Origin of the sequence: Lipingzhangella rawalii, from assembly GCF_031628175.1 — a bacterium.
Classification (GTDB): domain Bacteria; phylum Actinomycetota; class Actinomycetes; order Streptosporangiales; family Streptosporangiaceae; genus Lipingzhangella_A; species Lipingzhangella_A rawalii.
The window spans coordinates 95,223-152,738 of record NZ_JAVLVT010000005.1; the positions used below are offsets into that span (position 1 = coordinate 95,223).

At 69.2% G+C, this 57,516-nt stretch carries 52 protein-coding genes and 1 tRNA gene (1 of these 53 cut by a window edge); 14 read left to right on the forward strand and 39 right to left on the reverse strand.

The genetic code is table 11. The features are described 5' to 3' along the window. Positions 1–631: 631 nt before the first annotated feature. From RIF23_RS11470 to RIF23_RS11490, 5 genes are all read right to left on the reverse strand, one after another. Positions 632–1,015 (reverse strand): ferredoxin family protein, encoded by a 384-nt coding sequence (locus RIF23_RS11470; protein WP_310912477.1) that lies wholly within the window; start codon positions 1,013–1,015, stop codon positions 632–634. 26 nt (positions 1,016–1,041) lie between these two features. Next, positions 1,042–2,346: an FAD-dependent oxidoreductase gene (locus RIF23_RS11475; protein WP_310912478.1), complete on the reverse strand. Its 1,305-nt coding sequence runs from the start codon at positions 2,344–2,346 to the stop codon at positions 1,042–1,044. A 175-nt stretch (positions 2,347–2,521) separates the two neighbouring features. After that, positions 2,522–3,523, reverse strand: coding sequence for a mycofactocin-associated electron transfer flavoprotein alpha subunit (locus tag RIF23_RS11480; protein ID WP_310912480.1), 1,002 nt, complete (start codon positions 3,521–3,523; stop codon positions 2,522–2,524). Beyond that, positions 3,520–5,697 (reverse strand): mycofactocin system FadH/OYE family oxidoreductase 2, encoded by a 2,178-nt coding sequence (locus RIF23_RS11485; RefSeq protein ID WP_310912481.1) that lies wholly within the window; start codon positions 5,695–5,697, stop codon positions 3,520–3,522. Before RIF23_RS11485 ends, RIF23_RS11480 begins: the two co-directional genes overlap by 4 nt. 64 nt (positions 5,698–5,761) lie before the next feature. Continuing rightward, positions 5,762–7,930, reverse strand: coding sequence for an oxidoreductase (locus RIF23_RS11490; protein ID WP_310912482.1), 2,169 nt, complete (start codon positions 7,928–7,930; stop codon positions 5,762–5,764). 200 nt (positions 7,931–8,130) lie between these two features. Here RIF23_RS11490 and RIF23_RS11495 point away from each other — a divergent pair, with 200 nt between their 5' ends. The 3 genes from RIF23_RS11495 to RIF23_RS11505 all read left to right on the forward strand — a co-directional run bounded on the left by RIF23_RS11495 (position 8,131) and on the right by RIF23_RS11505 (position 11,169). Continuing rightward, a complete protein-coding gene (locus RIF23_RS11495; RefSeq protein WP_310912483.1) occupies positions 8,131–8,922 on the forward strand; it encodes a hypothetical protein in 792 nt (263 codons plus the stop codon). A 142-nt stretch (positions 8,923–9,064) separates the two neighbouring features. Next, positions 9,065–10,324, forward strand: a complete 1,260-nt coding sequence (locus RIF23_RS11500) for a Tm-1-like ATP-binding domain-containing protein (RefSeq protein WP_310912484.1) — start codon at positions 9,065–9,067, stop codon at positions 10,322–10,324. Beyond that, positions 10,321–11,169 (forward strand): phosphoenolpyruvate hydrolase family protein, encoded by an 849-nt coding sequence (locus tag RIF23_RS11505; protein WP_310912485.1) that lies wholly within the window; start codon positions 10,321–10,323, stop codon positions 11,167–11,169. The genes RIF23_RS11500 and RIF23_RS11505 overlap by 4 nt, the downstream gene beginning before the upstream one ends. 199 nt (positions 11,170–11,368) lie before the next feature. Here the strand turns inward: RIF23_RS11505 and RIF23_RS11510 are convergent, their stop codons facing one another. From RIF23_RS11510 to RIF23_RS11590, 17 genes are all read right to left on the reverse strand, one after another. Continuing rightward, on the reverse strand, positions 11,369–11,902 hold the full coding sequence (locus RIF23_RS11510; RefSeq protein WP_310912486.1) for a hypothetical protein: 534 nt from the start codon (positions 11,900–11,902) through the stop codon (positions 11,369–11,371). 199 nt (positions 11,903–12,101) lie between these two features. Then, the gene (locus RIF23_RS11515; RefSeq protein WP_310912487.1) at positions 12,102–12,512 is read right to left on the reverse strand and encodes a hypothetical protein; all 411 of its coding nucleotides are present in this window, start codon (positions 12,510–12,512) and stop codon (positions 12,102–12,104) included. A 238-nt stretch (positions 12,513–12,750) separates the two neighbouring features. Then, positions 12,751–14,391 (reverse strand): serine/threonine protein kinase, encoded by a 1,641-nt coding sequence (locus RIF23_RS11520; protein ID WP_310912488.1) that lies wholly within the window; start codon positions 14,389–14,391, stop codon positions 12,751–12,753. Then, the gene (locus RIF23_RS11525; protein ID WP_310912489.1) at positions 14,388–16,133 is read right to left on the reverse strand and encodes a serine/threonine-protein kinase; all 1,746 of its coding nucleotides are present in this window, start codon (positions 16,131–16,133) and stop codon (positions 14,388–14,390) included. Before RIF23_RS11525 ends, RIF23_RS11520 begins: the two co-directional genes overlap by 4 nt. 485 nt (positions 16,134–16,618) lie before the next feature. After that, positions 16,619–17,089, reverse strand: coding sequence for a hypothetical protein (locus RIF23_RS11530; protein WP_310912490.1), 471 nt, complete (start codon positions 17,087–17,089; stop codon positions 16,619–16,621). Positions 17,090–17,224: 135 nt separating this feature from the next. Further along, positions 17,225–17,830 carry a hypothetical protein gene (locus RIF23_RS11535; protein WP_310912491.1) on the reverse strand — a complete coding sequence of 202 codons (606 nt, stop codon included), beginning with the start codon at positions 17,828–17,830 and terminating at the stop codon, positions 17,225–17,227. 72 nt (positions 17,831–17,902) lie between these two features. Then, positions 17,903–18,355, reverse strand: a complete 453-nt coding sequence (locus tag RIF23_RS11540; protein ID WP_310912492.1) for a hypothetical protein — start codon at positions 18,353–18,355, stop codon at positions 17,903–17,905. Further along, positions 18,352–18,963, reverse strand: a complete 612-nt coding sequence (locus tag RIF23_RS11545) for a hypothetical protein (protein WP_310912493.1) — start codon at positions 18,961–18,963, stop codon at positions 18,352–18,354. The genes RIF23_RS11540 and RIF23_RS11545 overlap by 4 nt, the downstream gene beginning before the upstream one ends. Before the next feature lie 38 nt (positions 18,964–19,001). Further along, on the reverse strand, positions 19,002–20,570 hold the full coding sequence (locus RIF23_RS11550) for a hypothetical protein (RefSeq protein WP_310912494.1): 1,569 nt from the start codon (positions 20,568–20,570) through the stop codon (positions 19,002–19,004). Between the two features lie 190 nt (positions 20,571–20,760). Then, positions 20,761–21,450 (reverse strand): hypothetical protein, encoded by a 690-nt coding sequence (locus RIF23_RS11555; RefSeq protein WP_310912495.1) that lies wholly within the window; start codon positions 21,448–21,450, stop codon positions 20,761–20,763. A gap of 31 nt (positions 21,451–21,481) precedes the next feature. Beyond that, positions 21,482–22,012 (reverse strand): hypothetical protein, encoded by a 531-nt coding sequence (locus RIF23_RS11560; RefSeq protein WP_310912496.1) that lies wholly within the window; start codon positions 22,010–22,012, stop codon positions 21,482–21,484. Between the two features lie 14 nt (positions 22,013–22,026). Beyond that, on the reverse strand, positions 22,027–23,031 hold the full coding sequence (locus RIF23_RS11565) for an OmpA family protein (protein WP_310912497.1): 1,005 nt from the start codon (positions 23,029–23,031) through the stop codon (positions 22,027–22,029). A gap of 168 nt (positions 23,032–23,199) precedes the next feature. Beyond that, a complete protein-coding gene (locus tag RIF23_RS11570; RefSeq protein WP_310912498.1) occupies positions 23,200–23,853 on the reverse strand; it encodes a pilus assembly protein TadG-related protein in 654 nt (217 codons plus the stop codon). 29 nt (positions 23,854–23,882) lie between these two features. Next, entirely contained in the window at positions 23,883–24,140 is a 258-nt protein-coding gene (locus RIF23_RS11575; RefSeq protein ID WP_310912499.1) for a hypothetical protein, read from the reverse strand. Positions 24,141–24,405: 265 nt separating this feature from the next. Next, positions 24,406–24,657: a hypothetical protein gene (locus RIF23_RS11580; protein WP_310912500.1), complete on the reverse strand. Its 252-nt coding sequence runs from the start codon at positions 24,655–24,657 to the stop codon at positions 24,406–24,408. Further along, positions 24,647–24,922: a hypothetical protein gene (locus tag RIF23_RS11585; RefSeq protein ID WP_310912501.1), complete on the reverse strand. Its 276-nt coding sequence runs from the start codon at positions 24,920–24,922 to the stop codon at positions 24,647–24,649. Before RIF23_RS11585 ends, RIF23_RS11580 begins: the two co-directional genes overlap by 11 nt. Continuing rightward, positions 24,922–25,050: a hypothetical protein gene (locus RIF23_RS11590; protein WP_310912502.1), complete on the reverse strand. Its 129-nt coding sequence runs from the start codon at positions 25,048–25,050 to the stop codon at positions 24,922–24,924. The genes RIF23_RS11585 and RIF23_RS11590 overlap by 1 nt, the downstream gene beginning before the upstream one ends. A gap of 148 nt (positions 25,051–25,198) precedes the next feature. Here RIF23_RS11590 and RIF23_RS11595 point away from each other — a divergent pair, with 148 nt between their 5' ends. The 3 genes from RIF23_RS11595 (at position 25,199) to RIF23_RS11605 (ending at position 26,062) form a co-directional block, all read left to right on the forward strand. Further along, positions 25,199–25,474, forward strand: a complete 276-nt coding sequence (locus RIF23_RS11595) for a GntR family transcriptional regulator (protein WP_310912503.1) — start codon at positions 25,199–25,201, stop codon at positions 25,472–25,474. Between the two features lie 99 nt (positions 25,475–25,573). Then, positions 25,574–25,825, forward strand: coding sequence for a GntR family transcriptional regulator (locus tag RIF23_RS11600; protein WP_310912504.1), 252 nt, complete (start codon positions 25,574–25,576; stop codon positions 25,823–25,825). Positions 25,826–25,891: 66 nt separating this feature from the next. Next, on the forward strand, positions 25,892–26,062 hold the full coding sequence (locus RIF23_RS11605) for a GntR family transcriptional regulator (protein ID WP_310912927.1): 171 nt from the start codon (positions 25,892–25,894) through the stop codon (positions 26,060–26,062). A gap of 57 nt (positions 26,063–26,119) precedes the next feature. On the opposite strand, the gene RIF23_RS11610 is transcribed toward RIF23_RS11605, so the two are convergent. The 15 genes from RIF23_RS11610 to RIF23_RS11680 form a co-directional block, all read right to left on the reverse strand. Next, positions 26,120–26,839 carry a response regulator transcription factor gene (locus RIF23_RS11610; RefSeq protein WP_310912505.1) on the reverse strand — a complete coding sequence of 240 codons (720 nt, stop codon included), beginning with the start codon at positions 26,837–26,839 and terminating at the stop codon, positions 26,120–26,122. Then, positions 26,772–28,163 carry a sensor histidine kinase gene (locus RIF23_RS11615; RefSeq protein ID WP_310912506.1) on the reverse strand — a complete coding sequence of 464 codons (1,392 nt, stop codon included), beginning with the start codon at positions 28,161–28,163 and terminating at the stop codon, positions 26,772–26,774. The genes RIF23_RS11610 and RIF23_RS11615 overlap by 68 nt, the downstream gene beginning before the upstream one ends. A 7-nt stretch (positions 28,164–28,170) precedes the next feature. Then, on the reverse strand, positions 28,171–29,076 hold the full coding sequence (locus tag RIF23_RS11620; RefSeq protein WP_310912507.1) for a type II secretion system F family protein: 906 nt from the start codon (positions 29,074–29,076) through the stop codon (positions 28,171–28,173). A 12-nt stretch (positions 29,077–29,088) separates the two neighbouring features. Next, entirely contained in the window at positions 29,089–30,018 is a 930-nt protein-coding gene (locus tag RIF23_RS11625) for a type II secretion system F family protein (RefSeq protein ID WP_310912928.1), read from the reverse strand. Positions 30,019–30,023: 5 nt separating this feature from the next. Beyond that, a complete protein-coding gene (locus tag RIF23_RS11630) occupies positions 30,024–31,364 on the reverse strand; it encodes a CpaF family protein (protein WP_310912508.1) in 1,341 nt (446 codons plus the stop codon). A 52-nt stretch (positions 31,365–31,416) separates the two neighbouring features. Continuing rightward, on the reverse strand, positions 31,417–31,818 hold the full coding sequence (locus RIF23_RS11635) for a TadE/TadG family type IV pilus assembly protein (RefSeq protein WP_310912509.1): 402 nt from the start codon (positions 31,816–31,818) through the stop codon (positions 31,417–31,419). Between the two features lie 15 nt (positions 31,819–31,833). Further along, positions 31,834–33,444: an AAA family ATPase gene (locus RIF23_RS11640; protein ID WP_310912510.1), complete on the reverse strand. Its 1,611-nt coding sequence runs from the start codon at positions 33,442–33,444 to the stop codon at positions 31,834–31,836. Next, on the reverse strand, positions 33,441–34,283 hold the full coding sequence (gene cpaB / locus RIF23_RS11645) for a Flp pilus assembly protein CpaB (protein WP_310912511.1): 843 nt from the start codon (positions 34,281–34,283) through the stop codon (positions 33,441–33,443). The genes RIF23_RS11640 and cpaB overlap by 4 nt, the downstream gene beginning before the upstream one ends. After that, positions 34,280–35,398 carry a zinc ribbon domain-containing protein gene (locus RIF23_RS11650; RefSeq protein ID WP_310912512.1) on the reverse strand — a complete coding sequence of 373 codons (1,119 nt, stop codon included), beginning with the start codon at positions 35,396–35,398 and terminating at the stop codon, positions 34,280–34,282. Before RIF23_RS11650 ends, cpaB begins: the two co-directional genes overlap by 4 nt. 658 nt (positions 35,399–36,056) lie before the next feature. Continuing rightward, a tRNA-His gene (locus RIF23_RS11655) sits at positions 36,057–36,132 on the reverse strand. A 64-nt stretch (positions 36,133–36,196) separates the two neighbouring features. After that, positions 36,197–36,916: an oligoribonuclease gene (gene orn / locus RIF23_RS11660; protein ID WP_310912513.1), complete on the reverse strand. Its 720-nt coding sequence runs from the start codon at positions 36,914–36,916 to the stop codon at positions 36,197–36,199. 1,854 nt (positions 36,917–38,770) lie between these two features. Then, on the reverse strand, positions 38,771–40,792 hold the full coding sequence (locus RIF23_RS11665; protein ID WP_310912514.1) for a hypothetical protein: 2,022 nt from the start codon (positions 40,790–40,792) through the stop codon (positions 38,771–38,773). A 108-nt stretch (positions 40,793–40,900) separates the two neighbouring features. Further along, positions 40,901–41,629, reverse strand: coding sequence for a hypothetical protein (locus tag RIF23_RS11670; RefSeq protein ID WP_310912515.1), 729 nt, complete (start codon positions 41,627–41,629; stop codon positions 40,901–40,903). A gap of 219 nt (positions 41,630–41,848) precedes the next feature. Further along, positions 41,849–43,729 carry a substrate-binding domain-containing protein gene (locus RIF23_RS11675; protein WP_310912516.1) on the reverse strand — a complete coding sequence of 627 codons (1,881 nt, stop codon included), beginning with the start codon at positions 43,727–43,729 and terminating at the stop codon, positions 41,849–41,851. Between the two features lie 166 nt (positions 43,730–43,895). Further along, positions 43,896–45,614 carry a substrate-binding and VWA domain-containing protein gene (locus RIF23_RS11680; RefSeq protein ID WP_310912517.1) on the reverse strand — a complete coding sequence of 573 codons (1,719 nt, stop codon included), beginning with the start codon at positions 45,612–45,614 and terminating at the stop codon, positions 43,896–43,898. A 253-nt stretch (positions 45,615–45,867) separates the two neighbouring features. Here RIF23_RS11680 and RIF23_RS11685 point away from each other — a divergent pair, with 253 nt between their 5' ends. The 3 genes from RIF23_RS11685 to RIF23_RS11695 all read left to right on the forward strand — a co-directional run bounded on the left by RIF23_RS11685 (position 45,868) and on the right by RIF23_RS11695 (position 48,897). After that, complete coding sequence (locus RIF23_RS11685) at positions 45,868–46,608, forward strand: hypothetical protein (RefSeq protein ID WP_310912518.1); 741 nt, start codon at positions 45,868–45,870, stop codon at positions 46,606–46,608. A 32-nt stretch (positions 46,609–46,640) separates the two neighbouring features. Continuing rightward, complete coding sequence (locus RIF23_RS11690) at positions 46,641–47,561, forward strand: 2-hydroxyacid dehydrogenase (RefSeq protein ID WP_310912519.1); 921 nt, start codon at positions 46,641–46,643, stop codon at positions 47,559–47,561. A gap of 136 nt (positions 47,562–47,697) precedes the next feature. Continuing rightward, entirely contained in the window at positions 47,698–48,897 is a 1,200-nt protein-coding gene (locus tag RIF23_RS11695; protein ID WP_310912520.1) for a C40 family peptidase, read from the forward strand. A 363-nt stretch (positions 48,898–49,260) separates the two neighbouring features. On the opposite strand, the gene RIF23_RS11700 is transcribed toward RIF23_RS11695, so the two are convergent. Both RIF23_RS11700 and RIF23_RS11705 read right to left on the reverse strand, forming a co-directional pair. Next, positions 49,261–49,977 (reverse strand): IclR family transcriptional regulator, encoded by a 717-nt coding sequence (locus RIF23_RS11700; RefSeq protein ID WP_310912521.1) that lies wholly within the window; start codon positions 49,975–49,977, stop codon positions 49,261–49,263. 354 nt (positions 49,978–50,331) lie between these two features. After that, positions 50,332–52,143: a gamma-glutamyltransferase family protein gene (locus RIF23_RS11705; RefSeq protein ID WP_310912522.1), complete on the reverse strand. Its 1,812-nt coding sequence runs from the start codon at positions 52,141–52,143 to the stop codon at positions 50,332–50,334. Between the two features lie 173 nt (positions 52,144–52,316). Here RIF23_RS11705 and RIF23_RS11710 point away from each other — a divergent pair, with 173 nt between their 5' ends. From RIF23_RS11710 to fahA, 5 genes are all read left to right on the forward strand, one after another. Continuing rightward, positions 52,317–53,276: an MBL fold metallo-hydrolase gene (locus RIF23_RS11710; RefSeq protein ID WP_310912523.1), complete on the forward strand. Its 960-nt coding sequence runs from the start codon at positions 52,317–52,319 to the stop codon at positions 53,274–53,276. 44 nt (positions 53,277–53,320) lie between these two features. Beyond that, on the forward strand, positions 53,321–55,039 hold the full coding sequence (locus RIF23_RS11715; RefSeq protein ID WP_310912524.1) for an FAD-dependent monooxygenase: 1,719 nt from the start codon (positions 53,321–53,323) through the stop codon (positions 55,037–55,039). 79 nt (positions 55,040–55,118) lie between these two features. Then, on the forward strand, positions 55,119–56,288 hold the full coding sequence (locus tag RIF23_RS11720) for a homogentisate 1,2-dioxygenase (protein WP_310912525.1): 1,170 nt from the start codon (positions 55,119–55,121) through the stop codon (positions 56,286–56,288). Further along, positions 56,285–57,142: a hypothetical protein gene (locus tag RIF23_RS11725; protein ID WP_310912526.1), complete on the forward strand. Its 858-nt coding sequence runs from the start codon at positions 56,285–56,287 to the stop codon at positions 57,140–57,142. Before RIF23_RS11720 ends, RIF23_RS11725 begins: the two co-directional genes overlap by 4 nt. Before the next feature lie 170 nt (positions 57,143–57,312). After that, positions 57,313–57,516, forward strand: partial view of a fumarylacetoacetase gene (gene fahA, locus RIF23_RS11730; RefSeq protein WP_310912527.1) — the 5' portion only. Its footprint extends 990 nt past the window's final position; only the first 204 of its 1,194 coding nucleotides appear in the window; it begins with the start codon at positions 57,313–57,315; its stop codon lies off the right edge, out of view.

Below are 57,516 nucleotides of genomic sequence, written 5' to 3' on the forward strand. Positions count from 1 at the left end.
CCGCCGGCCGTCGTGCGGGGGAGCGCCCCCAGGGCGCGACGCCGCCGGCGGCCGAGACGGTGCGCGCGGATGGACGATGACCGCGACCACATTCCCCACCATTCCCCGCGAGCGGTGGGACCGGGATGGTCCGCATGCCGCCGACAGCATGTCCCCGCCGGAGGCGCCGTGGGCTTCCCCACGCCATGGGCCACACCGGGCACCGGGGTGTAGAGGTGGTTCACTCGCAGGCATCGTGGTGGCCGTGGTGGCGGTGGTTGGTTGATTCTGCGCGTCGTGTTGGCCGCCGGCGGCGTCGCGCCGTGGTGGTTCCTGGTGGTGTGCTGTTTCCGGGGGCGCTCCCCCGCACGACGGCCAGCGGGGCGCGGTGGCCGTGGAATGCATCCCGCTGCCCGGGGGAGCGCGCTTCCCGGGAGGGCGGCCAGCGGGGATGTGGGGGGGGCCGGGTGTGCTGGGGTGTTCTGTTGGCCGTATGGCTGGTGGGGGTGTTGGGGTGGGGGTGGTTGGTTGCCCGCGCGCGCCGTGTTGGCCGCCGGCGGCGTCGCGCCCTGGGGGCGCTCCCCCGCACGACGGCCAGCGAGGGTATGGGGGCGGTGGTCGTAGGGCGCATCCGCCGGCCGGTTCGCTGCTCCTATCCCCAGCGCAGCACCACCCCGTATCCACCCTGCGGGTAGGACCAGCTGATCGCTCCCGGGCACGGACACACCACGGCACACACGCCGCATTCGAAACACTGGTCGTGGTAGAAGGCCACCCCGCCATCGGCCGTGGGCACGAACAGGTCGGCTGGGCAGGCCCGCATGCACTCCCTGGTCACACAGTTGCGGCACACGTCGGTGTCCACCACGATGTGTGGTTCGTCGTCCACCCGGAACTCCACACTGGCCATACGTTCGGTGTGGGAGACGTCCGGCCATTCGGGCAGTGGGGGACCGGTGCGGGGCGGCGGAACGGTGGGGCGGGTTGACTGGTCCTGCGGCTCGGGGTGGCCGCGCCGGCCCAGGCGTCGCAGCATCGAGGGGTTTCCCTTCGCGTCGGGGGTTATGTCGCTCGCAGCAGCGCCCACACGTCGCGGGCCAGATCGCGCAGCCGCGTTCCGTGCGCCGCTGCGGTCTCCCGAAGCACGGTGGACAGGCCTCGCTTGGGAGCGGGGTTGGTGTTGGTGAGGAGACGTTCGGCGACCTCACACAGCAGTGCGGGGTAGGTGTGCTGGGCCCGCTCGGAGGATAGGGCCTGCGCCGTACTGGCCAGCCGGCGCCGGTCGGCCTGCACGAAGGACTGGTTGAGTCGCCGTGGGTAGGCGTCCAGTTCCCGTCGGGAGGTGGGGCCCGGGCCGGTGGCCTGGGCGGCCACGCTCCCGGCGAGGCTGCCGGAGCCGATGGCCAGGTTCACCCCCTCCTGCCAGGGCCCGGCGGCGAGATTGAGCCCCGCCGCGTCCCCGCACACCAGGATGCCCGGCCCAGCCAGCCGCGGGGCGGTCGCCGCGCCGCCACGGTCCGCCGGAACCATGTGGGCCGAGTACTCCTTGAGTTCCGCGTCGCGGAGGTACGGGGTCAGGGCCGGGTGCGCTTTCACCCGGCCGATCAGCTCCTCCGGGCGCAGCCCGGCCGCGGTGAGGGTGGTGACCGGAACCACGACTCCCACGGCGACCGTCTCCAGGTGTGTGTGCAGGAAAGCGCGCCCCGACACGTCGCCCAGGCCCCCGATGATCTCGATGTCGGTGCCCTCCCGCCCGGTGAGTGCGAACCTGCGTTCGATCTCGTCGCGGGGCAGCGCCAGGACCTCCTTGGCGCCCAGGGCGAGATTGGCGGCGTCGAAGTGCGGGTAGAGACCCGCCTCCCGCGCCAGCAGCGAGTTCACCCCGTCCGCGGCGATCACGGTTGAGCAGGCGATCTCCCCGTCCTCGCGGTCGGTGGTGACGCCGTAGGTGTGCCCGTTGCGGTCTCGGAGCAGGCCGGTCACTGTTGTGGAGCATACGAGCCGCGCCCCGGCCCGCTCGGCCTCGGCGGCCAGCCACGGGTCGAACTCCGAGCGGTACACGGTGACCCCGTTGTAGGGGGGTTCGGCCCAGGCGTCGGTGCGGTAGTCCACGGTCAGACTCTGGGATCCACTCAGTACCATCGCCGAGCGGCGGGTCACCCACCGTTGGAGGGGAGCCTGCTCCCACCACCGGGGCACCAGGTCGTTCAGGACCCGTCCGTAGAGCACCCCACCGTGCACATTCTTCGCGCCGGGGTAGGGGCCGCGTTCCACCAGCAGCACCGAGGCGCCGGCACGGGCCGCGGTCAGGGCCGCGGCGGCGCCCGCCGGTCCCGCCCCGACCACGACCACGTCGAAGCGGGTCACCAGAAACCACCCCGCCACGGGCCGGGACGTCGCTGCTCCCCGCGGTCCGTGCGGTGGCCGGGGCACGATCCGGATGCGGCGGGGTGGCCGGCCCGGCAGGCACGGCGCCGCTGGTGGCGCCGGCTCCGAGGACACGCACCCCTGGGGTGGGGCTGGTCGTGTCCGGTCGTGCTCGTCACGGCTGGTCTCCTCTCGGGGACACGTCGGGTTCCGGATCAGCCACGCCCAAGTGGCGGGCGAGCGCCGCGAGCACTGCGGGAGCGTCCGCGACCAGCGCCAGGTCGGCGGCGGCCATCATGGGGCAGCTCGGGTCCGTGTTCACCGCCACCAGGTGCCGCGGGTCGCCCGTTCCGGCCAGATGGTGCGTGGCGCCGGAGACACCCAGGGCAACATAGAGGTCCGGCGCCACCATAACGCCGGCGCTGCCGATCTGCCGGCTTTCCGGAAGATACTCAGCGTCGGTCACGACCCGGGTGCCGCCCACGGCGGCGTGCAGCGCAGCGGCGACCCGCGTCATGGTGGCGACGAGTTCCGCAGCGTCGTCGCGGGCTTGCTGGGTGGGCTGGAGCAGTCCCGCTCCAGCAGTGACGACCCGCCGCGCTTCGGCCAGGTCGATGGACTGCGGGGCGGGATAGGTGACTTCGAGGGTCTGGGCGTCGTGCCCGTGCGGCGTGCGCGTGCCGAGCTCCAGCTCGGTGATGCTGCGCGGGGGCAGCCGGGAGATCGCTCGTCCACCCGTGCCCGGTCGGATGGTCAGGACCGCGGGGCCGGTGAGTTGCACCCGCTCGGTGCGTCGATCCCCGTCGCGGGGCAACACCACGAAGTCCCCGCCCAGTTCGATTGCCTCCGCGAGCAAGGGACGGCCCATCCGTGCGGCGATCCGGGGCGCGAGGTCCCGCCCGTCCGCGCTGGCCGGAAGCAGCACCTGCCCGAACCGGGCGCAGGCCCCGGCCAGGACCCCCGCCCAGGTGCCCGGGCGAAACCCGGGGGTGTCCCACCAGGAGATCGTCACCGCCCCGTGGAGAGCGTGCGCGGCCTCCTCCGCGCCGCCCCCAACCACGCAGGCGTAGCCACCGGCCTCGGCAACGACCTCCTCGGCGCCGGAGGGCAGCACGCCGGCCCGTACGGGCACGACGGCGACGGCCCCGTGGAGCGCACTGGGATCAGATGTGGTCACCGGCCGTTCCCTCCCCTCGTCGACGTGGCCCTGGGCAGCCCCAGGGCGGCACCCACCCGGTCGCCCTCCAGCACCGCGGCGTGGGCGAGCCGCGGTGCGACGCAGTCCCCAACGCGGAACAGCTGGGTGGCGGCGGTGCCGTTGTCGATGCGCAGCTGCCAGTACAGCTCGTCCTGCGGCCCGGCCGGGTAGGCGCACACGATCCAGTCCACGGTGCGTTCCTCCCGCTGGGGGCCGGCCGGATGCGCGATGGTCACCCGCAGCGCACCCGCGGCGTCCTGGGCGTCCGCGGGGGCGCCGGTGCCGACCGCGCGGTCCTCGTGCCAGCTGGGATCGTCGTGGTGCCGCCCGCCAGTGGGGGAGTCGACACCGGCCGGTTTGAGTTCGACCACCCGTCGTTCACAGGTCTCGGTGATTCCCTTGGCCGCGGCACGCACACACCAGGTCTCCAGGTCCAGGGTCGCCGACAGGTCCCGTCCCACCATCGTTGCCGAGGTCAGGATCTCCACTGCGCAGCCGCGGTCCGCGAGTAGCTCGGCGACACTCGGACCGTGGTGAAAGCCCAGTTCGTCAACCACCAGAACCGATCCGGTGGGAAACACGGCACCGCGAAGTACCGCACGACTGTCCACCACGCGAGGATGCCTCCCGGCCCAGTCCGGAAGCACCGGGCGGGCCCCCGTGGCCACCACCACGGCCGAGGGGGCGGTGCGCCGCACCAGGTCCACATCAGCCACCGTGTCGTAGACGATCGGCACCTGAAGCCGCCGGCATTCCGCGATCTGATTGCGCACGAGGTCGCCCAGCTCCACCCGGCCGGGCGCGGCAGCCGCGATCCGCACCTGTCCACCAGCATGCGGCTCCCGCTCGACGACCCGAACACTGTGACCGGCCCGAGCGGCGGTCAACGCCGTCTGGAGCCCGGCCGGACCAGCCCCCACCACCAACACCTCGGGCCGCGTGGCGGCACCCGCCGCGTCCCCGAGCTCCCCGGCCGGCCCGCCGGTGGGGCGGGCACGTTTCGGTAGCACCGGCACCAGGGGCGGCTCGCTCTCCCGCCCGGCCCGCGGGTTCGCCACACAGCCCAGCCACCGCCCGTCACCCACGCGGGCGGTGCATTCCTGGTTGCAGGACAGGCACGACCGGATCGCCTCGGCGGCTCCCACCCGTGCCTTGGCCGCGAAGTCGGGGTCGGCGATCTGACCCCGCACCAGTGCCACCAGGTCACAGTGCCCGTCGGCCAGGGCACGCTCGGCTTGCAGCGGACTGTTGAACCGTCCCATCCCGATCACGGGAAGATCCACGGACCGGCGGATCGCGTTCGCCACGAACAGCGCATACCCGGGCGGGACGTGCATCGTTGCCTCGGTGAGATACAGGCTGACGCCCGCCACCCCCATCGAGGTACTGATGTAGTCGACCTTGCCCGTATGCTCCACGAGCCGCGCGAGCGCCACCGCCTCCTCCAGGGTGGTGCCGCCGTGCATCAGCTCGTCGCCACACAGCCGCACCCCCAGCACCCGCTGCGGACCGATCGCGCGCCGCACCTCACTGATCAGCTCCAGCAGCAGCCGCGCCCGGTTCACCAGGGGGCCGCCGTACCGATCGGTGCGCAGATTCGTCGCCGGCGACAGGAACGCCCGCACGATCGAGGACTGGGCACAGCTCAGCTCGATACCGTCGAACCCCCCGGCGACACTGTGATCGGCCACCACTCCGAAGCCGTCGATCAGCGCCGAGATGTCCGGCCCATCCATGGCCTTGGGTACTTCCCGGTAGGCCGGGTTGGCCACGGCCGACGGTGCCCACAGCGGCTGGCGCGTGTGCACCGAGGTGCCGTGCGCCCCATTGTGGTTGAGCTGCGCCAGGATCGGCACCCGGTGCGCGTGCACGGCGTCGGTGATGCGCCGGTATCCGGGAACCACCGCGGGATCGTAGCCGCGGATCAGATCCGGCTGGACCCGGTCGCTGGGGTGGGTGGTGTGCTCCTCGGTGACGATCAGGCCCGCGCCGCCCGCCGCGCGGGCCGCATAGTAGGCCGCGTGCTGCTCCGTCGGCAGCCCCTGCCGGGCGTAGTTGGTGAGACGCGCGGTGAACACGACCCGATTGTCGATCGTCGTCGGGCCCAGCCGCAGCGGTGTGAACAGGTGCGGGTAGCGGGATCCGGGCCTCATCCGTGCCCTCCTGGGATCGTTGCCGGCACGGGGGCCGAGCGGTGACGCGGCCCCAGCCGCATACTCACCACAGTCGTACCTCCTGCAAGCGTTTGGCCGCGCGGCGCCCGTCCAGGATGGCCTCCTGGACCCCACGCGGTGCGATCACGTCTCCCGCCCGGTCCATGCCGAGACGGGTCCCGTGCCACAGCTGGTCCGCGGGAAGCCGGAAACCACAGTCCACCAGCACCGCCGCGTCCACCTCACAGACCTCCCCCGTGTGCACCCCCTCCAACTGGATCCGGCCGTTACCTGCCCCCAGGACCCGCTGCCGGCGCTGGACCGGCACCCCGAGCCGGGCCAGCCGCAGCGCCGCCGGCGACAGCGCCCCGACCGGCGCCAGCTGCATTGCCGGAGCATGGTCCGGGGTGACGAGGGTGACCGCGACTTCGCGGGCGGCGAGTTCCTCGACAATGCTCAACGCCACCGGCCCACCCACCCGGTCATAGACCGCCACCGGCCCGTGCGGAGGTTCGGCGCCGGAAGCCAGCAGCCCCAGCAGCGCGGCGTCGTCCATCCGACGCACCCCCGCCCCGACCCGGTACCCGATCCGGCCGGGTCGCCCACCGCTGCACAGCACCACCGCCCCTCCGGTGGCCAGCTGGGCGTCGATGTCTCGGTCGGCTGCGGTATAGCCCGTCGTGATGGTGACACCGAGTTGTTCGCACTCCGTGTGCAGCCAGTCCGCGAGCCGCGCCAGCCGGTGGCGTCCGTGTCCAGCGGCGGCGACGCGCAACATTCCGCCGGTCCGGTCCGCGCGTTCCACCACCCGAACGGCGTGTCCGGCCGTTGCCGCCACCCGAGCGGTTTCCAGCCCCGCCGGCCCGGCCCCGATCACCAGGACCTCCACAGGCTGGGCCGGCGGTGCGGGGGACGCGGTGTCCTCGTCCGGTGTGCCGTTGCCGTCCGGCTGGCACGTTCCGGTGGCTTCCTCGGTCAGCGGGGTGGGCTGCCGCGGCCCGGATACCGTCCCCGGCGCGGAGCGGTCGGCGCCGGCCGGGGGTGCCGGCAGTGCCAGGGACACCACCCCCTCCTCCGGGTCGGTCTCGTGACCACTGCTGGGGTCACCCATGCAGCTCACGGCGGGGGCGCGAGGATAGTCCACCCGGCAGTGCTGGTTGCACAACACACACGGCCGCGGCCGAGGGCCGGGACTGTCGGCCTCGGCATCCGGGGCGAACCCGTGCAGGCGCGTGCCCAGTTCGGCATCGGCGATCTGCGCGCGGGTCATCTCCACCACCTCGGCGCTGCCCTCGACGAGGAGCCCTTCGGCCTGTTCCGGGTCCACAATCCCGCCCTGCGCGCACACCGCCACCTCCGGCTGTATCGCCGCGCGGATACGTGGAGCCAGGGGCGTCGCCGACTCGGTGGGCCCGTGCCCATCCGGGCGACTGCCCTGAGCCGCCGCCAGGGAGTCTCCCGAGCCCCGGGTGGCCACCAGGTAGTCCAGACCGCCCGCGGCGGTGAGATCCGCGTGCACATCTCGGGCCAGCTCGCTGGCCGCATCCACGGTGATGCCGCGCGTGTCGGCCAGTTCGTCACAGGACAGGCGCAAGCCCAGCACCCGGCCTGGCCCCAGCGCCGTGCGCACCGCCCGCAGGATCTCCCGCACGAACCGGCAGCGGTCCGGGCTTCCGTAGTCGTCGGTGCGCTGATTCGTCAGGGGCGACAGGAACTGCCGCAGCAGGCTCTGCTGCCCCGCATCAACCTCCACCCCGGACATACCCGCGCGTGCGGCCCGCCGCGCCGCGTCCGCGAAGCCCGTCACCACGGCGGCGATCTCCTCGACCGACATGGCTTTGGGCACTTCGCGGGTCACCGCGTCGGGAACCGGGGAGGGGGCCCACAGGGCCGCTTGGCTGTGCGCACTGGACCCCTGCGCCCCGGCGTGGCCGAGCGCGGCCACGGCCAGCGCCCCCTCGGCATGGCAGGCCTCAGCGATCGCACTCCAACCCTGGGGACATGCGCTGGCCAGCGGCGCCTGGGCATAGGGCCAGTCCTCAGGGTGCACCGAGGCCGTCTCCGTAACCACGACACCGGCGCCGCCCGCGGCCCGGCGATGGTAGTAGGCTACGTGCTCGGCCGACAGCCCACGGCCCTCCGCCGAGCCCAGGTTGGTGCGGTGGGGCCCGAACAGTAGGCGGTTGGGCGCAGTGATCCCACAGGCAAGCCGGAGCTGGGAACGCAACAGCATCGGGGGGAGGCTTTCCGTTCGCGGGGGGTGACGACACGGCAGGACCGCGCCTCGTAGTGGCACAGCCGACGGGCCACGTGGCCCTCCGTGCAGGATGGCACATCTCTATCTATACAGGACCGGGCCGCGTGTGCGCCGCCATGGGCCGTCCACTAAGGTTCCTTTTTGACTTTCGTCCCGGTATCTCAGAGAGGTGAGCGATGACGTGGTGTCCGGGTGTGCGGGGGTGCGCTGCGGCGGCCGGACTCCTGGCGATCGCCGCCTGCGGAACCTCGCCCTCGGACGCCGAGGCCACTGACGAGTCCAGTCCCACCCCGGCCACCCAGTCCCCACCCGCGACGGCCACACCCGAGCTTCCTGAGGACGCCCCCGAATGGCGTAGCGGCGCCCACGAGACCAGCCTCGCCAGCGGCATCCGGTTCGCCGTGCCCTCGGAGTGGACCGACGCCCTCCCCGCCGAGGAGGACAGCAGCGACGACGCTGACCCGGGGGAGGACCTCCAGAACGACCCCACCACCGAGACCGCCAACGACGATTTCGAGGCCCGCTATGTTCTTGAGGAGGACAGCTACCGCCTCGGCGAGGTTGGCGTGGTCAACCTCGGTGACGGCCCGGCCGACCCCGAATCGGCCCTCGGGGACTATCTCGGTTACCTGAACAACACCGCTCCTGTCGACATCGAGGTGGAGGGGGACCCCGTCGAGGTCGACATCCCGGGCAGCGACGACGCGGTCCGGGTCGACTACACCTACCCGCTGGATGTGCCCGGCGGGGAAACCGGCTCCGCCCACGGACTCCTGGCCAGCTTTACCTCGGGGGAGGGCGACACTCTCCTGTTCGCGGTCTCCGGAGCCGAGGAGAGTATTCCCGCGGAACTCCGCGAGGAGATCCTGGAGACCGTGGAACTGGCCGATTCCGCCGACAGTTCCGACGGCGACGGGGACGGCGACACCGACCCCTCCAGCCCTGGGGACGCCCAGCCCACCGACTGAGGATTCCCGCCGCACCCACCCAGCCCCGGCCGGGAGCTCTTCACAGCCCGGGGTTGCGCGACCTAACCTCACCCCATGACACCACGCCATCCCGCCGCGCCGTCGGCACCACTCTCCCCTCCCTCCTCGGCGAGGTGAACCCATGCCCACGGTCGTTCTCCTCGGAACCCTGGACACCAAAAGCGCCGAGTACGCCTTCCTCCGCGCCCGGCTGGCGCACGCCGGGGTGGACACACTCCTCATCGACTGCGGTGTCTTCGAAACCGACACAGCCGACACCGCCGACGCCACCGACGCCGGGGAGGCCATCGCCGACATCTCCGCCGTGGAGCTCGCCCAACTCGCCGGAACCAGCCTGGACACCCTGCGGAGCAACGCCGACCGCGGGGCCGCGATCGCCGCCATGTCCACCGGAGCCGCCGCCACACTGAACCGCCTCGCCGAACTCGACCAGCTGGACGGGGTGCTGGCTCTGGGCGGCTCCGGCGGCACTTCCATCGCCGCCCACGCCATGCGTGAACTGCCCGTGGGCCTACCGAAACTGATCGTGTCCACGGTGGCCTCGGGCGACACTCGCCCCTACGTGGGTGCTCGGGACGTCACCATGATGTACTCCGTCGTCGACATCGCTGGAATCAACCGGGTGTCCTCGCGTGTGTTGGCGAACGCGGCCCACGCCATGGCCGGCATGGTTCGCGCCGCCGCTCCCGAGGTGTCCGAGCAGCCGCTGGTGGCCGCCTCCATGTTCGGGGTCACCACCACCGGGGTGACCGAAGCTCGCCGCCTGCTGGAGGCCGCGGGCCGGGAGGTGCTGGTGTTCCACGCCACGGGAACCGGCGGACAGTCCATGGAGGCGCTGATCAACGACGGCTACATCAGTGGTGTCCTCGACCTCACCACCACGGAGCTCGCGGACGAACTCGTCGGTGGCGTGATGAGCGCCGGCGCGAACCGGGCCACCGTCGCCGCCCGCACCGGACTGGCCCAGGTGGTGTCTGTCGGCGCGCTGGACATGGTGAACTTCGCCGCCCCCGACACCGTCCCCCACCGCTTCGCCGACCGCCGCCTCTACCACCACAACCCACAGGTCACCCTGATGCGCACCACCCCGGAGGAGTGCGCCGAACTCGGACGCCGCCTGGCGCGGCGCCTCAACACCAGCACCGGACCGTGCGTGGTGTTCCTGCCGCTGCGGGGGGTGTCCGCATTGTCCGTGGAGGGGCAGCCGTTCCACGACCCCGAGGCTGACGCCGCCCTGTTCGGCCAGATCCGCCAGACCCTGGACCGGGACCGAGTGGAGCTGGTCGAACTGGACACCGACATCAACGACGCCGCGTTCGCCGCGGCCATGGCCAAACGGCTCATCAGCATGACCACGCGACCAGGGGAGGGCGCCGGGTGAACCGCACGGACGCACTGGCACGACTCCGGGAACGCGCCCTGGAAGGCGCGGCCATCATCGGGGCGGGGGCCGGCACCGGCCTGTCGGCGAAATGCGCCGAGGCCGGCGGCGCCAACCTCATCATCATCTACAACTCCGGCCGCTACCGCATGGCCGGGCGTGGATCCCTGGCCGGGCTGCTGCCCTACGGCGACGCCAACGCCATCGTGGTGGACATGGCCCGCGAGGTGCTCCCCATCGTGCGGGACACCCCCGTTCTGGCTGGGGTGTGCGGCACCGACCCGTTCCGGCGCATGGACGTGTTCCTCGGGGAGCTGCGCGCGATGGGGTTCACCGGCGTGCAGAACTTTCCCACCGTCGGCCTGTTCGACGGCACCTTCCGCGCGAACCTCGAAGAAACCGGCATGGGGTTCGACCTGGAGGTGCAGATGATCCGGCAGGCCAATCACCAGGACCTGCTCACCGCGCCCTACGTGTTCACCCCACACCAGGCCGAACAGATGGCCGGCGCCGGCGCCGACGTGCTCGTCCCCCACATGGGGTTGACTACCGCCGGGAGTGTGGGTGCTCAGACCGCGCTGAGTTTGGAGGAGTCGGTGCGCCGCGTGCAGGCGATGCGGGACGCCGCGGTCGCGGTGAATCCGGAGGTGCTGGTGCTGTGCCACGGCGGGCCGATCGCCGAACCGGACGACGCCGCCTACGTGTTGGAGCACACCACCGGGGTGGCCGGCTTCTTCGGGGCCTCCAGCATGGAACGGCTGCCCACCGAAACCGCGATGACCGAGAACATGCGGCGGTTCGCCGCGCTGCGTCCCGAAGGAGCCGGGAGGACACGCACCCCGTGAGACTCACGCGGGTGGACCCGCACGCTTCCGTGGAGCTTGCCCGTTGGCCGTGGTGCGGGGGAGCGCCCCCCAGGGTGCCACGCCGCCCGCGGCGTCGGGCGCTGGGCGCCCTCCGCCGCCACGGCGGCCATCGGGATCGGGGCGGGGTGGATGTCGTCCGTCCAGGCCCAATCTCGCTCCCAGCTCCACAAGGCAGGCCCTAGTAGCGGAGTTTCTCCTCGATCTCGGGGGCCGCGTCGGCGAGCGTGGTGCAGGCGTTGTCGTCTACCCCGAACATTCCCAGCCGGACCACGATGCTGCCCTCCTCTCGGTCGGCGATCAGACGACATTCGGCGACGTTGTCCCCGTCGTTGTCTTCCGGTGGGGCGTATCCGAAGCGGTAGGTGAGCCGGGTGTCCTCGTCGTCGACCTCCTCAACCACGAGACCGGAGTCGTCCCACTCCTCCTGCCACTGCTGTTCGATATCGGAGACGTCCCACGGTAGGTAGGCCACGTTGGCGCGCTCCACCTCACTCTCGCGGTCCTCGGGTCCTGGATCCTCGGTCGGCCCGAACCGGCAGGAGGCCTCCTCCGTGTCGGTGGCGACCGGGGTGCCCGCGGACAGCTCGTAGCGCTCCAGCTCCTCCTCGGTGAAGAACTCGCAGGGGTCGTCGCCGTCCGGATCGAAACCGGACGCGCAGCCGGCGACCAGGACCAGCGCGACACCCGCGAGACTGACCACAGCACGGCGCATGGGGGGACTCTCCAACCAAGATCGTTCGCAACCGCCCCAATCCTAGAACCTGTGCCCTGTGGGCGATCCGGCCGCCAGGGGGAGTCCCGGGCGGGGGCGTGCCCCGGCCGGCGTGGTGCGGTTATGTCGTCTCTGGTTCGTCCCGGTGCGGCCGGTGCCCGGTAGCGGGCAGGTCAACGTGCCACGCGTGCGTACCGGTTCAGGCGTCCTCGCGGTGGGTCACCGCACCCAGGATCCCGCCGATCGCCGCCCCCACGGCCGCGGCCCCCAGAATGGTTCCGGACGCGAGGTGGTCCCCGAGGTTCGCCTGAATATAGGGAAAGTTCAGCCCCAGCACCACGATAAAGGACACCACCGCCGCGACAGTTCCGCTCAGGGTCGCTCCCAGGAAGGAACGGGGAGTGAGGCGGGCGTGTACCAGCGCACCCACGACAGCGAAAACCGCCGTGGTGGGCGCCCACATCACCCGAAGCCAGAAGTCCAGATCCGATTCACTGACGAGCTCGGGATCCAGAATGTCACTGGAACCCACCGCCACCAGTGCGAGCAGAAAAAACCCGACGAAAATGATCGCGATGTTGCACACCAGGCCAACCGCGAAGCGTTGCATGTGAGGAGGTCCTCTCCACGACCAGCCCGTGCGTTGGGGGCGCACCGTGGCGTGGGCTGTCGAGACGTCGGGGGCAACAGCGTTGGGGTTACCGTATCCGTCAACGCGGCGCGCGTCTCGGTGTGCGTCGACTAGTTTTGGGATTGAGGTCAACCGAAATCAGGGATCGGCCCCGGGGTTACGTGCGTTTTCGCAGCTGATGCAGCTTCTACGGTACGCGGATCCCGGAGCGGACCCGTCAGACGCAGGCCTCGTAGTCGGTGTGGAAACCCGCGGCGACGTCGTAGCAGACACCCACGGAGGGGATCGGGCCGTCCTCGTATCCTTCGTCCACGTCCCGGTACACGAGGAGACCTGTGTCTGGAGCACCCGGGTAGGTCAGTGTGACGGGAACGGTTTCCTCCGGACCAGGAAGTTCCGCATAGGATTCATGTGATTGAGATAGTTCGAACGCCTCGGTGGAGAGGATCTCTCCTTCGCTTGTCAGGAGGGGGAAGTTCTCCTCATGGAGATGGATCTCGGGGATACCCTGCGTGAAGGCTTCACCGGAAAAGGCGACGCCACCCTCTGTCTGCTGGATCTCCTGGATCCGCAGGTGAGCACCGGGCCGTACCGCCACGGTATCGGCCCCGTAGTTGAACTCGAGAATGAACTCCGCAGGCCCGTCTTCGTCGACCTCGACGCGCCCTCCATAGTCACTTGTGGGGTCCACGGCCTCCTGAACCGCCTCGGGAGGAAGCTGCGGCTGTTCTTCTTCGTTCACCGCAGTGGTGGCATCATCCCCGGAACGGTCAACTCCAGAGCTTGTACTGGGATTCACTCCGGGGCCATAGCCGAGCAGGTAGGCCCCGGTCGCCCCGAGACCGGCGAGGAGGAGCACGGCGACACCTGCCGCGGCGATGCGCAGCGGCCAGCGGCGCCGGCGGGAACGCGGGGGCGGCGTGGGGGTGCGTTTGGCGATTCCCTGCCACTGGTGGTGCAGGATCCGGCCGACCGTGGCGGCCTCCTGCTCCGGTGGCGCGGGTTGCCCGGCCAGGTGGGCACTGAGGGCGTGCACCAGCTGCGGGGCCGTGGGCCGCTGAGTGGGATCCTTGGCCAGCGCATCGGCCACCAATCGGCGCAGGTGTTCCGGAAGGCCGGTCAGGTCCGGCTCCTCGCGCAGCACTCGGTAGGTCAGGGTGTTTCCCGTGCCCGGTCCGAAGGCGTGTTCGTTGCGGGCGGCCTGGGCCACGAGGCAGCCCCAGGCGAAGACGTCCGCCGCCGGACCTGGTTCCCCCGCCTGGATCTGCTCCGGGGCGATCCATCCCGGTGTTCCCACCACGCCACCGGTGCGGGTCAGCGCGGTCTCGCCGACCGCGCGGGCGATGCCGAAGTCCAGGACTTTGGGGCCGTCCGGGGCGAGGATGACGTTGCCGGGCTTCAGGTCCCGGTGCACGATCCCGGCCGCGTGGATTCCGCGCAGCGCCTCGGCGATCCCCAGGGCGAAGCTGGTGAGCAGTGGCTCGGCGAGGACACCGTTGTGTTTCAGGTGGGCGCCCAGGGTGTCCCCGGCAACGAACTCGGTGGCCAGCCACGGAGTTTCGGCTTCGGGGTCCGCACCGAGAAAACGCGGCACACACGGGCCCACCACCCGACGCACCAACTCCACCTCCCGGGCGAAGCGAGCACGAAAGTCCGGGTCAACGGCGTAGGCCGCATGTACCAACTTCACTGCCACATAGCCCTCCGCGGCCGGATCCTGCGGGGGCCGGGCCGCGAACACCGAGCCCATGCCCCCGGAACCCACCCGGCCCACCAGGTGGAACGGACCCACCTGCCGGGGGTCACCGTCCAGGAGGGGATCCAGATGCAGGGCCTGCCTCGCTGTGGAAGAGGTCAATCGCAGGGCATCCCTTCCAAATGCACGTTGGTTTCGTTCTCGAACCAGGTATCCCCTTCCTGGTAACACCAACGGTTCTCACCGTAGAGGGAATCCGAGTCCGGTTCATGCCCCCACATCATCTCGGGGAACTGGTATTCGAGATAGTTGTACTCCCCATTCGGTGCATCAGGAATGAAAAAACTGAAATCATCAGTCGTGTTATCTTCGTTTAGGATCGCGAGGACCGTGTCATCCGAAGAATGCCACTCTTCCCGATCGTCAGGAGCGGCGTGCCGGAAATTATAAGCGAAAAAATCGTTGCTGTGCAGAACGTAACTACCGACCGGAGTCAGATACTCGGCCTCACCGGTAAACCGGATTCCGTCATCCTCCGCCTGCGCAGAGTGAAAGGTGATACTGAGGCGGGGTTCAACGTCTCCAACGGCCAGATCTCCGGCCTCTCCTCCGGCCGCCAAGGTCCCGATATGAAGTGTGTCATCCGTAACGAGCTCACCGTTGATCGTCGATATGTCGAGGGTGGATTCCTCCCCATCACCAAGCAGCCCTGTTCCACCATGCTCGAGAGCATCGAGATCTACGTTGCCGTCGACTCCGGTTCCACGGTCCGCAGTGGTGGAGTCAGCAGATCCACCGTTGCCCTCCATTGGGTTGTCCTGGTGGGCCGCACTGTCGCCGGCGGGGGCCAGTTCCTGCCAGGCCAGGACACCGCCGGTGCCCACCACGGCCACGGCCAGGACCGCGGCGCCGGCGGTCAGGACCCGCCGGGGCCACCGGCGCCGCTTCGGCGGGGCGAGCTCGGCCCAGTTGCTGGTGTCCGGACTCTCCGGAGCGGCACCGGACCAGCGCTGGTCCAACAGGCCCGGCACCACCTCGGTGGCCTCTTCGGTGCTGGCGGGAGTGTGCCCGCTGAGCAGGCGCGTGGATTCGGTCAACGCCTGGGCTGTCGTCGGGCGGGCGCTGGGGTCCTTGGCCAGGGCCGCGGAGACCAGGGGATACAGCTCCGAGGGAAGACCGGACAGATCCGGCTCCTCCTCCACGGTGCGCAGGGTCAACACGTCCGGAGGGCCGGTGCCGAACGGCTCGTTCCCCGTAGCTGCGTAGGCGAGTAGCCCACCCCAGGCGAAGATGTCGGCGGCCGGGCCGGGTTCGGCGCCGTTGAACAGCTCCGGGGCGATCCAGCCGGGAGTCCCCAGCAGCCCGGTCCGGGTGATCGCGGACTCCTCGACCGCGCGGGCGATGCCGAAGTCCAGGACTTTGGGGCCGTCCGGGGCGAGGATGACGTTGCCGGGCTTCAGGTCCCGGTGCACGATCCCGGCCGCGTGGATAGCCTGGAGTGCTTCCGCCGCCCCCATGGCCAGCCCGTACAGCATCGCCCCCTCCAGAGGGCCGTGCCGGGCGATGTGCTGGCGCAGGGTCAGCCCCCGCACGTACTCGGTGGCCAGCCAGGGACGCTGTCCCTCGGTGTCCGCCCCGAGGAAGCGGGGGACACAGCGGCCGGTGACCCGGCCCAGCAGGTTCACTTCGCGGCCGAACCGGGAGCGGAACTCCGGATCGACGGCGTACTCCTGGTGCACCACCTTGAGCGCGAGCGGATTGTTGGCCGCGTCTACCGCCGCGTAGACGGTGCCCATGCCTCCGGCGCCGATCCGGCCCACCACACGGTAGGTGCCCACGTGGCTCGGGTCGGTGCTGGCGGGTGGGGTGAGGCCAGTGGGTGGATCCGGGGCTGGGGATGACACCTGAACATCCTCGATGTTGGGGGCACGCGTCAGTCCCGGATTCTAGCCAGCCGGTACCGCCAGGACTGGGTGGAGGACCGTCCGGACCGGGGCCACATCCGGCCAAGGGGGCACTGTCCCGTACGGTATTTCCACCTCAGGCTGGCCGTGGTGCGGGGGAGTGCCGTCACGGGTGCGACGCTGCCTGGGGTGATATCTGCCGGGAGGCACGGCGGTCACCGGCGGCACTATTCCCTGCTGGCCGTCGTGCGGGGGAGCGCCCCCAGGGCGCGACGCCGCCGGCGGCCGAAACGGCGCGTGCGGGTGGCCGAGTACCGTCACCACGATTCCCGGGGTCTCGATCCTGGTGGTTTTCCCTGTTCCGCGTCGGTGTTGTGGCCGCGGGCGGCGTCGCTCATAGAGCCCACGTCCCCGCAGCCGCGGCGTACAGCAGCAGGTAGGCCAGGAAGGCGAGAACCGCCCCCACGGGGGAACAGCGACGAACCTCACCGGTTCACCTCAAGCGAGTCCAGCAGCGCGTCCGCGTAGTCTTCATTGAACTCGTCCTCGGGGGCGAAGTAGCGCACCTGGTACATGGGGTACTCGTCCATTTCGATGACGATGTCCCACTGTTCGGCCCGGTAGTCGTGGGGCGGCGGGTTGGTGTAGGCGCTGTACATGGCCGCGGCTCCGGGGCTGCCCGGGACATCGACCTCTGCGTCGTCCTGCTCGTAGCCGTCGGGGTCGGTGGCCATCAGCACCCCCTCGATACCGGCGAGACTGCTGAGGGCTGGTTCCGGTTCCTTGAGAACGATACGCAGCTGCTCGGGATTGGGGTCGTCGTCGGTGAGTTCGCCGGCGTCGTAGAGTTCGGCCCAGTCCGGATCCGTGTAACCGAAGTCCGCATCTTCGGGTGGAAAATCGAACTCCTCCAGCCCCGGTGGGATTGGAAACTCGAGGCCTTCGAATTCCCCCATTTTCAACTCCGAGGACGAATCACCGTCCTGGCCGTCATCCTCGGTGGAGTCCGTTGATTCAGCGGATCCGCATCCGGTTGCAGCCAGGAAAAGCGCTGTGATGACTGTTGTGTGTACGATGAGGGTTCGCATGGGTCACCGATTTACCTCAAGGGAGTCTAGTAGCTCGTTGGCGTAGTCCTCGTTGAACTCGTCTTCGGCGCCGCCATATCGGATGTGATACATGGGGGATTCCTCGGTTTGGAGGATGATGTCCCACTGGCGGGTCACGTTCTCTTGGGGGTGGTTGGTGTAGTTGCTGCGCATCACCGCTCCACCGACGGCCCCGGGGAACTCCAGCTGATCTTCGATGTCGTGTTCGAAGCCGTCCGGGTCGGCCATCTCCAGCCCCATTTGTAGGCCGAGGAAGCTGTTGAGTGGCGGCTCGGTGTCCTTCAGGATGACTCGAACCTGTTCCGGGGTTGGGTCCTCTGCTCGAAGCTCCTGGGCTTCGTACTTCTCAGCCCATTCGGGTGTGACAAGCCCGTAGTCGACGTCTTCTTCGTCTGTGAAGTTGAATTCTTGCAGGTCCGGGTGATCCGCGAATCTGAGATCGTCGAACTCCACTGTGGTGGAGTCGTCGTGGTTATCCTCTTCGTGTTCTGCGGAGGTGTTTTCTTGCTCTGGACCGGGGGCGGCGTCGGAGGTGCAGCTGGTGGCCAGCGGTAGTGCTGCCATGGCCACGACAGCGAGGGGCTCCACGCATCAGGTCTCGTCTCGTTGACTTGTCCGTTCAGCGTTCGCCGCGATGTCGCACGGCACGACTCCGGCGGCTCACTCGATGCCGTAGTCGTAGGCGGGTCGTTGGGCTCGGCGGCGTCGGCGTCGAATGAGCTGGTAGGCGAGCACGCCACCTATGGTGCCCAGCGCGGTCCACAGGGCGGTGTCTACCAGGTCCCGAACACTGAGGATGCCCGCCCCTTGGGCGGAGACGCCGAGAAGCTGGGTGAGCAGAACGCCGGCGAGTCCGGCTGCGCCGGCCGCGGCGATGATCCAGCGGGGATCCTCCCATTTCGCGGCCATGAGGGCGGCCATGAATCCTCCGAACAGTGGCCCCAGCGCGGTGACGACGGCGACGGTGAGCGTGGTGGTGGTGTCCGGGCCGGGCTGGAGAAGCTGCTCCTCCGGGCTCATCGTGGCGGCGATGATTCCCGCAGCCGCGGCGTACAGCAGCAGGTAGGACAGGAAGGCGAGGACCGCCCCCACGGGAACAGCGACGAACCTCACCGGTTCACCTCAAGCGAGTCCAGCAGCGCGTCCGCGTAGTCCTCGTTGAACTCCTCCTCGGGAGCAACGTAGCGAACGTGGTACATCGGCTCTTCCGTGGTTTGGACGATGATGTCCCACTGGCGGGTCAGATTCTCTTGGGGGTGGTCGGTGTAGTTGCTGCGCATCACCGCTCCTCCCACGGCCCCGGGGAACTCCAGCTCGTCCTCGATGTCGTGTTCGAAGCCGTCCGGGTCGGCCATCTGGAGCCCCATTTCCATACCGAGGAGTGTTCCCATCGCATCTTCGGGGTCCCGCAGCATGATCCTGACCTGTTCGGGATGTGGGTCCTCGGGGGCAAGCTCCTCCGCTTCCCAGCGCTCCACCCACTCCGGGTCCACGAGGCCGAAGTCGACCTTGTCTTCTTCGGGAAACTCGAACTCTGCCAATCCGGGAGGATCCGCGAAGGTGAGCCCGTCGAACTCCAGAGTGCCCGCGGACGTGTCCGCGGCCTCCGTGTCCTCGGTGTCCGACTCCGGCGTGCCCTCGTCAGCTGCCCCTTCCGAGCCGCAGGCCCCCAGCAGCAGGACCGCACCTGCCGCTGCCAGAATCCGGATCGGGTACCCCACTGTCTTCCGTCCTCTCATGGGTTGTCGGTGCGCCCGGCTCAGCATTGGAGCTGCTGCCACTCGGGCTGCTGGTGGCTATGATCCATGACCTGGCCACTTATCAGCTCCCAAGTTTCCTCTCGTGAGTGCCATCCCACACCTAGCTGGGCCTTGCGCGAGCCGAGAAACTGGTCCTGGATCTCTTCCTTCTCAGCCTCGTACAACCACCGGGTCTCGTAGCCGGATTCAGCGAACCGTTCCGCGTACCCCTCGATCCGACTGCTATCGACAAGGGCCGTGGGGTTGGGGATGGCCATGACCCCGCCGTTGAGGATAAAGAGCTCCTCAATGGCCTCGCGGTTCGCGTCGTTGGTCAGGTCCAGGCTCTTGGTCTCCTCCACCCGCACCCAGGTGCCGTCGTCCACATCGCCATGGAGTGGGGCGGACCAGTCAACGATCTCTTCCTCACCGATCTCGATGTCAATTCCGGCACTGGCTTCATATTCGTACATCAGATCCAACTCGAACAGGGTGGGGTTACCGTCATCGTCGAATTGCATCCGCTGACCCAGCATCGCGCCACCGGCGGCGGCGATCTCGGCCTGCATCCCCGCGGGGATAAATCCGGAGTAATCCATCCCGGCTTCGGTGCGGACGTTACCATCCACTTCGAACATCATTTCGTGGGTCCGGTTCCAGTCACCGTCCACAGTGACCGCGTTCTTGAGGGCTAGCTCGAGTTGCGCTTCGGCTCCCGCGGTCCCCTCCAGCTCCTCGTACTCGTCCTCGTCACTGACCGAAGCCCCACCTCCGATTTCACCGCCGAGGTCACCTTCCACGACGATGTCGACGGTTGCCGAGGAGGGGGTGCGTCCGTCCCACTTTTCCGCGACTTCGTCCGGATTGCCCTCGACCCCGGGGGTCTTGTCCTTGATCCACTCCCAGAGTTCATCGCCATAGCGCAGCGCGGTCAGGACCCCCGCCTCCACGGCCTCACCGGCCATACCGGATCCCACCGCGGCGGCGCGCTGGACCCAGCCGTCCCGGCGCAATGAACGCTCCTGCTGAGCACGCTCGTGGGCATTGTCGCCCGTGAACTCATAGTTGAACTGGAGCCCCGCACCAGCATTAAGGAACGCCTCGAAGCTCATGCTGCCATCAACCATGCCCTGGAGCGCGGTGGCGCTCGTCTGATGTTGGGCACCAGCCCCCAGACCGTGGCCCCCGCGTGTGCTGTACATCGCGGTTTCCTCACCTGTGTACGGATTCTCATACAGATCCAGCACATCTCCGGCGGTGTTCTCTCCCCGCACCGGAAACTTCTTGATCGGGACATGAACTCCGAATGCGCCATCCCAGCTGATCCCCGAGACCGGACACAGCAGGTCCAGCTGCCGTTCCGGGTTCTCGGTGAACTCCGGATAGTCCGGATAGTCGTGCGTGCCGGCGGCCTGGCCTTCGCAGCCTTCGGAGCGCAGGGCGTGACACAGGTGGTCCTCAACGTCCTCGTTCGCCCCGCTGTAGAGGGCGCTGAAGGAGATCGCGGCCAGGATGCCCGCGACGAGCACCAGGCCGGCAACGTACTCGACCAGGACGCCGCCACGGTCGGATCGGATGCTCGGGAGCATACGGTGCAGCCTTCGCTGGGGGACACACGAGCGGGTCAATTGTTCCGGATTTGCCGCACTCACGCCAGGGACCATGATCCCGACCTGTCTGGGACCTGTCTGGGACCCGCGATTCTTGCTGGTACGGCGGCCGCACAGCGTGCCCCCAGCGCCGCCCGGAGGCCTGTGCCACCTGTGGACAGCATCGGCATCACGGCTGGACCGAGATGTGCGGGTGGTCGAAATGGTTCTTGGTGGGGTCGCCGCGGTCACTCATAGGGTCCCAATATGGTGCGTTTACGTGCCAGATGCGCTGTTCCCAGATCACGTAACGCACTCCCAGCTCTTGGTGGTTCGCGATCGCGAATTCCGAGATCGCATGGCCAAGAGCCCGGTTCTCCGGCGTAGGCATCTGGCCAACTGGGGCCATCATGAAGTCACAGGCTCGTCCCACATGATGATCGCTGCCGGGGTCGTCGCGCAGGCATCCCACGTCGTAGGGCATGGGAAAGGTGGAAAGGATCGCTTCCAAGGTGCGAAGCATGTTCGGGTGCAATCCCTGAGCGTAGAAGCGTGCCATGTTGACGTTGCCCGCTCCTGCCGCCGCCAGAGGATAGTTGCCGAAGTCGACGTCGGTGAAGTCGTAGTTCGCGTAGTCGATGTTGCCGAATTCGAGCGAGCCAGCCTCCTGCGGCATGTCCGGGCGGTCGTGTTCCATCCAGGACTCGTCGCAGTCCGGGCCGTAGATCCCGCACACCGCGCTGCGGAAGCCGTCGGCGACCTGGTTGGACACCCCGGTCTGGATGAACAGCACCACGATCATCAGTGCGACGACCAGGGTGGCCGCGATCTCGGTGAACGCTGCTCCACGGTCGTCGAACCTGCGGGAGCGGGGACGCACGGGGGGACACTCCTTCGTTACGGGGGACCTGCTACTCGATCGGAACATCCTCGATCGGCTCATATCCGGGAACCTGTACCGTCACGGCGTCCACGTCACCGGGAATGGAGTACAGATTCCAGTAAGAGACGGTTTCGTTAGAACCCACGGGGGAGCGAAACTCTGATGGGCGCTGATCGCCAGAGCAAATACAGCTTCCTTCAGAGTCCATAATAGGATGATAGTCGGTTTCGGTTGATTCATCGACTAGAATTATTCCTCCGAAACCTCGGTCTGAATAGGAGAAAGCGTCTCCCATGAAATCCGCGGTATCAAGCGATCCAGTGGTATTATTTATAACGCTCCATGTTAGGCTGGTAAACCCATTGGATGCAGATCGCTCAAGGGATTTTACTTCCACAAGAGTTCCGTCTGACTGATTCTGATTTCCTTCTCCGGTTTCGAGGCTTTCAGTGCTTCCGTTGTCCGGATCGTCAGCCATCGGGAGAGTGGCGCCTGCGGGGGCGGCTGCCAGGGCGAGAGCCAGGGTGGAGGTTCCGGCCAGGAGGAGTAGTCGGGGCATGGCGGGGGCCTCCTCTAGTGCTCGAAACGGACGGTTACGCGGCGGTTCAGTTCCCGGCCCTCTTCGGTGTCGTTGTCGGCCACCGGGTCGCTGGAGCCGTGGCCCTCGGTGGTGAAGTCGACCTCGCGGTCAACCAGTTCGGCCAGGGCCTGGTGCACCGACTCCGCGCGGTCTTCGGAGAGGGGGTCGTTGATCGCGTCGGTTCCGGTGTTGTCGGTGTGCCCGTCGATCTGAACCTCCTCGCCGGACGCCTCGTCGATCTCGGCCGCCACGCCTTCCAATACGTCCGCGGCCTCCTCGGTGAGTTCGGACTCGTCCACCTCGAAGAGCACATCGGCGGAGAGCATGATGGCCAACTCGTCCCCGCTCTCCTCGCGTGCGCCCTCCGGATCCGCGCTGAAGGCGTGTAGATCCAGGATGCGGGGTTCGCCCAGCTCGCCGTCCGGGGGCTCGGCGCCGCTGTCCTCGGTGAGGGGGATGTCCAGGAACGGTGGGGTGATCGGGGTGGTCACCGTCATCTCGGTGACGTCCTCGGGCGGGGCAGGGTATTGGACCCAGCCTTCGATCCGATCGCCCGGGTCCATGCTCTGTTCGCCGTCCCAGCTGCTGCACACGCAGCTACCGTCCGCGGCCTCGGTCCAGGGCAGGTGCTTCTTCCCGTTATCCCCATCCAGGAGCGTCACCTGGCTCGCGGTGGTCGGTTCTTGCTGCGACAGTCCCTGAAAGAAACGAGCTACGCTTTCGCCGTCGTTGGTTACCGCGAACTCCAACCGGACCGTGTCCGCGTCCACCCGCTCCAGCGCGTGGATCTCCAGGCGCAGGTCGGCCCCGTGTTCGGTGGAGGTGGTGCTGGAGACGGCCAGGGCTTCGCCGGGCGGGTCTCCGTCGCCGTTGGCACTGTCCGGGCTCTCCTCGGGCGGCACCGCCGCCTCGCCGGAATCCTGGCCCTGGCGCTCCGCGGAATTGTCGGTGACGCAGCCGGCGAGCAGCAGAACGACCCCGGCGAGCGAAATGATCATTGCGCCGGGGCTCCGGGTGTGCTGGTCAGTTCGGATAGGCACCGATCCGTATCCCGGGGTCATATCGGCAATGGGGGCAGGACAATCCCGGACAGAATAGCCGAACCCAATTCTCGGGAACAGGGGAGGGGCGGACGACGGGGATCAAACCGGGGCCGACTCGGGAGCCTACAGCTCGTCCGGGTCCAGCTCGTGGTACAGGTAGTCGCCCTCCTCGTCCACCAGGTGGATCTCGATCAGCTCCTGCGCGGTGGCGTAGTCCGTGACCGGAGTGCCGTCACAGACCATGGGCTGGTTCGGATCCAGGTTGAGTTCGCAGTCCGGCATCTCCACCGTGGCGATCGCGGCGGCCTCGCTGGCGACGTTGCCTTCCGCGGTGCCCTCCTCGTCCTCACACAGCCAGTCGGACCATTCCTCCCAGGAGCCGTCCTCGTCCAGCTCGCGTTGGCACTGTGCGCTGCGCACCTCCACCCGCACCGTGTCTCCGGTGAAGCCGTTGTCGTCGTCGCTGGCCCGGAACTGGAGCAGTTCGGCATCGTTGAGCGCGGCATAGGTCCTGGCGCGGTTCCGGGCGGGCTCCAGCTGGAAGGAGTCCCCGGGCGGGAATCCGCCGGCGATCGAACGGGCAGCGCGGTCCCGGTAGTCGGCCGCCCCGGCCAGCGCCGCGGCGTCAGCGGCCCGCTGCGCCTGGGTTTGACTCTCCTGCGCATCCCCGAGCCGGATCAACAGCACCGTCACCGCGAGCAGGGACAAGGCCATGAGTGCGAGGAGGAGCAGGCTGGCCTGCCCCTCCTCCGCACCTCTCCGGAGTGCTCGACGCATTCTCCAGAGAGCACCCAGACGACGAAAGATCACGGACCCGGCTCCGCGCCGCCATCTCCGCTGAGAATCGCGTCGATCATATTGCTGACTGCCGCCTGAATATCGTTGTGCAGGTTCAGCCCGAAGATCGCTACCGCGATCAGGAACACGAACACCACGACGGCGACGTATTCGATCATGCTGGCGCCCTGGTCGCTGTTCCGGCGCCGCGCCCGTTCCGCGAACGCCGACCGGGCGCGGTGTCCCATCTCTTGGCACCAGACTGCGGTGTGCTGGGGGAATCGCATGTGTGCTCCATATGTCGCGGCTGTGCCCTGACCAGTATCTACCGTAGAAATCCCCCACGATCCCGGAAAGAGTCCCGAGGCCCATATTTCTCCGGGACCGAATGGGACCTCGGCTGGGTCCGCAGGGGCTGGGCACCACGGGACAGGGTAGCGAGCTCCAGGGTCGGTGGGCCTCTGCGGGTCCCGGGCAGGAGTGGGGGCGGCATGTGGCCGGAATGGCCGGGCCGGCTCGGATCCGGAGCCGGCCCGGGTGTGGATTGTCGATTCAGTGTGAGTCTCGGGGACGCGGCGCGGTGATCTCGGTGTGCGGCCGGGAGGCGGCGGTGCGTGCCTCCGGTTCCCGGAGTAGGCGGATGGTGCGTTCGGCCGCGGCCATGATCCGGCGCAGCACGTCCACATGGTCCGGTACCTCGGTGGGGGTGGCGGTGAACCGCAGCTCGTAGCCGTCCACCCACAGCGATACGGTGCGGCCGTCCGCGTCCACCTCTACGTGGGTGTCCAGGGGGTCACGTGTCATGGGTGGGGCCTCCCTCCGGGTGTGCCAGCCACAGGGAGCCGTTCTCGGCCAGGTCCCGGGCCAGTGCCCGCCGCACGTCGCCCGGGGTCATCCGCCCCAGGATCCGGGAGAGCGTGACGAGGTGTGGGGCGCGGGCAATCACCGGCTCGTGTCCGATGGTCAGGCGGGCGTTCCACAGGGGGCCGTCGCGGCGCACGGTGACCACACGTCCGTGCACGCGGGCACGGTAACCGTCTGGAGCGGGGGTCAGTGGGGTCCGGGTCATCACGCCACCTCCGCGCGCAGTGCGGCCAGGGCTTCCTCGTGCGCGGTATTGGCCCGCTCGCGGTGGTACTCCCACACCCGCAGGTAGGGCCGAACCCGGGCACTCCGGGATCTGGATACGGTTGGCATGTCATCAGCTCCAATCCAGCTGGTGGCCATGTCCCGGGGCTGTGGTCACAGCCGCCGGGACTCTTATACAGAAATACTACTAGCTCTTTTGTCCTATGCATAGCTTTACATTCGTAAGTTATGGTTGCCGTGGCTCTACGTTGGTGACGTGAGCAATGAAGACAAGGTTCCGGAGTTCGATCCCAAGGGGCCAGAGCTGCTCTATGCGGCCCTCGCCGATCACATCGCGGCACGTATCGCCGTTGGGGAGCTCCAGCCGAACATGCGGCTGGCACCGGAGCGCGAACTGGCTGAGGAATACGGGGTCGCGTACCTGACCGTGCGTCGGGCGATGAAGGAACTGCGGGAACGCGGGCTGATTGTCACTGTTCATGGCAAAGGGACATTCATCGCCGAGCAGCCACCGGGAGACGGCGGCCCGTAGCCGGTACCGGTTGGTGGATCCCGCAATCCGGCTCTGCGTCCCGGTTCCAGGCTGGAGATATCTTGGTGCGCCTCGTTGGTGCGCCAGGAGGGGCAGGTTATGGCCATTGACATCGATGGCCCCGAGCCGCTGTACGAACAGATCGCCGGGGTGATCGCAGCGCGGATCGATGACGGCAGCTATCAGCCGCGCCGGCGGATTCCCGCGGAGGCCGCGCTCTGCGAGGAGTTCGAGGTTTCCCGTCCGACGGTTCGTTCAGCGATCCAGCTGCTGAACCAACGTGGGCTCACCCGCACGGTCCACGGCAAGGGCACCTACGTGGCCGGAGACGTGAACGGGTTGCGGGCGTGACGGTTCGTCTGGGCTTCCTACCTTCAGCTGGCAGAGATCCCTCGTGCGGGTACTGAGTCCGGAGAGATCCCGGCTGGACGTCGGGTTCCGTCGCAGAGTGAGTTGGAGCAAGAGTTCGACCTTGGACGGAACACGACCAAGAAGGCGTTGGATGTCCTGAAGAAGGAAGGTCTCCTGGTGACGGCCCCTGGTCGTGGCTTGTTCGTTTCCGATTCGAGGGACTGCCCCACGCAATAGGGCCAGCCTCTGCGAGCCCCCTCCCAGCCGGGATTGGTTCACCGGGGCCGTGTGTGTCTACGGGTGGAGATTCGGAGAGCTGGGCTCGGAGCCGTCGTCCAACGCCCGCTGCCAGGCCGCGATCGCGGCGGAGCGGCGGCGCACACCGAGCTTGCTGTAGATGCGGGTGGTGTGGTTCTTCACGGTCTTCTCCGCGACCACCAACACCTGGGCGATTTCGGCGTTGCTCAACCCCTGGACCAGGTAACCCAACACTTCCACCTCCCGTTCGGTGAGCTGGAACCGTTCCGCCGCATCGGCACGCCCGACCCGGGGCGCGGACCGCACCTGGTCCATGAGCGCACGCACCGCCGCGGGCGACATCGGGCTCTCCGCGCCGGAGGCGGTCTTGCGTACCGCGTCGATCAGCTCCGCCACGCTGAACGCGCCGTGCACCAGGTAGCCGTAGGCGCCGCCGCGTACCGCCGACTGCACCACCTCCGGGTCCTCGGTCTGGGTCAGCATGACCACCCGGGTGAGTTCGCTCAGCCGCTGGAGCGCCCGCACCCCGTCCATTCGCGGCATCCGCACATCCACGAGCGCCACGTCCGGGACGGTGTGCTCGGCCAGGGTGATCGCCTCCTGGCCGTCGCCGGCCTGGGCCACGACCCGGATCGGGCCGTTTCCTTCCAGGAGGGAAACCAGACCCGCGCGGACCACAGGGTTGTCGTCAGCGATCAGCAGCCGGATGGGGTCCGGGGTCGGCTGGCTCGCCGGGTGGGGAGTCGGGGTCGACATGCTCTGGCTCCAGTCTCGGGGGAGTCCGGTCGGGCAGGACCAGGGAGAGGGTACTGCCCGCACCCGGTGCGGAACGGATCCGCAGTCGCCCGCCCGCCGCAGCGGCGCGTTCCCGCATTCCGCGCAGGCCATAGTGTCCCGGAGGGACGTCCTGCGGGTCGAAGCCGTGGCCGTCATCGGCCACGGTCAGTACCACGCCTGCGGCCGGGACATTCGAGGCGTCCCCGTCCGCGGCTTGCGGAGCCGGCGCCGGCACTGCCAACGCCACAGTGACGGTGTGTGCCTGCGCGTGCCGCTCCACATTACTCAGGGCTTCATCGAGGATCGCCAGGACCTCGTCCTGGACCCCAGGGGGGAACGGAACCGGGGACTCGGGCATCCGAAGGCGAACGGGCAGGCCGGCGCCCTCCGCCCAGGCGGTGACATGTTCGGACACGGCGGCCGCCAGGTCACCGGCTGCGGCGGCGCGCGCGTCCGCCGCAGCCATGCCCAACTCGTCCCCCGGAGCGTCCTGCGGCCTGGTGTGCTCCGCGCCGACGGGGGCCGTCGTGCCGCGGCGCAGGGTCGCGATGAGGTCGCGGGCCTGCGCCGCCGCGGTGTCCGCCGCTTCGGCGAGTTGGTGGGCGATCTCGGTGGCCCGCGCCGGGTCCCGCTCGGTCCAGGCCGGCAGTGCACGGGCCGACATCGCGATTCCACGCAGGGTCTTGCTTACCGAGTCGTGCAGGTCCCGCGCCAGCCGGGCTCGCTCCTCGGCCGAGGCCGCCGCCCGCTCCGCCGCGTGGCGCGCCTCCTGCTCCGCAGCCAGCTGGGTGACCACGGTACGTGCCTGCCCCGCAATATAGCCCGCCACGGGATACAGCAGTGGGTGGATCAGCAGCATCTGGACGTCAAGCCGCCCGGTGGCCGCCGGATCGACCAGCGCCCCGAGGTAGGCCAGTATTTGCAGCCCTGCCACCAGAAACGTTCCCACAGTGCCGAACAGCAGCCCAGCGACCGCCGTGGTCAGGACCGTCGCCACGAAGAACGCCCCGCTGGGGCCGGCGATCACCAACACGCTCGTGGCGCAGAATACGTCCGCGGTGATCAGCACGGGATGTTTGCGCAGCCGCGGTACGAACCGCTCCCAGCGCCAGGCCACCAGTGCCGTGAGCGCCGCGTAGCCGAGGATCGCAACGACCAGCCACGTGTCCACCGCAGCCGCGGGCAGCAGCGGCAGCGTGAGTAGAACCAGCACCACCCGTAGCTGAAGCAGCAGCCGGGCGAGGGTGGCCAGACGCGCGTACTCGGGCCGGGCTGGGCCGGCGTGTCCCCCCGTGCGCGGCATGGTGGTGTCAGCCTCCGGCGATGATGCCGAAATCGATCTCGGATCCAATGAGCAGTGCACCGCCCAGCAGCAGGAACAGGGCCGGCAGCATCGTGGCGGCCGTGACCGCGGTGACCCGCGGGTTCACGCGCTGGGCCTTGCGCCGTACGTACTGGTAGTCCTGCCGGCGGATGTCGGTGCTGATCTCCATCAGGGAGGTGCTCAGGGGCGCCCCCAGCTCTTCGGACTGCTGGATCGCCGTGACGAACTTACTCAGGGCCTCGTTGTTGTTGCGGTGTCGCAGCGCGTCGAAGGCCTCCCGGCGGCCCGTGCCCAGCTCCATCTGCCGCAGCGCGATCTGGAACTCATCGGACAATACCCCGGGCATCGACTCGGTGGTGCGCTCCAGCGCGGCCCGAAACGACAGCCCCGCGCTCACCGTCACAGCGAGGACATCCAGAAAATCCGGCAGCTGCGACTGGATCTTGTCCTGACGTTCGCGGATACGCAACTGGATATTGGCGTCGGTCAGCCCCGCGAACAGCAGCGCCAGCAGCGCCAGCATCCCCTGGTCGTTCAGCAGGAGCACCAGCGCCAGCGTGCCCCAGACGAGCACCTCACCGACTTTACGGCGGATGTACTGTTCGGCGTTGAGCCCATCCGGGCGGCCCGCGGCCGCCAGCCGGTTGTCGATACCCTGGCGCTGCCGCTCGTTGACGCGACGCAGCACCGGACCGCCGAGCACAGTCCCGATGGCCTCGGTGATGCGGTGTAGCACAAAGACGTGCTCGTCCTTACCGACCGGGCTGCGGCGCCGCGGCAGCAGCCGTAGCTGTAGGTCGCTGGATTCGGTAACCAGGTAGAGCCCGCGCGCCGCCAGCAGCACCACCAACGCGCCGCACACCGCCAGCAGGGGGAGGGCGACCTCCGGCATGTGGCTTCCTCCCTAGAAGTCGAATTTGGTGATCCGCCGGATCACCAGCAGACCCACGACGTACAGCGAGATCACGAGGCCGAGCACAACCTGGCCCGCCAGGGTGGTACTCATGTTCTCCAGTGCTTGGGGCTGCATCCAATTGATCAGGAACAGCACCCCCACCCCGGTCGCCACCAAGAACCAGGAGGTGGCCGTGCTCTCGGTGAGGATGGTCTGCACCTCGCGGCGCGTCTCGTTGCGTTCCTCCAACGTCCCGGACAGGCCCCGCAGTGCCGTCACCAGGGAGCCTCCGGAACGGGAGGCCACCAGCAGGGTCCCGGTCAGCACCCCCAACTCCCGAGAGGGCATGCGATTGCGCAGCTCGGCCAGAGCCTCGTCCAGGGGCTGGCCCAGCTTCATCGACTGGGCCATGCGCTGGAGCTCCTCACTGGCCGGGGCGGCCATCTCCTCCGCAGCCATGTCGATGGCCGTGGGCAGAGCCAGCCCGGCCGAGGTGGCGTTACTCAGAACCCGGGTGAGTTCGGGCAGCTGGCGAGTGAACTCCTCCCGACGGCGCCGTTCCCGATGCTGGAGGTAGACGAAGAACAGCATCCCGACCCCCACCGCGGCCACGGTGCCGAACAAGGGGGCCAGCACAAACCACAACAGCACCACCGCGGAAATCGCGCTGGCCACCAGGCTCACGACGAAGGTGGAGACCCGCACCGAGACGCCCGAGCGGGCCAGCCGCCGGCCCAGGCTTCGGCCCAGCTCCGTGCGCCGCAGCACGGTGTCCAGCCGCGCCATGGGGGAATTCGCGCGAACCTCGGCCTGGGACAGAGCACTGCGTGCCGCCAGCATGCGGCGCTGCTGCCGCACCGCCAGCAGGTCCCACAGGGCCCAGACCAGCAACCCCAGCACCGCCAGGGAGCCGACCAGCGCCAGAACTTGCAGTAGCACCGGGTTCACGGCAGCGCCACCTCCCGGATCTGGGCGAGACCTTCCTCGGCGCCGCCGCTGAAGGCCTGCGGAATCGTCTCGCCGCGTTGCTTGAGCCGCAGCGCCACCGGCTCCGGAAGGGGGTAGTGCGCGAACTCGCCGGTGGACTCCCCGGCGTGCTGCACCGCATCCTGCACGAACTCCATGATGCGTTGCAGTTTGAACGCCTCGTCCCGGCGGGACGCCACCACCGAGATCTCGCTGATGCGGCGCTGCCCGTCCGGCCAGCGCGCGATGTGCGCGATCACGTCCACCGCGTTGTTGATCTGGTCGCGGATCGCCTCGAACGGCATCCGCGCCTCGGTGATCGAGGCCAGGGTCTGAAGCCGGTAGATCGCGTCGTCGGCGGAGTTGGCGTGCACGGTCACCAGGGACCCGTCGTGCCCCGTGTTCATGGCCTGCAACATGTCCAGGGTCTCCTCGCCCCGGACCTCCCCGACGATGATCCGGTCCGGGCGCATCCGCAGCGCGTTGCGTACCAGGTCCCGGATCGTGATCGTTCCCTTGCCCTCGAAGTTCGGTGGCCGCGACTCCAATCTGATCACGTGTGACTGTTGCAGCTGGAGCTCTGCGGAGTCCTCGATGGTGACGATCCGGTCGCTGGGCGGCAGGAACCCGGACAGGGCGTTGAGGAACGTGGTCTTCCCGGTGCCCGTGCCCCCGGAGATCACCACGTTGAGGCGGGAGCGCACCATCGAGGCCAGCAGCACCCCAGTGGAGGTATCCAGGGTGGACATCTCCACCAGCTCCTCCATGCGGTACGGCTGCGGGAACCGCCGGATCGTCAGCACGGGGCCGTCCAAGGCCAACGGCGGAATGATCACGTTGACCCGTTCCCCGCTCGGCAGGCGTGCATCCACCATCGGGCTGGACTCGTCCACCCGCCGGTTTACCTGGGACACAATCCGGTCGATCGTCTGGTACAGCTGGTCCTCACTGGCGAACCGCGCATCGATACGGGAGACCTTGCCGCCCCGTTCGATGTAGATGTCGTTGGGGCCGTTGACCATCACCTCGGTGATGCTCTCGTCGGCCAGCAGCGGCTCCAGAACACCCAGCCCGAGGGCCTCGTCCACCACCTGGCGCACCAGGTTGCCGCGTTCCCGGTCCGACAGGATCGGACCCTCGCGGCTGAGAATGTGCCCGAGCACCTTCTCCATGCGGATGCGACGCTGGTCCAGGCTCAACGCCGCCAGATCGTCCAGGTTCATCTCGTCGAGCAGTCGGCGCCGCCAGTGCCCGACACTGCCCCGGTCGGCATGCCGATCGAGGCTCTGGTCCTCGTGGAGGCGGTCCTTCAGTCCCATGGGGTTGCGTCCAGTTCTCGTCCGGTGCCGGGGGCAGGTGCGCGGGCCGGGGTCACGGCCCCGGCATGTCCACCGTCCGCTGGAGGGTGATCCCCAGCTCGGTTACCGAAAAGGTGAAGGGCATCTGGGTGGTGATCTGTGCGGTGTGCCCGTCGTAGTCGTTTTCCACCACCGAGAACGAGTCCACGTCGATCCAGCCCGGCAGCGTCTCGCGTGCTGTGGACTCCGCCGTGGTCGGGTCGGAACTCGCGGCCAGGCGTGCGGCGGACCGGGCCGCGTTGTCCATGCGCTGGATCGCGATGAAGGCCAGGAACACCTCGATCGCCAACACTACGCACAGCATCACGAAGGGAAAAAACACGGCGAACTCCAGCAGCGGGCCGCCGCGGTCGCGGCGCGACCGGGAACGGCGTCGTTCCCGCCGGTGTTGCCGGTAGGCCTCCCGCCACGCCATCGCGCTGTCCACCTCTCACTCGGGTGCTCCACTCGGGGCGATGTATCCCTCGTTGCCCACGGTCCAGGTGTCGTCCACTCCGGGGATGAGTACCGGCACGTCGACCGTGACGCGCACACCCGCCGCCTCGCCGCTGTCGAGGACGGTCACCTCGACGTCTTCCCCGAACGAACCGTGGATCCGTTTACCGACCTCTTCTTCGATCCGTTCCGTATTGCCCGGGGTGACGGCGGCCTGACGGGCACCCTCCGAGGCGCCATGGCTCGTGTAGAGCCACGCCAGCCCCAGGATCATGACCTGGAGCACGACCACCAGCGCCAGCAGCAGCATCGGCACCGCCGCGGTGAATTCCACCAACACCCCGCCCCGGTCCCGCCGGCCGCGGGCCCCACCGAACAGCCCGGTCAAGCCCCCGGAACGGCGCTGGTCACCGTTCGGGGCCGCTGCCGGCTGGGGTGCGGCGGCCGTAGTCCGCACCAGCCCCAGTTCGCTGGCGACCTGTCCGTAGGCACGACGGAGCTGATCGTCACTCACCCGGGACGGGTCACCGGTGTTGGTGGCTTCCTCCAGCGCCCAGTAGCGGGCCGGGATCGCCGTCTCCAACACCTGACAGTTCAACAGCTTGCGGGTGAAGTCCGGTTGAATCTCGCTCCTGCGGTTGTGCCGCACCAACACGGCGTGACAGTCGCGCTTCTGCCGGATCTGGAGGCGCTCCCACATCGACAGCAGCCGCTGGGCCCCACGCAACGCCGCCAAGTCCGGGGTGAGGGCAACCACGGTGGAGTCCGCCAACTCCACCGCGATCGCAGTGGCCTCGGTCATCGTGGCGCTACAGTCCACGATCACCAGCTCGTAGCGTGAACGCAGCGCCCCCAGGATCTGACGCGTGGACCGGGCCGTGACGTCCTCGCTGCGTTCCCCGTGTGCCGGGGCCAGCAACACATGCAGCCCGGTGGGATGCACGTACAACGTGTCCGCGAGCATCGCCGCACTGATGTCGTCGCCGGCTTCGGCAAGATCGATGATGCCGCGCCGATGCGACTGGTCCAGATAGCTCGGCAGGTCCCCGCTGGGCAGGTCGAGGTCGACCAGGCACACGGTGCGGCCGGACTGGGCGGCAGCCAGTGCGGTGTGCAGGGCCACCGTGGTCGTACCCACCCCACCTTTGGCGCCGCTGACAGTGACGATGGACCCCCGAGGTCCGCTGGCCGGCGTGTCCCGCGAAGCCGCCTCCAAGTGCCGACGCAGAGTCCGGGACCACTCCGCGGCGGCGCTGAGCCGGGTATTCAGCTCGTCGAGTGGCGCGTCCGAGGCGAGCACCCCGCGCACCCCCGCCTCCATGGCGTTACTGAACAGCTCCGGGGTGGTCTCGTCCACCAGCAGGATGATCGCCAGCTGGGGCTGGTTGCGGGACAGGTCCCGAATCAGGTCGAGTACCGGCAACGGTCCCAGCTCGTGGTGGATCACCACCACGTCGGCGTCGGCGAGCTCGATCACCATGTCCGTCAGCTCTCGGGAGGAGCGCTGCACGCTGACCACGTCCCAGTCGGACAGCTCCTGGAACCGCGCCACCAGCGAGTTCTCGATCTCGTCGGAGGGGACCGCGAGCAGGACCCGGTAGTTCACTCGTTGTCTCCGTTCTCCTCGGCATCCCCGTCCGCGTCGCCCTCGGCGCCCGCGTCGTCCTCCTCGGCGAGGTCCGGCCCGTCCTCGCCGTAGGGGTCGTGAATCGGGTTGTCGGCGTCCTCGAAGAACTCCTCGATGTCGGTGTCCGAGCAGAACTCCATCTCGGCAGGCTCCGAACCGCCACCCTCCGGACTGATCAGGCCGAGCCGCAGCTTGGTGGAGAACGCCTCGGCATGGGTCAGATGCAGGGTCTGTTCCGGGCTGAGGCGGAAGGTCACCGGAACCACGCCGCTCTGCGCGCCCGTGGTCTCGTCGGTCTCAGTGGTGATCTCGCCGATGTCCAATACCTGGACCTGGGTCAGCACCCGCATCGCACAGGCGGGGCTGTCCGGGCTGGCCGCATAGGTGGCGTAGACGTCCACGAGGGAGCCGCGATTGATTTTTCCGGCCACGCCCGTCTCCGCGTCAACCATGATCGCGATTTCCCGCTCCCCCTCACTCAGCGCGGGAGCGCCCTGGAGCATGTTCTCCTGGAGCATCGTCCCGGCCTCGATGTCGACGGCGGCGACGAGCTGTTCGCCAGCCCCCACCTCAACATCCGTGGGGTCCCGGAGGAAACTGTCCTCGAAGAAGTCAGCGGGAACCTCGGTGGTCTCCAGCAGGTCCGGGGTGACGGGCTGGTGGGCGGGGATGTCCTCGGCCACCAGCACCGCGGTCTGGTACTCGCCCAGCCGCTGGTGCAGGGAGTTGGTGTAGCCCCACACGGCCACGAACACCGCGATGGCGCCGATCCCGGCGGTGATCAGCAGCAGGATGCCGCGTCGCTGTCGGGGGTTCATGCGTCTCCGTTTCTCGGCAGGGAGGGATCAGGAGCACCGGTGGAGGGATCCAGAGGTTGAGAGCGGATCCGGCCACCAGGCGCGATGCTGGGTTCCGGCGGGGTCTGTGCCGGAGGTGGCGACGCCGGTGGCGCCGCGTGCGACTCCGGGGGCGGGGTGGCGGGTGGCTGTGCGCCCGATTCCGCCGCGGTGGGGGGCTCCGGCAGTGGAACCCGGCGCGTACTGGGGTCGGCGGGAGGACGGATCGGCGTCGCAGAGAGCCGGTTCACGGCACCACAGAACGGGCAGGACTGCGCCGCCACCGGTTCATGGCACCAGGCGCAGGCCACGGCCCGGATGTTGTTGATCGCCCCAGTCAGCGCCTGCGGGTGGGCACTGATCGCCACGAACTCCACGTACTGCGCGGCTCCCCAGTACTCCTGGGCCAGAGGCTGCGGGCCCAGCGGGCGGGATCCGACCTGCCCCAGAGTGGGCTGGATCCGCGCCTGGAAGGTGGCGATGTCGCCACTGTTGGGGGCCGCCACCAAGAGCTGGACCGGGTCCACGGGACGGGCCGGGATCGGGATCGCCGTGCTGTCCCGGCGTACCTCGGACAGTTCCTGGCCGGGAGCGCACACCGCCAGGAACTGGGAGCGGGGCGAGTAGGACCGCATGTGTTGACGCAGCGACACCGGGAAGTCGGACAGGTTGCTGACCTTGCGCAGCCACGCCCCGGTGAGCATGTGGCCGGGAAGTTCATGGGGGAGGGCGGCCACGATCCCGGGCGGCAGGTAGGGCGCCAGGTAGGTCAACTGGTCCGCGATCAGGGACAGCGCCAAGGGCGGCTGGTCGAGGCTGACCCCGGCGACGACGTCGCTCGGGCTGTCCAGTGCGCCCCGGACGAACCGGAGCGCACTGCGGGCGGTCTCCGCCCGCCACGCCGGATAGAGCGCCACAACCTTACGCCCGGCCCCGACCTCCTCACGAACCAGTTCCAGAAGTGGGCCGTACCGGTGGAGCGGACTGTCGCCAGTCAGGGGGAACCGCAGTGCCTTGGCCGAACCGACATGGTCGGTGCTGGGTATGTTCGCGAGAAGTACGACCGTACTTTCGAAACCGGGGTTTGTCTGGGCCACGTTGCGATCTCCCTTGGCTCTGGGCGGGGAAAGTCCGAGGCGCCGGGGAGCGGGGGACGGGGTTTAGGCGAGTCTGAGCCCAATGTAGGGGTTCAGCGCAGTATCGTAGCTAACACGGTCTGTGGGCTCTAGCCCCGGGGCACCGCTGGTGGCGGTGATCGGAATGTCGTGCTGCGTGGAGTTGGTGCGGTGCGTGGGCCTGCCACGGTGCAGAGGACGGGTGCGGTGGGCTACTGCGGCGCGTGGGCCTGCCGCGGCGCGGTGGGCGCCGCAGGCTGGGCGCAACAGACGGGGGGTGTCCATTAGGGCAACCATACCCGGGTCTGTCGTCGTCCACGCCGTATCGCACGCATCCACACAATTGCCCCTCCTTTCACCCCCATCGGCCTTTCCTTCCCCCCATCGACATCACCTGGCCTCCATCAGCTGGGGGTCCACCCCGAGACGCCAGAGCCGCCGCAACTCGCCCCGAGGCGATGCCCCGGCACAGTCGCCATCCGGACACAGTCACCAGCACTGCTCCAGCCTGGACCGCCCGGTCTCATTCGTCAGTGCGTACGGGCCAACGGGAGCCGTCGTGGATATGCGTGGCCGGCTCCGAAAACGCGAATGGGCCTGGTCATCGAGGTGATGACCAGGCCCATTCGTACCTATCAACTGGGGTGAGCGAGGGGACTTGAACCCCCGACTCCCAGGACCACAACCTGGTGCTCTGCCGACTGAGCTACGCCCACCATGACAGCCTCGCCGCTGCCCCGGAGTCCGGGTCAGCGCGCTGCCTGTTCAAGTGTAGCGCGTTCAGGAAGTGCTCGAGTCCACGGTGGACCCCTGGTGCCCGGTGGCCCCGCTGGTGTCGGTCGGTCCCGACTCCGCTGTGTGCGACGCGGAGTCACCCGCGGAGTCACCCGTAGTCTGCTCGGAGGCCGCGCCGACGATGTCCGCGGCGACGGCGCGAGCCGTGGCCGAATCCGGCCCCGGCTGCGGAACGAATGCCGTCGCGCGGTAGTACCGCAGTTCCTGCACGCTCTCGGTCACGTCCGCCAGGGCGCGGTGTCCGCCCTGCTTGGCCGGGCTGGCGTAGTAGATTCGCGGGTACCAGCGCCGCAGCAGCTCCTTGACACTCGACACGTCCACCATGCGGTAGTGCAGGTGTTCGTTGAGCAGCGGCATGTCCCGGGCCAGGAAGGCGCGGTCCGTGGCGATGGAGTTGCCGCACAGTGGAGCCTTCTTGGACTCGGGAATGTAGCGGCGGATGTGGGCCAGCACCTGCTCCTCGGCCTCGGCGAGGGTGGAGCCGCCGTCCAGGGCATCCAACAGTCCCGAGGTGGTGTGCATCTCCCGGACGAAGTCACCCATCTGGTCGAGTGCGGCCTGCGGCGGCTTGATGACGATGTCTATGCCCTCGTCCAGTTGGTTCAGCTCGCCGTCCGTGATCAGGCAGGCAACCTCGATCAGCGCGTCGGCCTCCAGATCGAGGCCCGTCATCTCGCAGTCGATCCACACCAGGCTGTCAGTCATAAGGGCCAGCTTAGGGCGTGTGCGCAACCCGGTCGCCAGGCAGGAACGCGGAGGGGGTGCAGGTCCGCCGAGGTCGCGCCACGGTCGGTACCGTATCAACCGGCGCCCCGCAGGGCTGGAGTTGAGGCGGTTCTGGCGACTGGGACCTGTTCCTTGGACCTAGGAGCGAGGTTGGGCCTGGCGACGTCTACCCCGCCCCCGCCCCCCGAGCTCGCCCCCGCGCTCGCTGGCCGTCGTGCGGGGGAGCGCCCCCCGAGCAGCGGGATGCGTTCCTCGGCCACCGCAACCCCCACCGCTGGCCGTCGTGCCAGGAAACGCGCCCCGGGTAGCGGGATGTGTTCCTCGGTCACCGCAACCCCCACCGCTGGCCGTCGTGCGGGGGAGCGCCCCCAGGGCGCGACGCCGCCGGCGGCCGACACGGCGCGTGCGGGCAACCAACCACCGTCACCCCAACACCCGGACCGGGGTTTCCGACACGGATCTCTGGCCTGGCCCGCCGATGGCAGGCGTCCGGCATCGGGGCTGCCACGGTGCCTGTGGGTGAATCATCGCCGCACCCCGGTGAACGGTGTGGCCTGTGGGGTGGGGGAGGGCACGGCGTCCCCGGTGTGGATATGCCCCGGGCGGCACGAGGAAGCCTCAGGCCACACGCTCCCCAGGGAGAGATTGTGGTCGCGGTTATCGTCGATCCGCGCGCGCCGTGTTGGCCGCCGGCGGCGTCGCGCCCTGGGGGCGCTCCCCCGCACGACGGCCAACGGGATCGGGGCGCGGTGGCCGTGGGGGTGCCCCCCGTGGCGGGGCGGCGTCGTCCCCCGCACGACGGCCAGCGGGGTGTGGGGTGCGGTGGCCACGGAGGTGTCCCCGTGATGGGGCGGCGTGGTCCTCCGCACGATGGCCAGCGGGGTGTGGGGTGCGGTGGCCACGGAGGTGTCCCCGTGATGGGGCGGCGTGGTCCTCCGCACGACGGCCAACGGGATCGGGGCGCGGTGGCCGCGGAGGTGTCCCCGTGGCGGGGCGGCGTGGTCCTCCGCACAATGGCCAGCGGGGTGTGGGGTGCGGTGGCCGTGGGGGTGCCCCCCGTGGCGGGGCGGCGTGGTCCTCCGCACGACGGCCAACGGGGTGTGGGGTGCGGTGGCCGTGGGGGTGCCCCCCGTGGCGGGGCGGCGTGGTCCTCCGCACGACGGCCAACGGGATCGGGGCGCGGTGGCCGCGGGGGTGCCCCCCGTGGCGGGGCGGCGTGGTCCTCCGCACGACGGCCAACGGGGTGTGGGGTGCGGTGGCCGTGGGGGTGCCCCCCGTGGCGGGGCGGCGTGGTCCTCCGCACGACGGCCAACGGGGTGTGGGGTGCGGTGGCCGCGGAGGTGTCCCCGTGGCGGGGCGGCGTGGTCCTCCGCACGACGGCCAACGGGATCGGGGCGCGGTGGCCGCGGAGGTGTCCCCGTGATGGGGCGGCGTGGTCCTCCGCACGACGGCCAACGGGGTGGGTGGGGCGTGGTGGCCCGTGGTGTGGGGGAGGGCGCGGCGTCCCTGCCGTGGGGATGCACCCGGGCGGTACGAGGAAGCCGCAGGCCACCCCGTGCCTGAGGGGATTGTGGTGGCGGTGGTTGGTTGACCGTGCGCGTCGTGGTGGCCGCCGGCGGCGTCGCGCCCTGGGGGCGCTCCCCCGCACGACGGCCAACGGGGGTGGGGGCGCGGTGGCCGTGGAGGTGCCCCCGTGATGGGGGAAGCCCCACCTACGCGGGGTACCCCATGCACAGGCCGCAACCCATCACGGGGCGCGGCCCGTGGAGGGCCGCGCCCCGACGCGAACCACAGGGGCCGCATCGGGCCGCGGCTTCCACTCCCGATCCTGCGCTAGCAGTTCACGGCGAAGACGAAACACATCGCGTCCGCCGTGCCACTGATCTCCAGGTAGGCGAAGACCCCGACCACGATCAGGGTGAGGACCAGCAGGATCAGGCAGCCCCACAGGCCACAGCCGCTCTTCTTCTTCGGTTCCTCCGGGTAGGGCATTCCTCCTGGCGGTGGGCCACCCATCGCTCCCGGGGGCGGCTGCACACCCGGAGGGTAGTGTCCCGGCTGGTGCGGCGGCTGCCCCTGCGGGAAGTTCGGGTCGTGCGGGGCGCCGTGACCGGGCGGGTAGCCCTCCGGTCCTGGCGGGCCGGCCATCCCCGGATGGCCAGGCTGGCCTTCCAGACCACCGGGGGGTCCATAGCCGGGCGGGGGACCGCCCGGCGGAGCGTACCCCGGGGGCGGGCCTCCCTCCGCGGCCTGCGGTCCGTAGCCCGGGGGCGGTCCGTGCGGTGGGCCTGGAGGAGGCCCGCCGGGAGGCCCGTAGCCGGGTGGTGGTCCGTGAGGTGGTCCGTAGCCAGGCTGCTGCGGGCCAGACTGCTGGGGGCCGGGCTGTTGGGGGCCGGAGGGCTGGTGTCCGGGGTGGTAGGGGTAGCCGGGAGGGGCCTGTCCGGGTTGCGGACCCGATGGCGGCACACCCCCCTGCTGCGGGTTATTCGGGGGCCCGTAGCCCGGCGCGGGACCTCTATACGGGGCCTCCGGCCCGCTGGGGGGTCCGTAGCCGGGGGGTGGCCCCTGGGGTGGTCCGTAGCCAGGCTGCTGCGGGCCAGACTGCTGGGGGCCGGGCTGTTGGGGGCCGGAGGGCTGGTGTCCGGGGTGGTAGGGGTAGCCGGGAGGGGCCTGTCCGGGTTGCGGACCCGATGGCGGCACACCCCCCTGCTGCGGGTCACCTGGTCCGGGATTCTGGGCCGCGGCAGCCGACGACCGCTGGTGGTCCTCCCCGCCCGTCTGGGGCCAGCCACCGCTGGGCAGGACGCCGTCGTCCGCGGAGGAGCGGCCCTGCTCCGCGCCGCTGTCCGACTGCTGCCAGGCGGCGGCCTCCTGGCGCCGTTCCTCCTCCTGGCGCCGCTCTTCGGCCTCGCGTTGGCGCTGCTCCTCCTCGCGGCGCTTGCGTTCTTCCTCCTCCTGGCGGGCCTGCCGTTCCTCGGCGCGTTCTTCCCGGTACTCCTGGACCGCGCCCTGGAAGCTCTGGAACAGTCCCTTGAGGTTGAATCCCCCCTGGTCTTCCTGCTGCTCCTGCCCCGAGGAGCGATGCCCCGCGACCATGGGATCGTTCGGATCGAGGATGGCCGTACCCGGGTCGTCGTCGGTGCCCCCGGCGGGGGCGTCTACGCCCGGAGGCCCTCCGGGTGGGAATACCGCGGTGCGCGGGGGGTCGTCCTGGCCGCCCGATGGTTCCCCCGTGGGGTCCCCGCCCGGTCCACCGGTCCCGCCACCGCCGGGATCGAACACGGCCGTCTCGGGCGTGTCGCTGCCCGCGCCGGGGCCTCCGGGAGGAAACACCGCGGTCGCTGGAGCCTCGTCGTCCGGGGGCGAGTTGGGTGGCTCGGGGGCTCCGGAGTGGGAGCTGTCTCCCGTCTCCCGCGGTCCGGGTGGGTTGACGATGGTGGTGGCCGGCTCGTCGTTGCTGGGCGGATTCACGATCGTGGTGGCGGGTTCGTCCGTGCCCGCCGGTGGGTCCACGATGGAGGTCGCGGGTTCGTCCGTGCCCGCCGGTGGGTCCACGATGGTGGTGGCCGGCTCGTCGTTGCTGGGCGGATTCACGATCGTGGTGGCGGGTTCGTCCGTGCCCGCCGGTGGGTCCACGATGGAGGTCGCCGGCTCGTCGTTGCCCGCAGGTGGATCCACACGGGAGGTTTGCTGCCCGGCAGGATCGTGTTCCCCTGCGGCCGACTCGCCAGTGCCCGTGCCGGCCCCCCTGGGGAGCGGCCGTACGTGATGGCTCCACTCGTCGCCGGTCCACCAACGCAGTTGCTGCGGCTGGTCGGGATCCACGTACCAGCCTGGCTTGATCGATCCACCCATGGGCGCCACACTAAACCGTCTTTCGTCGTTCGATAACCATCGGGGGCGTCTGCGCCGCAGTTGGCACGATCGGGCCATGTTCCGTGGTGGAGCGTGGAGCCGCGGGAGTCACACGGCGGCTGGTTCCGCCACGATGCTGTGCCCCGGTGTGCCGCATTCCGGGGGGCGCTCGAGAACCCGGCTGGGGTCCGGTGGGTGTTCCAGCATCGGGTCGGGGATCGCCCCTGGCGGGCGTGCGATCCCCGACCCCCGCGCTCGGTAGGGGCGGGTGGAGGCGTCGACCTGTCCGAGGAGCACTTCCGGGGCGATGGCTCCCGGGCTGGCCGCGGTCGATCCCGGAAACTGGGACCGGCCGAAGTGTCCTCCCTGGGCCCAGGTGAACTCCGTGGTCTGGCCCCGGGCCAGCTTCGCCGGAGTGCGCACCGGTGTGCCCGCCGGCCAGCTCCGGGGCACCCGCCAGGTGTCGAGCCAGGTGAGGAGCGCGGCCCGCCCGAGCAGCGGCCCTTGGGTGAAGGGGAGGGAGGAGAAGCCCACAACGTCGATCAGGAGGCACAGCCGGCCGTCCCGCCCGCGGTCAACCTGGTTGGGCGACACCAGCTGCTCGGTCACGGCCGTGGTCGCGGGCAGCAGTTGGGCGATGTCACCGGTGTGGGGATTCCATACCAGGTGGGCGTGGTGGGTTTGCCCGACGAGGCGTTCGGCGGCCTGGACGGCGGTCACGGTCAGCGGATCGGATTCGGTCGTGCCCCAGACCACCCGTGGGGCGCCTCCGCGGGGAACCGTCCCTTCGTGCTGGATCGGGACTCGGTGTGCGCCGGGCATCCATGCATGCACCACCCGTTGGCTCCCTCCCATGGTCGTCCATCCGAACAGTGCCTGAGTAGTTCCTGAGTACGCCATGTACCCGATTTCGTCCAGGGGTGTCCGGTTTCGGGTTTCGGGTGGGGGTGGGTGACCGGGGCACACCTCTGGTACGGACGGGGGTACCCACAGCCGCCCGCACCAGCGGAGTTGCCGAGGTCGGTGCCGGACGTTTCCGGCACCGACCGTCAATGGCTAGTGCTCTTCGGCTGCCGCCTCGGCCGTGCGCAGGGTGAAGGCCTCCAGGAAGATGTCGCCGATCTCGGTGGGGTCGTTGGTGGCATAGGCCCGCCCGTCCAGAGTGTCGGCGATTTCCTCCATGGGTTCCTGGTCCACGTCCGGGCCGAAGGAGACGATGATGATGCTGATCGGGCGTTCCTCGTCGCCGGACTCCTCCTCCAGGGCCGTGGTGAGTTCGTCGAGGCTCAGCCCGTCGTCCTTGGTGTCGTCGCCATCCGTCAGCAACAGGATCGTGGAGATGTGGTTCGGCGAGTAGTCCCGCTGGAGCTCCTGGTAGGCGGCGAAGACCGTGTCGTACAACGCGGTCCCCCCGTCGGGGATCGGCTCCAACTCGGTCAGGTGTCGCGCCAGCTCCTCCCGGTGTGTGTGGCCGTTGACCTCGGTTCCCAGCGGCCGGATGGGTACGGCCTCCCGGTAGTCGAGGCCGTCATTGATGTCCAGGGAGAACTCCCAGGTGCCGAGCTCGGCGTTGTCCGGGAACATCTGGAGCCCGTCGTTCGCGGATGCGGTGGCCGCCTGCATCCGGGTGAGGTCGGTTCCGGGAACCTCCGACAGCATCGATCCGGAGACGTCCATGAGCGTCAACACGCGGGAGGGGAGCTGAAGCTGGTTCCAGGTCGAAGTCAGTGTTGCCACGGTCGAGCCGCCGGGTTTGGGCAGCGATTCGGGCATCTCCTCGGCGAAGCCCGCTTCGTCGTCGAGGACCGTGGTGTCCACCGTGCCGTCCGGGCTACGGAAACCGCGCGCGCGAATCCGCTCCTCGGCGTCCGAGGTGGTGATGTAGTCCAGGAACGTCTCGGCGGCGTCGGTTACCTCTGGGTCGGTAGTGCGCAGCAGGTAGGGGTAGTCCAGGGTGAAGGTCCCCTCTTCGGGATAGTTCACCTGGGCCGCGTGGTCCGGATACTCGGTGTTGTACCGGTGGACCGCCTGTTCCGACAGCGCGATGACGGCACCGTCGGTGTTGGCGTGTTCCTCGTCCGCCGCAGCCTCGTCCGTCTCGTTCGCCTCGTCAGCCTCGTCAGCCTCCTCCGGGGGGAGCCCAGCGAGCTGGGCGAACGCGCCCTCTTCGTCGTGCGCCGTCGAGGCCTGCATGCTCTGGAGGGCGGCCACCAGCTCCGGGCTGGCAACGGGCTGTTCGTCCTCGTTCTCGGTGGGGTCCGAGCCGTGCTCGGCCTCGAGTGCGTTGTTCACCAGGGCCAGGGTTGCCAGGCCCTGGGAGCTGCGGACGGGGTCCACAACCTGGACCGGGGGTGATTCCGGCTCTGATCCGTCGGGTGGTGCGGTGGGGGTGACCCCGGACCAGGAGGTTGCATCGATGGCTTCGGCCGCCGACCCGGTGGAGGCGAGAACCAGCGGTGAGGTGGCCACCGAGACATCGGTGTTGTCGATCTGGTCGAGCCCCGCCCCGTAGATCACCAGTTCCGCCCACAGGGAGGAGTCCGGAATCCACACGTCGGCGTCGCTGTCTCCGGTGGTCGGTCCCATGCCGGTGATGGCGTAAGCGACGTTGGCAGGGTCCCGTTCCTGGATCTCCACCGACACGCAGTGCGGATCGGCGTCCGGATCGCCATCGTGGAACCGGGAGGCGAGTTCGGAGAGTGCGGGGGAGAGCTCCGGGGCACTGGCAATCTCCACCTGGGTGGTGCCGGCAATGCAGGCTCCGGCTCCCCGCAGCACGTACCAGCCGGTGACGCCGGCGCCAACCAGGACGACCAGAGCGCTGGTGAAGGCCAGGAACGCCCAGCCGCGGTTACCGCGACGCGGACGACTCCGACGCCGCCGTGCGGAGCGGGACTCCGCCCCACTCGAGGTGTCCGATGAGTCTCGTCGTGCCATACGTCGCCTCGCGAACCTGATGTTACTGCCGGGTTTTCAGGAGAACAGTACTGACCGCGGTCCCGTGACAAAAGAGGCGTTCGATAACACATCGGGTACACCGTCCGTTATGGTCCCAGGTCATCGGGCTAGATCGCGGCTGTTCTCGCCGCTGCTTTCGGATAGGTCAGCTGTCGCAGTCCGGGACACACAGCCGACGCGAGATCGAGTCGAGGAAGATCTCGCCGATTTCGTCCGGGTCCTCGGTGACGAAGGAGGTGCCGCTGGTGGCGCGGGCGATGTCGTCGAGCTCTGCGGCGTCCGGTTGGTCCCCGAAAGCGATGATGAACATGGTGACGGGTTCCTGGGGGTCGAAGCTGTCCTGGAGCTCCGCAACCAGTTCGGCGTGTTCGATATCACTGGAGCCGTTATCCGCGTCGGCAACCAGCATGATCACGCTGTTGATCTTGTCTTCCGCATAGTTGTCCTGCTGGTGCTGGTAGGCCGCCAGAATGTTGTCGTACAGACGGGAGCCGCCGCCCTCGACCTCGATATTCTCGGCCACCTCGTGGAGACGGTCCCGGCGGGTCTCGTCGGGGGTGTCACCGGGTTCGTCGAGCCGACCCAGGTCCTCCAGCTCCTCGCGTCCCTCTGGTCCGTGTTCGTCCGACATCAGCCACAGGCCCATGTCCGTCTCGTCGGGGAACATCTCCAGGCCCAGTTGGGCCGCCCCGCGCGCGACCTCGATCCGGGCTTCGGGGCCACCGTCGAGATCCTCGGCAGCCGCGGCAGACACGTCCACGAGCACCAGCGCCCGGGATGGCATGGACAGGCGGTTCCAGTCCTCGACTGAGGCGAGTAGCCGATCTCCGGTCAGGCCGTCGTGTGTGTCCACGTCCCCGGGGGCGATCCCGGTTCCCTGAGCCACGGTTGGGCTGGTGGATCCGTCGGGTTCGCGGAATCCCATGTCCCGGAGTCGTTCGCGGAACTCCTCCTCGTGCAGGATCTCGTAGAGCTCCTCCGCGGCGGCGCTCTTCTCCGGGTCGTCCGGGGTGGTCACCACGAAGGGGTAGTCCAGGCTGACCGTTCCCTCGCTGGGGTAGTGCGCCTCCAGTGGTGGGCTGTCGTTCGGGCGTTCCCGTTCGTTGTACTCCCAGACGGCCTGTTCCGGAAGGACCGTCAGCGGCTCCGCTCCGGGATAGATTCCGGAGGGCTCGATCTCGCCGAAGGCGCTGTCGAGCTGCACGTCGCGGACGAACTCCGTCATGGCCGCGTCGGCCTCGTCCCCCGTGCCCAGCTCGTCCCGAACCGCGTACATCGTGGTCATTCCGTCGGCCCCACGGTTGGGGTCGACCATCACCACCGGCCGGTCCGGGTCGCGTTCCCCGGGCAGAACCTCGGTCCAGCTGGCCGAGTGCGGCTCGTCACCGCCGATACCCTCGGCATCTTCCGGGGCGGCCAGGACAACGGGGGAACTGGCCAGCGACCTCGGTTCGGTCTCGGTGATCGGGGTGGCCGGCTCGGAGATCCGGACCAGTTCGACCCATGCCGAGGACTCGGGAACCCACACGTCCGGGGCGATCGTGGAGCTCGCGGTGACACCCCCGGCCAGCTCGGTCAACACCAGATGGGGTGGCAATTCGCTGGCCTGCGCATAGAGGCAGGTTCCGCTGCCGCCCTCGTTGCGGTTGTTGAACTCGGCGGCGGCCTCCTGAAGGACGGGAGCGATGCCCAGTGCGGAGGTCACCCGCAGGTACTGCGTCTGAGAACAGCCAAGGAACCGGACTCCGAGCGGAACCATCAGCGTCAACACGATCAGGAGAACGGTGATGATCGCGGCGATGCCAAGCGGGGACTGCACGGCCTGGCGGACCCGGGAAGGGTGGCGGTGACGTCCGTTGGTCACGGGGGCTGGCTCCGTTACTCGGCACGGGAACGGGGGGTTCGGGTGGTTCCGGTGGTGCCCCGGGAGTATGGGGACACCTGGTCGCGCATCCGGGCGGGGCTCGAATCGGAACTTGTTTCAACATGGACCTTACTGAAAGGTAACTCGTGGGAGAAGGGTGCGGCCCCAGTCGTAACCGAAGTGCGAAGCTACCGTCGTCGTCCTGGGCAGGAACCCGCCCGGGGCCATTGTCGTGGGAACGGGGTGCTGTCCGGTGCGCACCATAGACTGGCTGTTGATGAGGCGGATGCGAGCTGTGGTGAACCGGTCCCGCGAGCCCGGCGGATTGGTGTACGGCGGGCGGCGGCTCTCCGGCCGCATTGCTGGGCGCCTGGCCGCGCTCAGTACGGGACGTCCCGGCGTGATGCTGCTGGGAACCCTCAGCCTGGCCGGTGGCCTCGGCTACGTCGCCCTCGTCGGCACGAACCTGGCGACCACGCCCCAGCCCCCCGAACCCGACGAGGTCGATGCCGTCGGCCTGATCCAGAACACTCCCAACGCTCCGACGGCGGTCCTGCACATCACTGTCGACGACGGTGTGGACGACGATTCCGACGAGCCCGACGAGCCCGACGACACTGACGACCCCGACGAGACTGACGACGGTGCGGACGCCGAGGACAGCGACGAGGACGCCGCTGGGGACACGAACGGCGGAGAGTCCCCGCAGGCGGAGGACGATCCCGAGCCCCTGGGGGACAGCGAGCACCGGGTCATCTGCCGCGGTGATGCCGACGCCGATCCGGAAGCGTGCGCCTTGGTCGGTGAGCTCGACGACCCCTTCGCCGAGGCCGATGACGACGCCAACTGCACCGACGTGAGCTACGGACCGGAGCGCGCCACCATCTCGGGATATTGGGACGGCGAGCAGGTCGATACGGTCCTCACCCGGGACGGGTCCTGCGCGGAGGCGCGGTGGCAGCGTCTGCGTCCGTTGACCCAGCCGGCCGAATAGCGGCGCGGGTGCGTTGGAGAGGAGCGAGCACAATGGGCGGGTATGTACTGGTGCCCTGGGAGCGCAATCGTGAGAACGCTCCGGCAGGGCTGGACGTGGCGGTGTTCGACGGCCACACCAAGCCGCCCGAGGCCTCGGTTCTGGAGCGGGTGGAGTTCTACGTCCTGCCCTATGTCCACTTCGACCGGGAGGCGGCGCGTAGCTCGGTGCGCCTGCTGGGGCACCTGCCTCGGCTGCGGGCCGTGCAGACCCTGACCGCCGGCTACGACCATCTGGTGGGGCGGCTGCCTCCGGACGTAACCCTGTGCAACGGGCGGGGGCTGCATGACGCGAGTACCGCCGAACACGCCCTGGCGCTCCTGCTCGCTGCCCAGCGCGAGTTGCCCCGCTGGTTCGCGGCCCAGCAGCGTCGGGTGTGGGAGCCGGAGGCCACCGGCTCACTCGCTGATTCCCGGGTGCTCATCGTTGGCTACGGAAGTATCGGCGCGGCGATCGAACGGCGGCTGCTGGCGTGTGATGCCGAGGTTGTGCGTGTGGCGCGGCACGCGCGGCCGGATGAGGATGTGCATCCGGTCGCGGAACTGCCGGATCTCCTCCCCGGCTGTGACATTGTCGTTCTGGTGGCGCCGCTGACCGAGGACACGCGCGGCCTGCTCGGGCCGCGGGAGCTGGGACTGCTGCCGGATGGTGCGCTCGTTGTCAACGTCGGCCGTGGGCCGGTTCTGGACACCGCTGCGCTGCGTGCCGAGCAGGGCCGAATTCGGGCAGCACTGGACGTGACCGACCCGGAGCCACTGCCGTCCGATGATCCGCTCTGGACCACTCCGGGTGTGGTGATCACACCGCACGTGGCCGGCGGTTCCGCCACGTTCTACCCGCGGGCGCGCCGCTTCGTCGACACCCAGCTACAGCGCTGGGCCACCGGCCAGCAGCTACACAATGTAGTTATGTGATGTAGGTCACACGGCGGCCGTGCATAAGGATTCGTTAGACTCGCCCTGCGGACCGAAACCGCGGAGTCGGCGAGGATAAGTGAGGTCCCCAGTGCACGGTCCCACGGTGCGACACCCGCGAATACCGGACCCCCGAGTGATTACGCTTCGTGGTCGAGATGTGCTCGGTACGGTGGTTCTGACCACTCTGCTCTGTGCCACGGTCAGCGCGCCGGCCGCCTGGGCCGACCCCACGCCCGAGGCCGGGCCACCCACGGACGTTCCCCGGCCGGCAGTGCCTGGAGCCCCCGCAGAGCCGGAGGTCGCTGATCCTGGTGCCGTTGCCGCAGCGCCGGAGGTCGCTCCGCTGGAGGAGACCCGCTCCGCCCAGTATTTCGCGGTCGATGACGAGGCCATCGCCCCGGACCGGGTTGAGGAGATCGCGGAGCTCGAGCACGTTGAGCATGTCGAGCAGGTGGACGCGGCCCGGGTCACCATTGACGGTGAGGTCACCTCCGTTCTGGGGGTCGACCCGGACACCTTCCGCGCCTACGCCCCGGCCCCCTCCGCCGAGTCCGACGAGGTTTGGGCGGGTGTGGCCGACGGTCATCTGGCCCTGTCCCACGAGCTCGGCCAGGAGCGGGACCTCGATGTGGGCAGCACGGTCACCGTGTCCGGGGCCGCGGGGGATGTCGAGCATGAGGTGTGGACCCACGCCACGTCCGGAGTCGCCGGAATCGACGCCCTGGCCGCACGGGACGTGACCGGGGATCTGGGTTTCCCCGAGGGAAACGCCGTGCTGGTCAGCGCTCCCGAGGCCGATCTGTGGGAACTGCGGGACGATCTCGAGGAGCTGCTCGGGGTCCCCGGCGCTGACGCTGACGCCACCGAGGACGACGGTCGCCAGCCCAACCCCTCCCTTCAGCTGCTGGTGGACCACCCGGAGGAGGCTCCCCCCGGCACCGGAGAGGCGGTCGCGGGGGACACCCTGGAGGCCATGATCGCGGCGGCGGAGAGTCAGCTGGGTGTTCCCTACGTGTGGGGTGGCGACTCCCCCGGGGGCGGGTTCGACTGTTCGGGGCTGGTCCAGTGGGCCTTCACCCAGGCGGGTGTCCAGGTGCCGCGGGTCGCGGCCGACCAGTGGGCCGCCGCGGGGCAACAGATCCCCTTCGCCGAGGCCGAACGGGGGGATCTGCTCTTCTGGCGCAGTGACCCCACGGCTCCGGGCCACATTTCCCATGTGGCGATCTACCTCGGTGGCGACACGATGCTGGAGGCCCCGCGCAGCGGCGATGTGGTGAAGTACAGCGACGTTCGCACCGCGAATATGGCTGGTGCCGTTCGCGTCGCCCACTGAGTCCCGCAGCCGTCTCGCCTGTGGCGCCGGCAGGCACGGTGGCCGGGGTGTCGGACCTCGGCTCCACGAGCAAGGGGAAGTCGTCGGTGGTGGGGGCCGGCCCGCGCCGGCGCGGCCCCCACCCTTCTCCCGCGACACATCCAGCCGGGAGGGGAGGGCTGGCGACATCGCGGGAGTGAACGCAGGGCGGTTACTGAGGGAGGGGGCGTCAGCAACGTGGCCCTGCTGATGGCCATTCGATTATCGGTCAGCTATATCGGTAATTGAATAGCCGAACAGAAGTCAACATATGACGCGCGCTGCCACCTTGGCAACCGTACGAAACATACGTTAGCAGCGAAAAGAGGCCGTAAACCGGAACAGTCACGGCAAATCGGAAACAATGTCGCGTGCGGCCCCATGGACCCGTTCGCCAAGTCGCAGCGGAGCCTCACCACGATCCCGTGTCTCCAGGTACACCACGGCGACCGCGGCGAGGGTGGTCCGGGTGGCCACCGGTGCGGCTACGGCCGACATCCCGGCGAGTACCTCGCTGTGCGAGTAGGCCCAGCCTCGCTCTCGGGCCGTGCTCACCTCGGGACGTTCCTCGGCGGTGGGCGGGAGCGCCGACAACATCGCCATGCCGGGGGCGCCCCGGTTGATGGGATGGCGCATCCCGGGGGCGTAGGCCACGTGTCCCATCGAATGTCGAGGTTCCACGGTGAGGAGGGTGACAGCCTCGTCCTGGGCCGGAACCACGATGAAGGCCGTCATCCGGGTTTCGTTGGCGAGTTCGGTGAGGACGGGGGTCGCGGCGCTCTGGAGGCTGTGGGACACCCCCCGGGCCAGGCTGGGCAGACCAAGGCCCAGCTCGTAGTTGCCCTCACTGGTGCGGGCCACGAGTCGGTGATCCTCCAGGGTGCGCACCATCCGGTACACGATCGACCGGTGCACCCCCAGCGTCGTCGCCAGTGCGGCGATACTCATCGGTCCGCCGGCGTCGCGCAGGGCTTGCAGAACCTGGAGTCCGCGGTCGAGCGTTTGGGAACGGGTGCCCTGGGTGCGGGCCTCCGGGTGGGGCTGGGGGATGCTCTGAACCATACGGGCACCTCGCTGTTCGCTCAGCGATTATCCATATCCATAGTCGCACAAATTCTACGCCGGATTCATGATCCTTATCACCTACGTCACGGCTGCGTGTGACGTGCCTCTCACCAGGGTCGCTCCTCGGGGCTGCCCAGCAGTGCGGCGATGATGGTGCCGGCACCGGCGCCGGCGGCGGCACCATGGGACAGCAGACCGGGCGGCCTGCCCCACGGGGCGCGGCGTCTCGGCTCGGTGTGGAATTCGCGGAGGGATGTTCCCGAGGCGCCGCGGCCCCGGAACCGCCGCCGACCGAATCGAGGTGCCGGATTGGCCCGGTGGGGCCAATCCGGTTCTGGGGTGGGATGCGCGCTACCGTCCGACCGCGTAGCCCTGAGCGCCGCGGGGGTTGGCGCCGGCGCGCAGCTGGCCCGTGTTCGGGTCCCGGGCCACGGCCGACAGGCGCCCCAGGGACCAGCCCCCCGAGCGCACCACCCGATGGCCACGCCGCTCCAGTTCGGCGATGGCTGTGTCCCCGTCCCCGTCCCCGTCCCCGTCCCCCAGCCGCGACTCGACCACCAGCTCTCCGGGAGCCATCTCGCGGGGATGGAAGGAGCTGGGCGCCGCATTGGTGTGGAACATGGGGGCGTCGATGCCCGCCTGAAGGTTCAGCCCACCGTGCACGAGCCGGAGGAAGTAGGTCAGCGACCACTGGTCCTGTTGGTCGCCGCCCGGGGTTCCCAGAGCCAGGACCGGCTCGCCGCCGGCCGTCACCAGGGTGGGGCTGAGTGTGGTGCGTGGGCGTTTGCGTGGGGCGAGAACGCTGGGGGAGCGCGGGTCCAGCCAGAACATCTGCGCGCGTGTGCCCAGCGCGAAACCCAGTCCCGGAACCACCGGGGAACTGCTGAGCCAGCCACCGCTCGGCGTGGCCGCCACCATGTTGCCCTCGGCATCAACCACGTCGAGATGGCAGGTGTCCCCGCGGTGCTCCCCGGTACGGCTCACGGTCGGTTCACCGGTGGCGCCCGTGGCGGTCTCGGTGGTCCCCGCCAGGACCGGCGGTACGACGAAGGGGTGGCGTCCGTCCGGAGCACCGGGCCGTAGCTCCAGGGAGGCGCTGTCCGCCTGGGTTACTAGCCGGGCACGTTCGGCCGCGTACTCCCGGGAGAGGAGCGTGGCCAGGGGAACGTCAACCATGCTCGGGTCGCCGTACCATGCCTCCCGGTCGGCCAGAGCGAGCTTGGCGACCTCGGTGACCAGGTGCACGAACTCCGCCGAGTCGTGGGCCACCTCGTCGATACCCAGTTCCCGCAACATCCCCAGCTGCTGGAGGAACACCGGCCCCTGGCCCCACGGGCCGGTCTTGTGCACCGTGTAGCCGTGGTAGTCGAGCTGGGTGGTGGGCTCGTAGTGGGCTCGCCAGTCGGCCAGGTCGTCCCCGCTGAGCAGCGCCCGCTGAAACTCGCCGCTGCCGTCGGGGACGGGGCGGGACAGGAACGCCAGGATTCGCTCGGCCACGAAGCCCTCCCGCCACAGGTGCCGGGCCGCGTCGATCTGGCTGTCGCGGGCGTGGGGCGCCTGCGCTTCGGCCTCGGTGACGAGCCGCTCGTAGGTCGCGGCCAGATCCGGGTTGCGGTGCGTGGCCATAGCTTCCGGGGGTGCCCCCCGGTCCAGCCAGACCTCGGCCGAGCTCGGCCAGTATCGGGTGAAGATCGGCTCGACAGCCGCGATCTTGTCCGCGATCTGCGGCAGGATCGGGAAGCCACGGTGGGCATAGCCGATCGCCGGCGAGAGGACCTCACGGAGGGACATCCGTCCGTGGTCGCGTAGCAGGGTCAACCAGGCGTCGAAGGCGCCCGGCACACACGCGGCCAGGACCCCACTTCCCGGCAGGCGGTCCCGCCCCGCGAGTGCCTCAGGTGTGGCCGCGGCGGGTGCCGGGCCCTGGCCACACAGCACCTGCGGCTGGTCTCCGGCGGCCTGGAGCAGGATCGGGACCTCGCCACCGGGGCCGTTCAGGTGCGGTTCCACCACCTGGAGGGTGAAGCCGGCGGCGACCGCCGCATCGAAGGCGTTGCCGCCGCGTTCGAGTACCGACATGCCCACGGCGCTGGCCAGCCAGTGCGTGGAGGCGACCATTCCGTGTTCGCCGCGCAGTTCGGGACGGGTCTGGACCGTCGGCATAGTCCTCCTTCGCCGGGATTGTGCGTGGAGACACCCTACGGGGCGTGCGGTGGCGCCCGGGGACGGCGGTCGCGACGGGAAATCCCGCCGTCACCTATTGATCGTGTGCTGGGTCACACCTATGCTGAGTTCTAAATACGCACTTACTGTTCTATATGCGAAAGGCGGACGGCATGGGGCGCCCCTTCGCCAGCTCGGCGGATGTGACCGAGAAACGCCAGACCCTCGAGGTGATCGCGGACGGTGTGTACGCCCGCACCGCTGAGGGGGACCCCAACATCGGAGCAGTCGAGGGGGAGGACTTCCTCGTCTGCTTCGAAGCACTGGCCACCCCCGCAGCGGCCCGGGAATGGCTTGCCCAGCTGCGCGAACACACCGACAAACCCATCCGCTACCTGGTGCTGTCGCACTACCACGCGGTCCGGGTCCTGGGCGCGGCCGCGTTCGACGCTGAGGTCACCGTCGCCCACGAACACACGCGTGCGCTGATCGCCGAACGAGGCCAACAGGACTGGGACTCGGAGTACGGTCGGATGCCCCGCCTGTTCCGGGAACCCGAGACCATCCCCGGCCTGACCTGGCCGACGGTCACCTTCGCCGACCGGATGACCATCGACCTCGGCGGCGACCGTGGCGAGCTCCAGCTTCAGCATCTGGGACGGGGACACACCGCCGGCGACATCGTCGCCTGGCTTCCCCAACAGCGAGTCCTGTTCGCCGGTGACCTCGTGGAGGCCGAAGCGGCCCTGTACACCGGGGACGCCTACCACCACGAGTGGGCCCGGGGCACCCTGGACCGAATCGCCGAGCTGGACGCCGTTGCCCTGGTCGGGGGGCGTGGAGATGTCGTCCACGGACGCGCGTCGGTCACGGCGGCCATCGCCCAGACCCGTGGCTTCCTGGAGGTCATGATCGAGCAGGTCGGCGCCGTCCACCGTCGTGGCGGCAGCCTCACCGAGGCGTTCGAGGCCGCCCACGCCGCCCTCGCCCCCACCTACGGGGACTGGCCCATCTTCGAGCACTGCCTCCCGTTCGACGTCGCCCGGCTGTGGGAAGAACTCGACGGGGTGGAACATCCCACCATCTGGACCGCCCACCGGGACCGCGAGGTCTGGGCGCAGTTGCAGGGCTGAGCCCCTCGCCACCGGACGTTCGCCGCACCGACCCGGGAGAGACCATGCCCCGCAGTTCCGACATCGTTCCACCCCCCGCTTCCGCCAGCGCGAGTCGAAATTCGGCCTCCCGGGTTCCGGTGCTGATCGTGGGGGCCGGCCCCGTGGGCCTCTCCCTCGCCCTGGGCCTGGCCGCACACCAGGTGCCCAGCCGGGTCGTGGAGACACACGGCCGCGACGACCCGGCGTTGCGGGTGGGGTCGCGAGCCATCTGCTTCCAACGGGACGTCCTGGACATCCTCGCCCGACTCGGGGTCGCGAATCGCCTGCTCGCGGAAGGCGTCACCTGGACCACGGCCCGCACCTACTACCGGGAGCACGAGGTCCGCACCGTCAGCTTCGACCCCGACCCCGCGGCAGCCACAGGCGCACAGCCAAGCACCCGCATGCTTCCCCCCTGGATCAACATTTCCCAAGCTCGGGTGCACGAGGAGCTACTGCACGCGGCCGAACGCTCCCCCCTGGTCGAGGTGTGGGACCGACACCGCTTCACCGAGCTGGTTCAGGACGACACCGGCGTCACGGCGCAGGTGATCGACCCCGACGGTCACCAGATCAGCCTCGCCGCGGAATACCTCGTGGGTGCGGACGGGGCCCGCAGTGCGGTGCGCCGCAGCCTCGGCATCGACTTCCCCGGTGATTCCTTCGACGACCGCTTCCTGATCTGTGACATCCGCGCCGACCTGCCGTTTCCCCAGGAACGACGCTTCTACTTCGACCCCGAGTGGAACCCCGGGCGGCAGGTCCTGGTGCACCAGTGCCCGGAACGGACGTGGCGGATCGACTGGCAGGTTCCCGCCGACTACGATCTCGAAGCCGAACGCGACAGCGGAGGACTGGACCAGCGCATCCGCAAGATCGTCGGTGACCGGCCCTACGAGGTGGTGTGGACCTCCGTCTATCGTTTCCACCAGCGCTGCGCCGAACGCTTCCGCCAGGGACGCGTCTTCCTCGCCGGAGACGCCGCCCACCTGTTCGCGCCCTTTGGTGCGCGTGGCCTGAACTCCGGCTTCCAGGATGCCGACAATCTGGCATGGAAGCTGGCCGCGGTGCACACCGGCTGGCGCCTGGACACCGTTTCCCAATCCGAAGCTGCCGAGGCCGTACTGGCGAGTTACGAGACCGAGCGCCGCTCCGCCGCGCAGGAGAACCTGCGCGTCACGAGTGCCACGATGCGGTTCCTCGTCCCCCAGAACGCCGAGCAGCGGCGCTATCGCCAGGAGACCCTGCACCGGTCCGTCACCGACCCGCAGGCGCGGGCCCGCATCGATTCCGGCACCCTCGCCGAGCCTCACCCCTACACCGATTCTCCGCTGACCCGACCCGCCGACATCGCCGCGGAACCCGAACCGGTAGCTCCCGGGGCAATCCTGCCCGACGCCCCCTGCCAGCTACACCGGGAGTCACACCGGCTGCGCTACCTGCTGCGAGGCACCTTCACCCTGCTGTTGCCGGACCGGCGCCACGCCGACAGACACACCGACGCGCTGTCCGCGGCCGGACCATACACGCCGCCCGTGGCCGTGCGCTGCGTGTCGGAACTGGACCCGGACGGTCTGCTCGCCCAGCGGTTGCACCTGGGCCCCGGCTGCGCCTACGTCGTGCGTCCCGACGCACACGTGTGCGCCGTGGTGGCCGAGGACGACACCGCGGCGGTCCGTGCCGCCCTGGCACGGGCCTGCGGCCGTGTCCACGAGGAACTGGTGCGCGACAGCCAACCATAGCGAGGATAGACACCACCGTCGCCGCAGCGGTGGGGTCGCCCGAACCGCGGGGCAGGCCCTACCGCGGAAAGGACCCGGGATGCCGTACTACCGCGCCGTTGGGGAGATCCCCCGCAAACGTCACATCGTGTTCCGCCGCCCCGACGGTGGCGTCTATGCCGAGGAACTCATGGGGGAGGAGGGATTCTCCTCCGAATCCGCGTTGCTCTACCACCGCAACGCCCCCACCGCGATCGTCAAGAGTGAGACCGTCAGCGATACCGCGCAGGCCACCGCGGTGGAGCCCAACCTCCCCCTGGCTCCGCGACACTTCCGTACCCAGGACCTTCCGGAGGGTGGCGACCTGGTGCGCGGGCGCCAGCTGCTGTGCGCCAACGCGGACGTGCGGCTGAGTTTCGCCGCGGTGACCGAGGCCAGTGGCCTCTATCGCGACTCCGTCGGGGATGAAACCGTCTACATCCAGTCCGGGACGGCGCGATTCGAGTCCACCTACGGTGTCTTGGAGGTCGGCGCCGGCGACTATGTGGTGATCCCGACCGGGACCATCCACCGTTGGGTGCCGCACGAGCCGGTACGGGCGCTGACGATCGAGGCCAGTGGCCATATCCGCCCGCCCAAGCGGTACCTGTCGGCACGCGGCCAGTTCCTGGAACACGCGCCCTACAGCGAACGGGACCTTCGCGGGCCAACCGAGCCACACCTGGTGACCGGCCCGGAAGCGGAGCAGCCCACCCCGGTGCTGGTCCGGACCCGTCGCGGGCTGACCCAGCTCACCTTCGCGCACCACCCCTTCGACGTGGTGGGCTGGGATGGACACCTGTACCCGTACGTGTTCAACATCAACGACTTCGAACCGATCGTGAAACGGACCCACGCACCGCCCCCGGTGCACCAGACCTTCGAAGGCCCCAACTTCGTGGTGTGCTCGTTCTGCCCGCGGCCCCTGGACTTCCACGACTCCGCTGTCCCCATCCCCTACAACCACCACAATGTGGACTCCGACGAGTTCATGTACTACGTAGCCGGGGATTACGCGGCCCGCAGGGGATCGGGTATCGACATCGGGTCGATCTCGCTGCATCCGGCCGGCTTCACCCACGGGCCCCAGCCGGGGGCGGTCGAGGCCTCGCTCGGTGCCGGGTACACCAGCGAGACCGCGGTCATGATCGATACCTTCAACCCCCTGGACCTGGGGGCCGGAGCCCGGCAGTCCGAGGACCCCGAGTACGCCTGGACGTGGGCCCGGTGACCGCGACGAACCAGGACCCCGCCTCGGTACTCCTGGCCGGGCTGGTCGACGATGCGGGCCTGTTTCCACCGACGCAGCTGCCGCTGGCCCAGGCCGTCGAGCGGCATCGCCGAGACCAGCAGCGCAACCACCCCATGCACACGCACCGGTTTCTGTGCCCCTCCAGCCGGTGGGACGACCTCCGGGGCCTGCTCACCGAGCGGGACCGCTTCGACGTCGGGGTGATTCTCGACGACGACCAGGCGGGGTCGCTCGCCGCGGTTCCCGAACCGGCGGCGGGTGACCCCCTGCGGGTTGCCCACCTGGAGATGCGGGTCGAACCCGCCGACGTGGGCCGGGCAGCCCGCTACCTGCGGGGAACGGGCAGTGGCCACCGGCACCCCGTCTTTCTCGAACTTCACCGCACCCGAGGGTGGCAACGCAGTGTGGCCCAGCTGCATGGCGCACACCCCCTGGGGCTCAAGATCCGGTGTGGGGGGCCGCGGGCCGAACTGTTCCCCACCCCCGAGGAGCTCACGGAGTTCATCGAGCTCGCGGTGGCCAACCAGGTTCCCATGAAGGCCACCGCGGGACTGCACCACGCGGTGCGCCACACCGACCCGACAACCGGCTTCACCCACTACGGGTATCTGAACCTGGTGGGGGCATGTGCCGCCGCTGTGGCGGGCGCCGAACGAGACACGGTACTGGCCATCCTGACCGAGACGGATCCCCCGTCCCTCGTGGCGCGGCTCCACAGCACCGACCCGCACACCGCACGGCGCAGCCGTGCGATCCTGCGGTCGTACGGCTCCTGCGACACGGCCCAGCCGATCCACGAAGCAGCAGAACTGGCCTTGGGTCCCGCCCGGTAAGCGCGGCGTCGGTGTCCCCGCCGTGGGGGCTCGCCACCATCGAGCCCGGTGGCGCCGCGGGAAGGCACGGAACCGTGGCGGGGGAACCGAGCGGCCTGTGGTGCGGCGACATCCGCAGCAACACCCGGCCGGGCACGCGGTCCGGGAGAGACAAGGGAAGCGAGGAGAACGTGGCGACATGCTGGGTACCGGGTGCCGAGGGGTCCGGCTTCGGGTTGGACAATCTGCCCTATGGGGTGTTCTCACGGGCGACCACGGAACCGCGGGTCGGGGTTCGGATCGGCGAATACGTTCTGGATCTGGCCGCGGCACTGCGTGAACCCGAGTTCGCCCAGTCCTCCCTGAACGCTTTTCTTGCCGCGGGCTCCACCGCC

Excerpts from the sequence above, each read along its gene's own strand:
- RIF23_RS11470 (WP_310912477.1), bottom strand. The coding sequence starts at position 1,015 with ATGCTGCGACGCCTGGGCCGGCGCGGCCACCCCGAGCCGCAGGACCAG.
- RIF23_RS11485 (WP_310912481.1), bottom strand. The coding sequence starts at position 5,697 with ATGAGGCCCGGATCCCGCTACCCGCACCTGTTCACACCGCTGCGGCTG.
- RIF23_RS11490 (WP_310912482.1), bottom strand. The coding sequence starts at position 7,930 with ATGCTGTTGCGTTCCCAGCTCCGGCTTGCCTGTGGGATCACTGCGCCC.
- RIF23_RS11495 (WP_310912483.1), top strand. The coding sequence starts at position 8,131 with ATGACGTGGTGTCCGGGTGTGCGGGGGTGCGCTGCGGCGGCCGGACTC.
- RIF23_RS11500 (WP_310912484.1), top strand. The coding sequence starts at position 9,065 with ATGCCCACGGTCGTTCTCCTCGGAACCCTGGACACCAAAAGCGCCGAG.
- RIF23_RS11510 (WP_310912486.1), bottom strand. The coding sequence starts at position 11,902 with ATGCGCCGTGCTGTGGTCAGTCTCGCGGGTGTCGCGCTGGTCCTGGTC.
- RIF23_RS11515 (WP_310912487.1), bottom strand. The coding sequence starts at position 12,512 with ATGCAACGCTTCGCGGTTGGCCTGGTGTGCAACATCGCGATCATTTTC.
- RIF23_RS11530 (WP_310912490.1), bottom strand. The coding sequence starts at position 17,089 with ATGGGGGAATTCGAAGGCCTCGAGTTTCCAATCCCACCGGGGCTGGAG.
- RIF23_RS11550 (WP_310912494.1), bottom strand. The coding sequence starts at position 20,570 with ATGCTCCCGAGCATCCGATCCGACCGTGGCGGCGTCCTGGTCGAGTAC.
- RIF23_RS11560 (WP_310912496.1), bottom strand. The coding sequence starts at position 22,012 with ATGCCCCGACTACTCCTCCTGGCCGGAACCTCCACCCTGGCTCTCGCC.
- RIF23_RS11565 (WP_310912497.1), bottom strand. The coding sequence starts at position 23,031 with ATGATCATTTCGCTCGCCGGGGTCGTTCTGCTGCTCGCCGGCTGCGTC.
- RIF23_RS11570 (WP_310912498.1), bottom strand. The coding sequence starts at position 23,853 with ATGCGTCGAGCACTCCGGAGAGGTGCGGAGGAGGGGCAGGCCAGCCTG.
- RIF23_RS11575 (WP_310912499.1), bottom strand. The coding sequence starts at position 24,140 with ATGCGATTCCCCCAGCACACCGCAGTCTGGTGCCAAGAGATGGGACAC.
- RIF23_RS11580 (WP_310912500.1), bottom strand. The coding sequence starts at position 24,657 with ATGACACGTGACCCCCTGGACACCCACGTAGAGGTGGACGCGGACGGC.
- RIF23_RS11585 (WP_310912501.1), bottom strand. The coding sequence starts at position 24,922 with ATGACCCGGACCCCACTGACCCCCGCTCCAGACGGTTACCGTGCCCGC.
- RIF23_RS11590 (WP_310912502.1), bottom strand. The coding sequence starts at position 25,050 with ATGCCAACCGTATCCAGATCCCGGAGTGCCCGGGTTCGGCCCTACCTG.
- RIF23_RS11600 (WP_310912504.1), top strand. The coding sequence starts at position 25,574 with ATGGCCATTGACATCGATGGCCCCGAGCCGCTGTACGAACAGATCGCC.
- RIF23_RS11610 (WP_310912505.1), bottom strand. The coding sequence starts at position 26,839 with ATGTCGACCCCGACTCCCCACCCGGCGAGCCAGCCGACCCCGGACCCC.
- RIF23_RS11615 (WP_310912506.1), bottom strand. The coding sequence starts at position 28,163 with ATGCCGCGCACGGGGGGACACGCCGGCCCAGCCCGGCCCGAGTACGCG.
- RIF23_RS11620 (WP_310912507.1), bottom strand. The coding sequence starts at position 29,076 with ATGCCGGAGGTCGCCCTCCCCCTGCTGGCGGTGTGCGGCGCGTTGGTG.
- RIF23_RS11630 (WP_310912508.1), bottom strand. The coding sequence starts at position 31,364 with ATGGGACTGAAGGACCGCCTCCACGAGGACCAGAGCCTCGATCGGCAT.
- RIF23_RS11635 (WP_310912509.1), bottom strand. The coding sequence starts at position 31,818 with ATGGCGTGGCGGGAGGCCTACCGGCAACACCGGCGGGAACGACGCCGT.
- cpaB (WP_310912511.1), bottom strand. The coding sequence starts at position 34,283 with ATGAACCCCCGACAGCGACGCGGCATCCTGCTGCTGATCACCGCCGGG.
- orn (WP_310912513.1), bottom strand. The coding sequence starts at position 36,916 with ATGACTGACAGCCTGGTGTGGATCGACTGCGAGATGACGGGCCTCGAT.
- RIF23_RS11665 (WP_310912514.1), bottom strand. The coding sequence starts at position 40,792 with ATGGGTGGATCGATCAAGCCAGGCTGGTACGTGGATCCCGACCAGCCG.
- RIF23_RS11675 (WP_310912516.1), bottom strand. The coding sequence starts at position 43,729 with ATGGCACGACGAGACTCATCGGACACCTCGAGTGGGGCGGAGTCCCGC.
- RIF23_RS11690 (WP_310912519.1), top strand. The coding sequence starts at position 46,641 with ATGGGCGGGTATGTACTGGTGCCCTGGGAGCGCAATCGTGAGAACGCT.
- RIF23_RS11700 (WP_310912521.1), bottom strand. The coding sequence starts at position 49,977 with ATGGTTCAGAGCATCCCCCAGCCCCACCCGGAGGCCCGCACCCAGGGC.
- RIF23_RS11705 (WP_310912522.1), bottom strand. The coding sequence starts at position 52,143 with ATGCCGACGGTCCAGACCCGTCCCGAACTGCGCGGCGAACACGGAATG.
- RIF23_RS11710 (WP_310912523.1), top strand. The coding sequence starts at position 52,317 with ATGGGGCGCCCCTTCGCCAGCTCGGCGGATGTGACCGAGAAACGCCAG.
- RIF23_RS11715 (WP_310912524.1), top strand. The coding sequence starts at position 53,321 with ATGCCCCGCAGTTCCGACATCGTTCCACCCCCCGCTTCCGCCAGCGCG.
- RIF23_RS11720 (WP_310912525.1), top strand. The coding sequence starts at position 55,119 with ATGCCGTACTACCGCGCCGTTGGGGAGATCCCCCGCAAACGTCACATC.